Source organism: Chloroflexota bacterium, assembly GCA_016219275.1.
Taxonomy (GTDB): Bacteria; Chloroflexota; Anaerolineae; order UBA4142; family UBA4142; genus JACRBM01.
Genome location: JACRBM010000044.1, coordinates 1 through 53,571, shown reverse-complemented (window position 1 = coordinate 53,571; position 53,571 = coordinate 1). Strand labels below are relative to the sequence as shown.

General features: G+C 53.8%; 33 protein-coding genes and 1 pseudogene. 20 read left to right on the top strand and 14 right to left on the bottom strand.

Going from position 1 to position 53,571, the window contains the following annotated elements; translation table 11 throughout:
* The first annotated feature begins 255 nt into the window (after positions 1-255).
* The 13 genes from HY868_11705 (at position 256) to HY868_11645 (ending at position 20,311) form a co-directional block, all read left to right on the top strand.
* Positions 256-3,195, top strand: coding sequence for a tetratricopeptide repeat protein (locus HY868_11705; GenBank protein ID MBI5302795.1), 2,940 nt, complete (start codon positions 256-258; stop codon positions 3,193-3,195).
* The gene (locus tag HY868_11700) at positions 3,192-5,864 is read left to right on the top strand and encodes a tetratricopeptide repeat protein (GenBank protein ID MBI5302794.1); all 2,673 of its coding nucleotides are present in this window, start codon (positions 3,192-3,194) and stop codon (positions 5,862-5,864) included. Before HY868_11705 ends, HY868_11700 begins: the two co-directional genes overlap by 4 nt.
* A gap of 158 nt (positions 5,865-6,022) precedes the next feature.
* Positions 6,023-6,730, top strand: coding sequence for a hypothetical protein (locus HY868_11695; GenBank protein MBI5302793.1), 708 nt, complete (start codon positions 6,023-6,025; stop codon positions 6,728-6,730).
* Between the two features lie 281 nt (positions 6,731-7,011).
* Entirely contained in the window at positions 7,012-7,494 is a 483-nt protein-coding gene (locus HY868_11690) for a hypothetical protein (GenBank protein ID MBI5302792.1), read from the top strand.
* Positions 7,495-7,677: 183 nt separating this feature from the next.
* Positions 7,678-8,052 carry a hypothetical protein gene (locus HY868_11685; GenBank protein MBI5302791.1) on the top strand — a complete coding sequence of 125 codons (375 nt, stop codon included), beginning with the start codon at positions 7,678-7,680 and terminating at the stop codon, positions 8,050-8,052.
* 223 nt (positions 8,053-8,275) lie between these two features.
* Positions 8,276-9,007, top strand: a complete 732-nt coding sequence (locus HY868_11680; GenBank protein MBI5302790.1) for a hypothetical protein — start codon at positions 8,276-8,278, stop codon at positions 9,005-9,007.
* 25 nt (positions 9,008-9,032) lie between these two features.
* Positions 9,033-9,284, top strand: coding sequence for a DUF4242 domain-containing protein (locus HY868_11675; protein MBI5302789.1), 252 nt, complete (start codon positions 9,033-9,035; stop codon positions 9,282-9,284).
* A gap of 151 nt (positions 9,285-9,435) precedes the next feature.
* On the top strand, positions 9,436-11,919 hold the full coding sequence (locus tag HY868_11670; GenBank protein MBI5302788.1) for a tetratricopeptide repeat protein: 2,484 nt from the start codon (positions 9,436-9,438) through the stop codon (positions 11,917-11,919).
* A gap of 60 nt (positions 11,920-11,979) precedes the next feature.
* Positions 11,980-13,365 (top strand): extracellular solute-binding protein, encoded by a 1,386-nt coding sequence (locus HY868_11665; protein MBI5302787.1) that lies wholly within the window; start codon positions 11,980-11,982, stop codon positions 13,363-13,365.
* Between the two features lie 19 nt (positions 13,366-13,384).
* Positions 13,385-16,252, top strand: a complete 2,868-nt coding sequence (locus HY868_11660; GenBank protein ID MBI5302786.1) for a tetratricopeptide repeat protein — start codon at positions 13,385-13,387, stop codon at positions 16,250-16,252.
* Positions 16,239-18,788 (top strand): tetratricopeptide repeat protein, encoded by a 2,550-nt coding sequence (locus tag HY868_11655; protein MBI5302785.1) that lies wholly within the window; start codon positions 16,239-16,241, stop codon positions 18,786-18,788. Before HY868_11660 ends, HY868_11655 begins: the two co-directional genes overlap by 14 nt.
* 173 nt (positions 18,789-18,961) lie before the next feature.
* Entirely contained in the window at positions 18,962-19,648 is a 687-nt protein-coding gene (locus tag HY868_11650) for a hypothetical protein (protein MBI5302784.1), read from the top strand.
* Positions 19,649-19,774: 126 nt separating this feature from the next.
* On the top strand, positions 19,775-20,311 hold the full coding sequence (locus HY868_11645) for a hypothetical protein (protein ID MBI5302783.1): 537 nt from the start codon (positions 19,775-19,777) through the stop codon (positions 20,309-20,311).
* Positions 20,312-20,768: 457 nt separating this feature from the next.
* Here HY868_11645 and HY868_11640 read toward each other — a convergent pair whose 3' ends face one another.
* Together HY868_11640 and HY868_11635 are read right to left on the bottom strand one after the other, a co-directional pair.
* Positions 20,769-21,398 (bottom strand): chemotaxis protein CheW, encoded by a 630-nt coding sequence (locus HY868_11640; protein ID MBI5302782.1) that lies wholly within the window; start codon positions 21,396-21,398, stop codon positions 20,769-20,771.
* Positions 21,399-21,430: 32 nt separating this feature from the next.
* A complete protein-coding gene (locus HY868_11635) occupies positions 21,431-23,956 on the bottom strand; it encodes a diguanylate cyclase (protein ID MBI5302781.1) in 2,526 nt (841 codons plus the stop codon).
* Here HY868_11635 and HY868_11630 point away from each other — a divergent pair.
* Positions 23,943-24,281: a hypothetical protein gene (locus tag HY868_11630; protein ID MBI5302780.1), complete on the top strand. Its 339-nt coding sequence runs from the start codon at positions 23,943-23,945 to the stop codon at positions 24,279-24,281. The genes HY868_11635 and HY868_11630 overlap by 14 nt on opposite strands.
* 180 nt (positions 24,282-24,461) lie before the next feature.
* Here the strand turns inward: HY868_11630 and HY868_11625 are convergent, their stop codons facing one another.
* From HY868_11625 to HY868_11595, 7 genes are all read right to left on the bottom strand, one after another.
* Positions 24,462-26,522 carry a S8 family peptidase gene (locus HY868_11625; GenBank protein MBI5302779.1) on the bottom strand — a complete coding sequence of 687 codons (2,061 nt, stop codon included), beginning with the start codon at positions 26,520-26,522 and terminating at the stop codon, positions 24,462-24,464.
* Between the two features lie 64 nt (positions 26,523-26,586).
* The gene (locus tag HY868_11620; protein ID MBI5302778.1) at positions 26,587-27,450 is read right to left on the bottom strand and encodes a GGDEF domain-containing protein; all 864 of its coding nucleotides are present in this window, start codon (positions 27,448-27,450) and stop codon (positions 26,587-26,589) included.
* Between the two features lie 32 nt (positions 27,451-27,482).
* Entirely contained in the window at positions 27,483-29,060 is a 1,578-nt protein-coding gene (locus HY868_11615) for a S8 family peptidase (GenBank protein ID MBI5302777.1), read from the bottom strand.
* Between the two features lie 318 nt (positions 29,061-29,378).
* Positions 29,379-32,159, bottom strand: a complete 2,781-nt coding sequence (locus HY868_11610) for a diguanylate cyclase (protein MBI5302776.1) — start codon at positions 32,157-32,159, stop codon at positions 29,379-29,381.
* 81 nt (positions 32,160-32,240) lie between these two features.
* A complete protein-coding gene (locus tag HY868_11605) occupies positions 32,241-33,791 on the bottom strand; it encodes a S8 family peptidase (protein MBI5302775.1) in 1,551 nt (516 codons plus the stop codon).
* 856 nt (positions 33,792-34,647) lie between these two features.
* The gene (locus HY868_11600; GenBank protein ID MBI5302774.1) at positions 34,648-35,289 is read right to left on the bottom strand and encodes a response regulator transcription factor; all 642 of its coding nucleotides are present in this window, start codon (positions 35,287-35,289) and stop codon (positions 34,648-34,650) included.
* On the bottom strand, positions 35,261-38,746 hold the full coding sequence (locus HY868_11595) for a PAS domain S-box protein (protein ID MBI5302773.1): 3,486 nt from the start codon (positions 38,744-38,746) through the stop codon (positions 35,261-35,263). The genes HY868_11600 and HY868_11595 overlap by 29 nt, the downstream gene beginning before the upstream one ends.
* Before the next feature lie 531 nt (positions 38,747-39,277).
* On the opposite strand from HY868_11595, the gene HY868_11590 reads away from it, so the two are divergent.
* The 6 genes and pseudogenes from HY868_11590 (at position 39,278) to HY868_11565 (ending at position 47,650) form a co-directional block, all read left to right on the top strand.
* The gene (locus HY868_11590; protein ID MBI5302772.1) at positions 39,278-42,163 is read left to right on the top strand and encodes a tetratricopeptide repeat protein; all 2,886 of its coding nucleotides are present in this window, start codon (positions 39,278-39,280) and stop codon (positions 42,161-42,163) included.
* A gap of 204 nt (positions 42,164-42,367) precedes the next feature.
* On the top strand, positions 42,368-42,850 hold the full coding sequence (locus HY868_11585; GenBank protein MBI5302771.1) for a hypothetical protein: 483 nt from the start codon (positions 42,368-42,370) through the stop codon (positions 42,848-42,850).
* Between the two features lie 348 nt (positions 42,851-43,198).
* Positions 43,199-43,579 (top strand): cupin domain-containing protein, encoded by a 381-nt coding sequence (locus HY868_11580; protein ID MBI5302770.1) that lies wholly within the window; start codon positions 43,199-43,201, stop codon positions 43,577-43,579.
* Positions 43,580-43,980: 401 nt separating this feature from the next.
* Positions 43,981-46,443 carry a tetratricopeptide repeat protein gene (locus HY868_11575; GenBank protein ID MBI5302769.1) on the top strand — a complete coding sequence of 821 codons (2,463 nt, stop codon included), beginning with the start codon at positions 43,981-43,983 and terminating at the stop codon, positions 46,441-46,443.
* A gap of 78 nt (positions 46,444-46,521) precedes the next feature.
* Positions 46,522-46,799: pseudogene (locus HY868_11570) on the top strand (DUF4242 domain-containing protein).
* Positions 46,800-46,939: 140 nt separating this feature from the next.
* Entirely contained in the window at positions 46,940-47,650 is a 711-nt protein-coding gene (locus HY868_11565) for a hypothetical protein (GenBank protein MBI5302768.1), read from the top strand.
* 257 nt (positions 47,651-47,907) lie between these two features.
* Here HY868_11565 and HY868_11560 read toward each other — a convergent pair whose 3' ends face one another.
* The 5 genes from HY868_11560 to HY868_11540 form a co-directional block, all read right to left on the bottom strand.
* Positions 47,908-49,341: a HAMP domain-containing protein gene (locus HY868_11560; protein ID MBI5302767.1), complete on the bottom strand. Its 1,434-nt coding sequence runs from the start codon at positions 49,339-49,341 to the stop codon at positions 47,908-47,910.
* Between the two features lie 2 nt (positions 49,342-49,343).
* Positions 49,344-50,027, bottom strand: coding sequence for a response regulator transcription factor (locus tag HY868_11555; protein MBI5302766.1), 684 nt, complete (start codon positions 50,025-50,027; stop codon positions 49,344-49,346).
* Positions 50,028-50,076: 49 nt separating this feature from the next.
* Positions 50,077-51,438, bottom strand: coding sequence for a DUF1566 domain-containing protein (locus tag HY868_11550; GenBank protein MBI5302765.1), 1,362 nt, complete (start codon positions 51,436-51,438; stop codon positions 50,077-50,079).
* A 38-nt stretch (positions 51,439-51,476) separates the two neighbouring features.
* Complete coding sequence (locus HY868_11545; protein ID MBI5302764.1) at positions 51,477-53,183, bottom strand: DUF1566 domain-containing protein; 1,707 nt, start codon at positions 53,181-53,183, stop codon at positions 51,477-51,479.
* A gap of 219 nt (positions 53,184-53,402) precedes the next feature.
* Positions 53,403-53,571: molybdopterin-dependent oxidoreductase (locus tag HY868_11540; GenBank protein ID MBI5302763.1), on the bottom strand; the 169-nt coding region annotated here is incomplete at its 5' end.

The following is a 53,571-nucleotide window of genomic DNA, read 5'->3' as shown; positions in this document are numbered from 1 at the left end:
GCTGGTATGCCGCACGGATTTGTTCGTCAGTAGGTAATGGGGACGGTGTCATTGTCTACAGTATGCCTGATGCATGTATGCTTTGCAATACAAGAGTCGTCCAAGTTTGGTTATGCCTGAGCAGTTACGTTTTCTTTATGTATGTTCTTTAGCGAACTTGCCAGGTCTTGCCCCATTGACACGCTTTGAGATTGAGCTTATGATTGCGCCAGCGAAGGAGGGACAGGTGATGACACGCCTCCCCAGGCGCAGGATGTGAAACCACTCCACGTTTTTCTTCTTGGCTCCTTTCGTCTCGAACGCGATACGCAAACGATCCATCTCCCCACGCGCAAAGTTGAATCACTCTTGGCGTACCTCGCATTGCATCCCGAACCCCATGCGCGCGAAAAACTTGCCGCACTTTGCTGGGGTGATTCCACCGACGAACTCGCGCGCCGTTCGCTGCGCACTGCGCTCTCCACACTCCGCAAAGAACTCAGCGACGACATTGTGCTTGCCGATCGCGAGACGGTGCAACTCAATCCGGATTTTCCGATCTGGGTCGATGCGCGCGAGATTGCAGATTGCAGATTGCAGATTGCAGATTTGAATGCCCAATCTGAAATCATAAATCTGAAATCTGAAATTGATTTGCTCCCCGATTTCTACGACGATTGGATTCTGCCCGAACGCGAACGATTGCGCGCTATCTACATCGACGCGTTGTTGCAACTCGCCCAACATCATCGCGCCGAGAGTGAGTACACACGCGCTATCGAATTCGCGCAAAAGATTCTGGTGGCGGATCCCGCGAACGAGAAAGCGTACCAACACATTATCTTTTGCCTCGCCGCGACCGGCGACCGCATTGGCGCGTTAAAACAGTACGACGAATGCAAAAAGATTTTGCGCGACGAACTTGGCGTCGAACCGTCGTCAGAGACAATCGCCCTGCGTGATCGAATCGAACAAGCGTTGAGCGGCGGCAAAGCGCGCGAAGCGTTGTTCACCAACCTGCCTCATCCCTTGACGAGTTTCATCGGACGCGAGAAGGAAATCGTCGAGGTCAAACAATTGCTCGCGCAGCACCGCTTGGTGACGCTGACGGGATCGGGCGGCTGCGGCAAGACGCGCCTTGCGATTGAAGTGGCGAGCCAGTTAGTCGAGTCATTTCGGAATGGCGTGTGGTGGGTCGAACTTGCGCCGCTGTCCGATGCCTCCCTCATTCCACAAACTGTTGCACAAGCTTTAGGGTTACGTGAAACGCCCAATCAATCGCTCGACGAAACGCTCAACCACTTTTTGCGCGGCAAGCGTCTGCTCCTGGTGCTCGATAACTGTGAGCATCTGATTGTGGCGTGCGCAGAACTTGCCAACAAATTGTTGAGCGCGTGTGTGGAATTGAAAATTTTGGCGACCAGTCGTGAATCGCTCGGCATCACCGGCGAAGTGGCGTGGCGCGTTCCGTCGTTTGCGGTTCCCGATGTTGAGCAGCTCCCTTCATTAGAGAAATTGGTGCAATACGATGTGATTCAGCTTTTCGTTCAACGCGCGATGACGGTTGCGCCCCAGTGGCGGTTGAACGGCAACGCGCCCTCCGTCGCGCGTGTGTGCGCGCGTTTGGATGGCATACCGCTGGCAATCGAACTCGCGGCGGCGCGGGTGAAAGTTTTATCTGTGGAACAAATCGCGGCACGTCTCGACGATCGTTTCAATTTATTGACGACGGGAAGCCGGGCAGCACTGGCGCGTCAACAAACTCTGCGCGCGACGATCGATTGGAGTTACGATTTGCTTTCGGATGCGGAGCGAATAATGTTGCAAAGATTGTCGGTCTTTGCCGGCGGATGGACGTTGGAAGCGGCAGAAGAGGTGTGCAATGGACAGTCCACTACGCTTGATACGCTCGCGTCGCTGGTGGACAAGTCGCTCGTCGTCGTCGAGCAAAATGAAGCAGAGCCGCGCTATCATATGCTGGAAACGGTTCGGCAGTACGCGCACGAAAAATTCGCGCAAGCGGAATCCAGTGAGTTGGAAAGTGTTCGCACTCGTCATCTCGATTATTTTCTCAAGCTGGCAGAAGAAGCAGAGCCCAAACTCCAGAGCGCCGAACAAAAAGTGTGGCTAGTTCGTTTGGAAAACGATTATGATAATCTACGCGCAGCTTGGGAGCGGGCAATCGAGACGGATGCTGAAATAGCGTTGCGATTGGTGTGGGCATTATTCGAATTCTGGGGGGCTGGTGTGCATTTGCCCGAAGCGCGCGATTGGTTAGCAAGTTTGCTTCCACGCACGGAACGATGGGGCGTCAGCGCAAAACATGCGCGTGTGTTGATCATTGCAGGAGCTGTGGCTCTCTATCAGGGGAACAGTGCTGCTGCTCGTGAATTGATCGAGCAAGGTCTGACGATTGCCAAAAAGACCGAGTCCAAATTTGAGATCGCTTGTGCGTGTCTATGGCTGGGTTTCTCAACCTGGATCCGGGGTGACTTTCAGACGGCGCACGATGTGTTAGACACTAGTCTCGTTTTGTGGCGAGAATTGGATGATGCGTTGTATATCGCACGGACGCAGTTTTTTTTGGCGAACGTGATGAGAGACCAGGGAGAATTCGACCAAGCTCATCAATTGTATGAAGCAAGCATTGCAAGATTTCAAGCGTTAGGCGACAATCGCCATCTTGCCCACGTGTTAAACGCGCTCGGCGTGTTAGCTCAGCTTCAAGGAGATTATCCACGTGCCGCCAAATGGTATGAAGAGTGTATCAAATTTGAACGCGAGAACGGTCGGGAATCTTTTCTTGTTCTAGCCATTGGAAACTTGGGAACGGTTTCATTGCACGCCAGTGACTATCCAAGAGCGCGGGCGTGTTTTGAAGAGAGTCTTATTTTAGAACAACAGTTGGGACACACAGAAGAAATATTTTTGAATCTCATGGGCTTGGCAGGTGTGATGACTGCGACCGGCAAGCCTGAGCAAGCAGCGCTTTTATTAGGATTTGTCGAAGCGACTGTTAATGATGCCAATATTATCCTTCAGCCCGCGGATCGCATTGAATATGATTACATTTGGGCTAGCGTGCGCGCAAAATTGGATGAGGCGACGTTTGAGAAGGCGCGGTTAGAGGGTCGCACGATGACGCTGGAACAAGCGGTTGAATATGCGCTCAATGAGATTCGAGTGACACAAGACCTGGACAAACAATCACAATGACCGAAAATAACAATCTCCCGCTCGCGCTCACGCACTTCATCGGACGCGAAAAAGAAATCGCGGAGATCAAGCGATTGATCGCGTCCCCACCCCAACCCTCCCCCGTGCGCGGGGGAGGGGGCAATACCACGCGCTTGCTCACGCTCACCGGCGCGGGCGGCGCGGGCAAAACGCGATTGGCAATTCAGGTCGCGCGCGATTTGCTCGACGCGTTTCCCGATGGCGTTTGGCTCGTCGAGTTGGCATCGCTTGCGGACCCCACGCTCGTACCGCAAACCGTCGCCTCCATTTTCGATTTGCGCCCTCCCGGCAATCTCGCGCCGATTGATCTGCTCAAAAATTTTCTCCGCGCGAAAAATCTACTTCTCGTGTTAGACAACTGCGAGCATTTGATTCACGCGTGCGCGCAGTTAGCCGAATCGCTTTTGACGAGTTGCCCCGATTTGAAAATTTTGGCGACGAGCCGCGAAGCATTGAACATCGCGGGCGAGATCACCTTTCGCGTGCCGTCGCTCGCGTTGCCGAATTTGCAAGCGTTACCACCGCTCGACGCGTTCGCGCAAGTTGAAGCGATTCGGCTGTTCACCGATCGCGCGCGCGCCGCGCAATCCGATTTTGAATTGACGCACGCGAACGCGCCGGCAATCGCGCAAATCTGCGCGCGGCTCGATGGGATGCCGCTCGCGCTTGAACTCGCCGCCGCGCGCGTCAAAACATTATCGGTCGAACAAATCGCCGCGCGGCTCGACGATCGCTTTCGTTTGCTCACGACTGGAAGTCGCACCGCGCCGACGCGTCAACAAACGTTGCGCGGCGCGATGGATTGGAGTTACGATTTATTATCGGCGCAAGAGCAGATCGCATTGAATCGCCTGTCTGTGTTCGCGGGCGGGTGGACGCTGGACGCGGCGGAGTTCGTTTGTGCAGAGGAGCAAGGGGGCAGAGGGGCAGGGGAGAAAGATTCACCTCTGCTCCCGCGCGCCCCTGCTCCTCTGCTTGATGTGTTGTCGCGCTTGGTGGACAAGTCGCTCGTGATGGTCGAAATACGCGACGGCGCAACGCGCTATCGTATGTTGGAGACAATTCGGCAGTACGCACGTGAAAAACTAATCGAGTCAGGCGAACGCGAGAATGTGCAGAATCGGCATTTGGAATATTTTGTGAAATTGGCTGATGAAGCCGAACCCAATCTGCACGGCGCGGGGCAAATGACCTGGTTCAATCGCTTGGATAACGAATACGACAATTTGCGGAATGCGTTGGAATGGTCAGCAAGCGAAGATCGCGTTGAGAAAGGATTGCGACTGGGCGGGGCGTTGTATCGCTTTTGGTTGACGCGAGGATATTGGAATGAAGGATATCAACGCTTGGATAGCTTGTTGAAAATTAAGGGCGCAGAGCAACGAACGCTCGCGCGCGGCAAGGCATTGCAAGTGGCGGGGAACTTGGCGCGCGACACGAAGGGGACTGGGATTTCCCGGCGTCTCTACGAAGAGAGTATCTCCATTCTCAGAGAACTCGGAGCAGTGGGCAGACCCGCGCTGGAAAGCGCGCTTGGCGATTATGGCTTTTCGCTTATTTTTCACGATCTTGCCATCGCACGTAGCTGTGGCGAAGAAACAGCCCGGTTAAGTCGTGAATCGGGCAATATCCTAGGACTGGCGCAAGCACTGATCGTTTTGGGGAACGTGGCAAGGCAGAAATGTGACTTTGCTTCCGCCTTACAGTGTTTTGAAGAGAGCAAGATATTATATCAAGAAATCAAAGATAAACGCGGCGTGACCGCCACCTTCACCAACTTGGGATGGACCTATTTCAATCAGGGCAACATGGAAAAGGCAAAAGAGATGGAGGAACAAGCCATAACGATGGCGCGGGAGATGGGAAATAAATACCATCTTGCCGGAGCATTACTGCGGCTCGGAATAAATTACCAGGTTCGTGATCAGAACGATCAAGCGGAAACATTGCTCCATCAAGCCCTTTCTGCGGAAAGGGAATTGGGAAACAAACCGTACGTCGCGCTTGCGTTGATGCACTTGGGTCGTCTGCACTTGAAGCAAGGACATTCTGCCCAAGCATATCAGGAATTGCGCGAATCGCTTGGCTTGTTCAAAGAGGAAAGCGCATTTTATTTTATTCCACACGCGTTGGACAGTTTTGCTTTTCTGCCTGCGGAGTCAAACCATGCGCCACGCGCGGCGCAACTCTTTGGCGCAACGCAAGCATTGCGCGAAAAATTCGGTACGCCGCTCTCACCTGGCTATCGCAAGGATTATGAAGCGTACCTTGCCGCCGTCTGCGCCAAACTCGATGACGCCACCTTCGACGCAGCGTGGAACGAAGGTCGCGCAATGTTGCTTGAGCAAGCCATCGAGTTCGCGCTCGCGGAAATAAAAATTCCCGATGCGATAGAAACCCCGACACTTTCACCACGCCAAGCCGCGAAAGAAAAGTTTGGCGGGTTGACCGCGCGCGAACGCGAGGTTGCCGCGCTGATCGCGCGAGGCAAATCGAATCGCGAAATCGCGGACGCGCTCGTGCTGAGCGAACGCACGATTGAAGGACACGTCGGCAACATTCTCAACAAACTCGGTTTCAACGCGCGTACGCAGATCGCGACGTGGGCAGTGGAGAAGGGCTTGCATGAACGCGATGAGAAACCATAGTGGCGCAGGGCAATAAAGACCCGCAGAATTCTGCGGGTCTTTTTATTTCTCCGTACTGCTTGTCCAAAATCCCCGTACTCATTCTTCCGCAACCACGTATTTTCCACCTTATTTCACGTCGGCGGTTGTGGTTTTATGATTCAAGAAACGGAGGCGATATGATCAGCAATCACAAAATAAAATTGGGCGCGAGCGTTGTTCTCATCATTGGCGTTATCGCGCTGATATATTTCAGCGTCCTGAGTTTCGCAAACGAGTCAACACAACATCGCGAACCCAATCTACTTGCCGGGATCACGTTTGCCGATTCGATTAGCGACGCCGACGCCGCGTACTTGCAGACCAGTATGCAGTGGTTACACGATTATGCGCCGGAATGGTACGCATACGTCGCCCAAGCCAAGCCCTTCACATTGTCGTTAGATGTGGAACTGGGCAAGTCCGGCTTGGCGGCAAGAGCCAAGTGCTGTGATGAACGCAAATCTGGCGAAGTGATCTTCGGCGACCATTTTGGAGATTGGACAACGACCAATGATCCAGAAGATCAAACTATGTGGTCCAGACAGATTACGTTTCTCAGCACACTCATTCATGAGGTCACCCACGTGTACGATCAGCGCGCCGGGCGCGTACCCAAGAGAATTGAATTGAGCGACTGTCTCTCATTCGAGCGCGCGGCATACTCCAAAGAATTAGAATTCAAACGCGCCTTGCTCTCGATAATGATTGGTGACAAGTCCCAGTCGGGCGCGATGGATCGGCGCATCCTGGAGAGACAAATTCGCCATGATGAGATCGGAGTTAGCCGGGAGTCGTGGACGCTCTTTTGCGCTATGGCGACTCCGACCGATTATGTACCGTGGTAACCAGTCTATTTTACCTGGGGCGCGTCTGGACATTGCTGCACATTTCACGCGACCATTTTTCATTCTCAGACAAACTCATCGGCGATCGAGTGATGCGACTCCGCGGATTTGACGATTATTTAACGATGGCTTGGTATTGGAGTTTAGACTAACTGCAAAAAACAGGCGATTTCCCGCTATTTTTCGGCTCTTGTACGCTCAAAATATAGCCAGAATCGAAGATTAGTCTAAACTCCAATTGGTAATATCCATGCAAGAAATCCTGAAGGAGGAAAATCACGATGAAAACCAAATACTTGTTCACAAAAAGTCTTGCGATTGCATCCGTGCTGTTGCTTGCGACGGTTGCCATCGCCAGCGCCGAATGTCTCGCGAACATATACCAAGCAACGGCGCGTTTTAACGGACTTGAGACGACGCTTGCGGAAGGATACGCGACCACCGCCGAATGTATCAGCAACCCGCGCGAAGGCGCGATAGGCATTCAGTATTCCAACAGCAACCTGCTGAGCGACGGCGTGGTGGATGCGCGTCACCCAGAATCGCTATTTTATGAACCGCAGGACAACGGGACACTGCGACTCGTCGGCGTGGAATACCGGGTGTATGCAGGCGCGGAGAATGGAAATCGACTCACGCCTCCAGTCTTGTTCGGACGCGAATTCCAAAGCCGTGGTGATTATTATACCCTGCGTGTTTGGGCGTGGCGAGATAATCCCAACGGACTGTTCGCAGATTGGAACTCGCAAGTCTCCTGCTATTAGGTGCGTAAGCGGATCATGAGGGAATGACGATCTGCGTGGTTGTGATCGCTGACAATGGCGGCAAAAAAATACCGTACTCGTTCCAGCAAAACCAAGTGTTTTCCACGTTATTGTAAGTCAGAGTTTCTGGTTTACTGACGGCAGTGATCTAAACAAATCCGATTTACCCAACAGGAGGATAAAATGCAAAACTCGAATACGCTTCGCCGTTTTTCACTCACCGCGTTCGCGCTCGCGCTTTTGGTCGCGCTCGTCGCAGGAGTGTTGTTCGTGGTCGTCGCGCAAACCCCGGTTCAAGCGCCAGCGCAGACGCGCATGACCAACGCCGCCGCCGAACAAGATACGCGGATGGTGATGCAAGAGTTGGAACGCGAACGGCTCGATCAGTTGAACGCGCATTCAATTGCGGAACAACTACGCGCCAGAAACGCCGCCGAGCAAGATATGCGGATGGTGATGCAAGAGTTGGAGCGCGAGCAGTTTGATCAACGGTACGCCAAGTCGTTTGACGCGGCAGCCATGTCGTGTCTCGATCCACGCGTGAGTTGCGACCGATAAGTGAACGCACAAATAATTTGGCATGGCTCCCTGAACGAGACCTGCTAGGTCGCTTGTGCGAAATCCTGACCGGTCTCGTTCTCGAAATAAACCTCAACTGCGTCGTTCAAAGCGTGCCATACCGTCTCATTCGCAATTTAACGCTAACCCCATGAAAATTTGGCGATGATTTGATGGGCGCGTTGTATCCTGCGAATAACCAATTCAAGGAGGGAAATCCAAAATGGTCAAGATAAAATTCCAAGCGGCGCGTTTGAGCGCATCGCCAAGCAAACGGTTGTTGGCGATCATCGGACTCGTCATCTTCATCGCGATCTTTGCCGCGAATGCTGAGGCGTTCGATCGCGTAAGGTTTACGCCTTTGGCGCAACCGGATGTGTTTGAGAACGTGACTCTCGCCGGATCGTTCACCGAAGCGGATGCGCGTTACATGCAAACTAGTTTATGGTGGTTGCGCGAACATCTGCCCGAATGGTACGCGTACGTTGCCGAAGGCAAGCCATTCATTTTCGCGATGGATGATGAACTGCAAACGCGCAGGATCATCTCGTATGCGAAATGTTGTTACTCGCGCGGTGCAGGCGCGATCACATTCGGCGAACATTTGGGACACTGGAACATCAGCGAGGTCGCGAGTGTTCCAGGGATGCAAGCGCAACAAGTTCAATTTCTCAGCGTGCTGATTCACGAAGTTACGCACATCCGCGAACGGCGCGATGGACGCGCCGAAGCCGTAAATTGGCAAACGTGCATCGCGGCGGAACAGTCCGCGAATATGAAAGAGCTGGAGTTTGCGCGCGCGCTGACGACCGTGCGAATTCCCGGCGATGCGAACACGCGCGCGAATTATCACCGCATCGTTGACCAGCATTTGGAAATCACGCAAGAGGATCTTGACGGTGTATCGTGGAAAATCTTTTGTATTCTCACGTTTACGGATGACAACGGACAGTGAGTAAGAGGAAAATAGGAGGATTCCAATGCCACTCTATCTGGACATTCACCAACACGTCGAAGGTCTGACCGCGGATGCCGTCAAAGGCGCGCACGCGCGCGACCTGGAAGTGCAAACCAAGCACGGCGTCCAGTATCTCAAGTACTGGTTCGACGAAACGACCGGCAAAGTATTTTGTCTCGTTCAAGCGCCGAACAAGGAAGCCGCCGCCGCCGTCCATCGCGAAGCGCACGGACTCGTCGCGGATGAAATCGTACAAGTGGAAGAAGGCAGTTAAACTCATCGCACGTGTTTCGTAAGCCGGAGAGAACATCTCTCCGGCTTTTTGGATTTGGTGAACTTATCAATACCCGATTGACAACACCCAGCGTCACGTGTAAGATTCGCCCCACGATCTACTGGGGATGGATTCCTCCTAGAAACGTGGCATGGCGAACAACCACTTGCCGATTCCGCTCACTCGTTTCATCGGGCGCGAAAAAGAGATCAGCGCCGTGATCCGCGCGAGCGCACAAACGCGTCTACTTACGCTCACCGGTTCGGGCGGGTGCGGCAAAACGCGGCTCGCGTTGCAAGTCGCCGCGCGGCTTGCCGATGCGTTCGCGCAAAATATCGCGTGGGTCGAGTTTGCGCCGCTGAGTGATGCCGCGCTCGTCCCCAGTGCAGTCGCGCAAATCCTCGATGTGCGCGAATCCGCCGACCAATCCCTCACCCAATCGCTCACCCACTTTTTGCGCGCCCAGCAAATTCTGCTTGTCTTTGATAATTGCGAACATCTCATCGCCGCGTGCGCGCATCTCGCCGAAGAATTGTTGCGCGCATGTCCGCAAATTGCGATTCTCGCCACGAGCCGCGAATCGCTCAACGTTCCGGGCGAAATCGCGTGGCGCGTGCCGCCGTTGCAAATCCCCGATCCCCAAATTACGACAGCCGAAGTGTTGCTCGCTTCCGAGTCCGCGCGCTTGTTCATCGATCGCGCGAGTTTGGTTGACCAGACCTTTGCTGCGAACCCGCACAACGCGAACGCCATCGCACAGATTTGCTCTCGGCTCGATGGGATGCCGCTGGCGATTGAACTTGCCGCGGCGCGCGTGAAATTATTGCCGGTCGAACAAATCGCCGCGCGGCTCGATGATCGGTTTCGCTTGCTGAACCTGGGGAGTCGCACCGCGCCGCCGCGCCATCAAACGTTGCGCGCGGTGATTGATTGGAGTTACGGGTTATTGTCGCCGACCGAAAAAATTCTGTTTCGTCGTCTCGCGGTATTCGCCGGCGGATGGACGCTCGACGCGGCAGAATCAGTGTGCAGTATTCAGTTTTCAGAAATCAGTGAAGAATATTCGCCGACTGATGTACTCGACTTGCTCGCGCGCCTCGTGGACAAGTCGCTCGTCATCGCGCAAAACGATGTGGCGCTCTATCACATGTTGGAAACGATCCGCGAATACGCGCGCGAAAAATTGATTGAGGCAAATGAGTTGCAATTGCTTCAAGCGCGGCACTGCGATTTCTTTGTTCGACTTGCGGAAGCAGGCGAACCGAAACTCAAGGGAGCTGAAGCCAGACAATGGATGGATCGTTTGGAGAGCGAGTACGACAACATTCGCGCGGTCTTTGAATACGCGATGGCAAACGATGTCGCGCCCGCCGTGCGCCTGGCTTGGGCGCTGGTCATGTTGTGGGTACGGCGCGGCTATCTCATTGAAGGGCGCAATATACTGATGCAACTCTTGGCGCGACCTGAGACGCAAGGCGCATCTCACTTGCGATTACAAGCATTGAAAGCAATCGGTTATTTGCAAATCTACATCCAGGATTCGGTGGCGGTGCGAACATATTTCGAGGAGGGTTTAGCAATCGCCAAAATGTTAGAAGACGAAGGTGAGATTGCGTTTACGCTGCATGGCATCGGACGCGCGTTTATCTTTTTGAACGATTATGCGGCGGCGCGTCCATGGATCGAAGAAAGTTTGGTGCTCTATCGAAAAATGGGTGCGCGATGGGGCGAAGCGCAATCGCTTTACTCATTAGGCGCGGTGATGAATCAACTGGGCGATCACCAACGCAGTCAGTTGTTGCTTGAAGAATCCTTGGAGAAATTTCGGGCGCTTGGGGACATTTGTGACAGCGTGTGGCCCCTGTCTGTTCTTGCCTCCATGGCGCGGGAACAGGGAGACCTTAAACGCGCCATTGAGATTTACGACCAGTGCATCGAAATTGATAAACATGTGGGTGACCGAGTCCACCTTGATCGCAAATTGATCAGTTTGGGGTTGATCTTTGAACAACAAGGTGATTATCATCGCGCGGCACAGCTTTTGACCGAGGGTCTTGAAATCATGAAACGCCGCGGCAGACCGATTATGTTCGTGTATTCGTTGATTGGGACAGCCAATATCCTTCGAGAATTCGGCAAGCCCACCGTGGCGGCGCGGCTCTTGGGCGCGGCGGATGCATTGAGTGAATCTTTTCTGGCGCGTGGAATTTCGAATCCCGGGTACCGCAAACTGCATGATCGCGTTGCGAACGAGGTGCGCGCCGAGTTGGGCGCAGAAACTTTCGTGTCGCTTGCGCAAGTGGGGCGCGCGATGGAATTGGAGCAAGCCATCGCGTTTGCGTTGAATGAGATGAAGACCTCCGATTTACCGGACCCGCGCGCGTCATCGCTCTCACCGCGCCAAGCCGCGAAAGAAAAATTCGGTGGGCTGACCACGCGCGAACGCGAGGTCGCCGCGCTCATCGCGCAGGGCAAATCGAATCGCGAGATCGCGGACGCGCTCGTGTTGAGCGAGCGCACGATTGAAGGACACGTCGGCAACATTCTCGACAAACTGGGTTTCAGCGCGCGCACGCAGATCGCGACGTGGGCGGTGCAAAAGGGCTTGCTTGAAAAAGTAAGCCCGCGTGAATAAGCGACGGATCAATTCTGACCAAGTGATGACAGTCCTTGGCGCTGTTCTGATGGAGGACACATGAAACCCGCAACATTTTTTTGCGCGTTGATCATCGCTATCACATTTCTAGTCGCGTGTGGACCACCAACCTCCGAAACCAAATCGCCCGGTGAAACGCGCGTGCCCGCGATAACCATCGCGCCAAAGCAATCAGCGCCATCTGCGCGCAACGCGAAAGGCGGAATCCGCAAAAGCGCGAGCGGATACAAAGGCGTACTGAATTTCTGGCTCCTGGGTGCGACACCGAGCAATGCGCGGGAGAGTTCCTTCGGCAACGCGGTTGCGCAATTTATGGCGGATAATCCGGAGATCCAAGTCGAACTGAATAGCTATCCACCAACCGACGAAGGCATCACCAAATTGACGATCGCACTTCAAAATGGTCAAGGGATCGAAGTTCTTCGCTTGGCATCCGACCGATTGCCTTTGTACGTGCGCGACGATCTCATCGAACCGATTGATCCGTACCTCACCATTTCAGACAAAGCGGACATTTTGCCGAATGTGCTCGACGTGACTCGTCTCAAAGATGGCAAAGCATGGGCGTGGCCCCTCTGGGTTGTGCCAATGGGCATCTATGTGAACAAGGATGTCTTTGCCGAAGCCCAGGTTCCGCTCCCACCCAAAGATTGGACCTGGGATCAATTTGTGGACGCGGCAAAAAAGACGACGTTCAAGCGCGCGAATGGCGAACCAGTTTATGGCTTTTCCGGATTCATCGATCCCGGAGTCAACACGACCTGGGGCTTGTGGATGAACGAAGATCCGAGCGTGCGCGCGATTGGCAAAGATGGCAAGTTCGGATTCAACAATCCCAAAGCGTTTGCCGGTTTGCAACGGTTTGCCGATCTCGCGCTCGTCCACAAAGTAACGCCGCCCGACTTTGGCGCGCAACGCGATACTGACATCAAGCGCGGTTTCCAAAGCAAGCAGTACGCGATGATTGTGGACGCGACCGGCTTTGCTCCAACCTTGGTTGCAAGCAAAGTGAATTTTGAAATCTATCCGCATCCGACGGTCAATGGCAACAAACTCACGGTGGGCGCAGTCGGATTGATCGCGGTTGCCAAAATCAAGGACGATGCCAAACGCCAAGCGGCGATGGACCTCGCGCGTTATCTCACGAGCAGTCAAGTGCAAGAGGATGTCCCACCCAGTTCAAACTTACCCACCGGCTTTTATTTCGCGCCAGGCGCACGCAAGTCGGTCAAGGTCGTTGACCCGCTCGATAAGTTCATTCCGATGTTGCCCGACTTGTGGATCACGCCGTTGATGGCGGATTGGGGTAAACTCACGCGCTTGTTCCATGCGGAATACCAGAACATTATTTTCGGCAAAGCCAAACCCGCAGAGGCAATTCAACGTATCGCGCCGGAAGCTGATCTTTTGATCTCAAGCAGGTAGAGCGAAGGAGGGCAAGCCGATGGCAAATAGCTCACCAGCGCAAATCGCGAAATTGGTCCGCGTAACTCTGCTGGGCGCGTTTCAGGTCGAACGCGACGCACAAACGATCCATCTCCCCACGCGCAAAGTTGAATCGCTCTTGGCGTACCTGGCTTTGCATCCCGAACCGCACGCGCGCGAAAAACTTGCCGCACTTTGCTGGGGCGATTCCACCGACGAACTCGCGCGCCGTTCGCTGCGCACCGCGCTCTTTTCACTTCGTCAGGAGCTTGGCAATGATCTTTTATTGGCGGATCGCGAGACGGTCCAACTCAATCCGGATTTTCCGATTTGGGTGGACGCGCGCGAGATTGCAGATTGCAGATTGCAGATTGCAGATTCAGAAATCGAAAATCTGAAATTGAAAATCGAAAATTACCACGACCTGCTCCCGGATTTCTACGACGATTGGATTCTCCCCGAACGCGAACAACTCCGCGCGATCTACATCGACGCGCTGTTACACCTCGCGCAACATCATCGCGCGAAGAGTGAATACGCGCGCGCAATCGAACTCGCGCAAAAAGTTTTGACGCACGATCCCGCGAACGAAAAAGCGGACCAACACATCATCTTTTGTCACGCCGCGACCGGCGACCGCATCGGCGCGCTCAAGCAGTTCGACGAGTGCGCGAAAATGTTGCGCGAGGAACTCGGCGTCGAACCGTCGCCGGAAACAATTGCATTGCGCGATCAGATCGAGCAGGCGTTGAGCGGCGCAAGATCACGCGAGGCGATGTTTACGAATCTGCCGCATCCGTTGACGAGTTTTGTGGGACGCGCTAACGAACTTGCGGAGATAAAGCGACTGCTCGACCTAGACCTTCCAGGTTTTGGAAACCTGGAAGGTCTGCGCGGGACGCGCTTGCTCACCCTGACCGGGTCGGGGGGTTGCGGCAAGACGCGTTTAGTGATTCAGTTCGCGACCGAACTCGCGAACGCGAATCGTTTCAAAAACGGTGTGTGGTGGGTTGACCTATCCGCGCTAACGGATGGCGCGCGTGTGCCGCAATCGCTTGCGGCTGTATTCGGCTTGCGTGAATCGAGCGATATTCCGATCATTCCATTGCTCATCAACTATTTGCGCGCAAAAGAGTTGTTGCTGGTGGTGGACAATTGCGAGCATCTGATCGAGGCGTGCGCGCACTTGATCGAAACACTGTTGAGCGCGTGTCCCACACTGAAAATTTTAGCGACGAGTCGCGAGGCGTTGAATCTCGCGGGCGAAGTCGTGTGGCGCGTGCCGTCGCTCGCCGTGCCGGACGCGGCGAATTTGCCGCCGCTCGATCAACTGGCGCAATACGACGCGCTTCAACTTTTCGTTCAGCGCGCGCAAGCCGTCGCGCCGAATTGGAAATTGAATGGTAATGCGCGTGCGGTCGCGCAGATTTGTGCGCGGCTCGATGGAATGCCGCTCGCGCTTGAACTCGCGGCGGCGCGCGTGAAAGGGTTATCCGTCGAAGAAATCGCGCAACGGCTTGACCATCGTTTTCAATTGCTCGCGAGTGGACAGCGTACAGCGTTGCCGCGCCAGCAAACTTTGCGCGCGACAATAGATTGGAGTTTTGATTTGTTGTCCGAAAACGAGCGTGCGCTGTTTCGTCGGCTGGCGGTTTTCGCCGGCGGGTGGACGCTCAATGCGGTGGAAGAAATTTGCACGGATGAATCGCTGGCTACGTCACACGTTCTTGATTTATTGTTGCGCTTGATTGACAAGTCGCTCGTCGTCGTCGCCGAGCAGAGCGGCGCAACGCGTTATCATTTCCTTGAAACGATTCGTGAGTACGCGCGCGAAAAATTGGCGCAAGCCGGTGAAGCGGAAAAACTTTATCGTCGTCATCTGGATTGGTTTGTCCAATTCGCGATTGAGGCGGACGCGAAATTACGCACGCCGGAAATGAAGCGCTGGTTTAAACAATTGGATGCCGAGATTGACAATTGCCGCACCGCGCTCGCGTGGGCATTTGAAAACGGACAAGGCGCGGCGGGCGCGCAACTCAACGCCGCGCTCGTGTATTACTTTTTCGTGCGGAATCATTATCGCGAAGCGAAAAGTTGGAGCGAAACAGCGGAAGCGTTGACGCGCGACGCGCCCGCGGTAATCCGCGCCGAGGCGCTCTTTGCGTTGGGCATGGCGGTCGCGGATGTGGGTGAGAACGCGCGGGCGGAAGAAATATGGCGACAAGCACTGTCGCTCTATCGCGATTTAGAAAACCGAATGCGGATTGGTCGGGTTCTCAACTTGCTTGGCGTAGTTTCCAACCGTCTCGGCAAATTGGATCAAGCGGAACTGTATTTTCAAGAAGCATTGACACTCTGCCGCGCGATGGGTGACAAATGGGGCATTACCCATGCGCTCCAAAACTTTGACGCGTTTGCCGAACGCGCCGGAGATTTTGCGCGCGCCAAAGCCATTAACGAGGAAGGTCTCAGGTTATCTGAAGAACTCGGCGACGAACGGATGATCACGCGGCGGTTCGTTGACTTGGGTCGGATTGCTTGTGCTCAGGGCGATTTGAAGCAAGCCGACGCGCTACTCAAACGCGCCATATCTACGCTATGGCGAATGAAGGAAATGTTCTCACTGCATCAAGCGCTCGAGACGTTTGCGCTGGTGTTGGTGGCACAAGGGCAACCGCGCCGCGCCGCGCAAATTCTCGGTGCAATTGAGTCGGGGCGCGCAGAGTTGGGAGTGATTTTATCCGAGGAGCGACGTGCCGAGTTGGAGCAGATCATTCAACCGATTCGCGCGCAACTGGGTGATGATGGTTTTGCGCGCGCGTTCGAAGAAGGACGCGCGATGAAACTAGAAAACATCGTTGAGGATGTGCTCAATGACGGAGCATAACAACCTGCCGATCGCACTCACGCGTTTTATCGGGCGCGAAAAAGAAATCGCGGAGGTCAAGCGATTACTGACCTCACCCTCTTCCCCAACCCCCTCCCTCTCTCCTGTCGCACAGTTCAGCGACAGGAGAGAGGGAGGGGGCAAGGGGGTGGGAGTGAGGTTGCTCACGTTGACCGGTTCGGGCGGCTGCGGCAAAACGCGCTTGGCAATTCAAGTTGCCGATAGTCTTCGCGATAAATTTCCCGATGGCGTCTGGCTGATCGAGTTGGGATCGCTCGCAGATTCCGCACTCGTTTCACAAACCGTTGCATCCGTTTTCGATTTGCGCCAAGCCGGCAAACTCGCGCCGATTGATCTACTCAAAAATTTTCTGCGCGCGAAAAATGTTCTGCTTGTTCTCGACAACTGCGAGCATTTGATTCACGCGTGCGCGCAGTTAGCCGAATCGCTTTTGACGAGTTGCCCCGATTTGAAAATTTTGGCGACGAGCCGCGAAGCGTTGAACATCGCCGGAGAATCCTTGTATCGTGTGCCCTCGCTCACTCTACCCCCAACCCAGGATTTACCCGCGCTGGACATTCTCGCGCAATACGAATCCATCCATTTGTTCGTCGAACGCGCGGACGCGATTGCGCCGCGTTTTGAATTGACGCGCGACAATGCGCCTTTCATCGCGCAAATCTGCCAACGCGTGGATGGAATTCCACTCGCCATCGAACTTGCCGCCGCGCGCGTCAAAATGCTGACCGTCGCGCAGATTGCCGCACGGCTGGACAATGTTTTTCGATTATTGACGCGCGGCAGTATCAACGCGATGCCGCGCCAACAAACTTTGCGCGCGACGATGGATTGGAGTTTCGATCTATTGAGCGAGCCGGAGCGAATTTTGTTTCGGCGTCTCGCGGTGTTTGCCGGTGGCTTCACGCTCGATCAAGCCGAAGTGATCTGCGCGGGCGATGGACTCCATGCCGACGACATGCTCGATGTGCTTGCGGACTTGGTGGACAAATCGCTCGTCAGTGTGTTCAAGTATGAGGAAGGCGCCGCCGCGCGCTATCGAATGTTGGAAACGATTCGCCAATACGCGAGCGAAAAAATGACTGAAGCAGGTGAAGCATATTCCTTGCGCGCGCGGCATCTCGATTTTTTTCTCCAGGTCGCCGAGGAGACCGAGCCGAAACACGAAGGTTCTGGCGCGAATCAGCGGATGAATCATTTACACGTAGAGTACGACAATTTGCGTGTCGCGCTGAAAACGGCGCACGCATTGGGGCTGGTCGAGCCAGGATTACGTTTGGCAAGTGCGCTGGGCGAGTTCTGGGAAACAGTGGGTTATCTGAGCGAAGCACGCGCAACCTGTCGCGCTTTGCTTTCCCTCTCTGTCGAATCGCGTTCGCAGCTAGGCGTTGCCCGCGTGCGCGTGCTGAACCTGGCTGGTTATTGGGCAATCCTCCAAGGCGATTACGCCGAAGCGCACCAGTTGTTGGAAGAGAGCACCGCGCTGGCGGAAGAAATCGAAGACGATGTAAGTGTGGCGCGCTCGCTCAAATATCGTAGTTTCGCGGCATTGACCCAAGGCGACAACACGGCGGCGCGCGCGCTCGTAGAAAAATCGTTGGCGATTTTACGCCAATTGGACGATCAGCCAAGCATCGCAATTTCTCTAACCACGCTGGGATTAGTTGTGCGCGATCAGGGCGATTACGCGCGCGCGCGGACACTGTTCGAGGAAGCATTAGCGATTCGGCGTGCGTTGAATGATCGGAATGCGATTGCCAGTTCACTGCGCGACCTCGGATCAACCGCGCAAGCGCAAGGCGACCCCATTGCCGAAGCATGGCTGGAATCAAGTTTGAAAATGTCGCAGGAGTTGAACGACCAGTTCGAGATTCCTCGTTGTCTGCACGATCTCGGACTGGTTGCGGCGAGTCGAGGTGACACGGAGCATGCCCAAAAACTTTTTTCGCAGAGTCTTGCGATTTTCCAAGCACAGGGCGACAAACGAAACACGCTCAAATGTATCGAGGGACTCGCCGGGACGGCAAGCGCGAACGGTCGTCACGAACGCGCTACACGACTTTTGGGCGCGGCAGAGGTTCTGCGCGAAACGCTCGGCGTCCCGATGCTGGGGATGTATCGCGCACGCCACACGGTAATGATTAGAAATCTGCACGACCGGTTGGAATCAAACCGGTTGGCAATCGTTTGGGCGGAAGGACGCGCCATGTCATTGGAGCAAGCAATTCAGTATGCGTTCGGTGAGGCGATTGAGTACGATCAAGTCGAATTGGCAGAAACACGGCAAGCCGCGAAAACAAAATTGGATGGATTGACTGCGCGTGAATGTGAGGTTGCCGCGCTCATCGCGGTGGGCAAATCGAATCGCGCAATTGCAGAAGTCCTTGTACTGAGTGAGCGAACGGTTGAAGGGTATGTCGGCAATATTCTCAACAAGCTCGGTTTCAACGCGCGCACGCAAATTGCGGCGTGGGCGGTGCAGCGCGGACTGGTCCAGCCCGACAAGACATTGCCCTGATGCAAGACAAGCCAAGAAACAAGCCCGCAGAATTCTGCGGGCTTGTTCTTTTTGAAAATTACCGTACTCGTTTTCCAAACCTTCCGTACTGTCCACGTAATCCGATTCGCGCATTTCGAGTTAAATGGTGGCACTAGTTCAACCAAATCGCGTTCGCTCGACAGGAGGATAAAATGTCAAAATTTCCAACCGCGCTTTTCGTCGTGCTCATCGCCGTTGTGCTTTTGTGTTTTGGCATTCTGGGTTTCCCGGTTGCCGCCGCGCCCATAGAGACAACTGATCTGCTCACTGGCATCACATTCGATGATTCGATTAGCGATGCCGACCTGGTTTTCTTGCAAGCCAATTTGCGTTGGTTGCGCGACCATTTGCCCGAATGGTACGCGTACGTGAAGGATGCCAAACCCTTTAGCGTTTCCGTTGGTCAGACCGACAACGACGGGTGGCTTGCCGCCAAATCGGATTGTTGTGATGAGCAAGGGAATGGCACGATCACATTCGACGATCACTTTGCTTCCTTCACGGTGTCAAACACAGCGCGGGAGCAAACACGCGCGGCGCGCCAAGTGATGCTGCTCAGTTTGCTTATCCACGAAGTGACCCATCTGCGCGACTATCACGCCGGGCGTATCTCATCGAAAATGAACGCGGCGACATGCCTCGCGACTGAAAGGTCGGCGTATGCTAAGGAATTCCAGTTTAAGCGTGAACTGATGCTGGCGAGATTCGCTGACGCCGGTTCAAGCGAACCGTATCGTCGCGCCGCAGAAAAACAACTCGCCGACGACGCGGAGCCATTCAACACCAACTTTTGGAAACTGTACTGCATTCTCGCTCACCCGAACATTATGGACGATTAGAATGGCGGCAATACCCGTACCGGTTTTGCAAAAACCCCGTACTTTCCACGTTATTCCAGACGTGCGTTTCTGGTTTAATGGCGGCAGTAGTTCGAACAAATCTCATTTACCCACAAGGAGGGAAAAATGAAAAACAAATACGGGATGCGTTTGGCTTTTGTTCTCGGCGTTGCCGCGCTGATCGGAGCGATTGTGCTCGCGGTTACGCCGAATGTTTTGGCGGATGATCCGCTGGGCGCGCAAATCGCTCAAGTGCGCGCCGCGACCGTTCATTTTCACAATGTCGCTACCGCGCAAGCGGCGGGCTATGCCCAGTTCCTGGATTGTGTCAGCGAACCGGGTCAGGGCGCAATGGGCATCCACTTTGTCAACGGCAACTTGGCTGGCGACACGGTGCTCGATCCACTTCGCCCCGAAGCGGTGATCTACGAACCGAACGAAAACGGACAATTGCATTTCGTCGCGATGGAATACATTGTGTTCGCGGCGGCGTGGGACGCGGAACATTCGCAACCGCCGGTGCTGTTTGGGCAAACGTTCCACCTTGTCGGCAGTCCGAATCGCTATGGTGTCCCGCCGTTCTACGAACTGCATCTGTGGGGGTGGAAACACAATCCGCGTGGCTTGTTCTACGACTGGAATCCCAAGGTTACTTGCCCGTAGTAGTTTGGCAATGTCAGATTAACCACAGAGTCAGCGCACACACATGCGCTGGCAGGAACGCAAGTGCCAGGGGAGATCACTGAGAATTTCGCGCACAGTAAGACATGGAAGAGCTATACTGGGCACGATCATTAATTGCGCTTTTTGGTTGTCACCCTGAGCGAAGCGAAGGGTATCGCAATTCGCTAGTCGCGAGATGCTTCGCTTCGCTCAGCATGACAAATTGGGTGGATATAAAACCGCAGTTTGTGCCCGTTGGCAGTAAAGTCGCCGAGTGGACAGTTTGTGTTTGTTGTAAGCGGATGGTGAAACTCACGAAAAAAAGAACCGGACTGAGTCCGGTTCTTTTTTTACTTTCAGCGGATTAGAATTTCGCCGGTCTTTCCATCGTTTTCAAGACTGGCTCAACCTGTGGTGCGCCTGGAAATTTGTTGGACCATCGCGCATTCAGTTTGGGTCATCGGCTTTTCTTTCCCGTCACTCCATCAGCGGAAGAACCTGGCATTGCGTCTCGCCCAGAATTTCCATCCGTTAGTTTGGTTGTGAATGTGCGCTGGACACCGGGGATGGGTGTAACATCCCGTACACCTTGCATCATCTCTTGCAACCGGTCGTCTGAAAAAAGATGTTCAAAATCGAGGATGAGCGCGGGTCCGGATGGAGTGGAAACGATGGTGCCGGGTGGATAGTGATTGCATTTGGATTTCTCAGGTTGATACGCGACTGAATAGATGCGATCCACAAGCAAGCCGATGATACTATTCCTTGCGCTCATCAAGAGGATTTGGGCGAGGGGGTCTATTCCACTTTCAGGAAATCCCAAGTAATGACGCATGCTGACCACAGGGATGGACTCGCCGAAAACCCGAATCGCGCCGACAAGCGATTCCGTACTTCCGAGCGTCGGCACGAGAGTTCGCGCTGGGACCACCTTGATTAAGCGATTCATCGAGAACGCAAAGGATTGAGCGCCGAGAGAAAAAATGAAAAGGTCCGCCGGACTTTTCTCCTTCGATGCTCCAACTCTATCGCCAACCGAAGCATCCATATCGCGGATGGAGCAAGATGAGGCGGATTGATTATCCATATTCGCATCCATTCATTTCAATGTGGCGAAGTCTAAGCCAAACCGGGATCTGTAAACGGCAAGCCAGTGCTCGGACTTGGTTTTTCGTTGGCGCGCCGGTTTTGCGTTGTGGAATTTACGACCAGGATACTTCCATCGCGCTTCAGGATTTGGATAAACAGGTCCGCAATGGATGGATCGAATTGGGTCCCGGCATGGCGACTTATTTCGTCAATGATTTCGTCGAGTTTTAGCGCGCGATGATAGGTGCGGTCTGACGCCATGGATTCGATGGCATCGGCTACGGCAATGATGCGCGCCTCGATCGGGGTCTGTCCCCCCAACAGTTGATCGGGGTAGCCCTTGCCGTTCCACCATTCATGATGATGGCGCACAAACGGCGCCAAGTGCCGCAAGCTTTGGCTGGCGGCAAGTAATTCGCTGCCCAAGGTCGTATGGGTCTTGACCGATTCGTACTCCAAACCAGTGAGTCGCGCGGGTTTTTTTAGAATTTGCTCCGAAATACCAATCTTGCCGATATCATGCAGCAACGCCGCTTGCCGGAGTCTTTCAATCCGCGCGGGCGGCAATTTCATTTCCCGCGCGATGACCGTGGCGTATTCGGCGACCTTGATCGCATGATTCAACACGAGCGGATCGCGCGCATCAATGATTTTCGCGAGCGTGACAAACAACTCGTCGTTCAGTTGTTCGATATGCAGACTGGCGTGGAGCAGTTTATGGTTGGCAAGCGTAAGTTCTTTGTTCATGCGCTCTAATTCACGCGCACCTGCCTGAGTGCGTTCGATGTATTGTCGTTGCGCATAATGGATCAGCACCATCGGCAGCGCAAATACAAAGATGCCCAGGATTCCTTTGAGGTCGTTGTACAAGATAGCCATAAACAGCCCAATCAGGCACATGGCAACATAGAACAAGGAGGTCCAACCGAACTGCCCGCGCCATGTGATGAAAATATTGCTCTTTTCGGACAAGCCGATGGCGAAGCTGACAAGACCCGATTCGACGATGTAATACCCCAGCGCGGTGATGAGGGTCAGAAAAGTCAATCCGATAAAATTGTCCCAGACAATTGGAATTTGAAATAAAGAGATTCCATAGAGTGGAATCAGTCCGGCGAGAACATGGGTTGCCCAATTGAACACGGGCTTGTAGATTTCGATATCGCGATTCCTGATGTAATGGGCGATCACAATGGCGGCGCTCACACACACCAATCCGACAAATCCGCTTAGGAAGATCGCCGCAAAGACAATCGTGACCGAAACTGAAAATGTGCTGTCGCCGTACATGCCCACTTCTAACCACTCGGCAAGCGCGCCGGCTCCAACGAGAATCGCCACGAGCGTCAGGTCAAAGGTCTGATGCTGGACTAGTCCGAATACGGTGATCAGTATTCCGCTCAGGATGATCGTCCCGACGAAAGGGGCGATCCATTCAAAGCGGTGTGGAATCGGTCTGCGCTTACGCATCAAGAATTCAGAATATTTTTTGATGGCTGGTTTCTCCGGTTCGACGATTGACGGATTGACAGTCGGAGATGACGGCGGGGCATCCGTTGCGGCTAACCGGTTTTCGGAAGACATGTTTTCCAATCTGATCGAGCGCGGCACATCGGTGATGGACACGACACAATTGCGTCCTTTGAGTTTAGCTTGGTACACGGCAATGTCGGCTTGGTGAATCAGCTCCTTTGTGTTGGTGGCATCGGCAGGATAGGAAGCAATCCCAAAACTCATTGTGACGTAGATCGGAGTAGGACTCGTGCTCACCGGAATCGCGGTCTTGGCAATATTCTCGCGTAGGCGTTCTGCAATCGCGATTGCCTCCGCGTGTTCCGTTTCGGGTAACGCCACTATAAATTCTTCGCCGCCGAATCTGCCGGCAATATCATATTCACGCACAATTTGGCGGATCACCTGGCTAATGCTTGCCAAAACGGTATCCCCGGCGAGATGACCATACGTGTTGTTGACGTTACGCAGCAGATCGAGGTCTGACATAATGACGGAAAGCGGGCGCGCAAATCGGATTGCCCGCTCCATCTCCAATGTAAACAAGCGGGAAAAATGCGCGGCATTCCACAACCCAGTTTTGGCGTCTACCCGCGCCTCTTTTTGCAATTGGGGCACGCTAAGCGCGCGCTGAATTAACAGTAGCGGCGAGAGGGCAAAAAGACTGTACCAAGGATTTTGTTCCCATAACAAAGCAAGCGGATAACCCAGGCAGAGCAACATGAAATCCGGCATCAATGTGTTCCACTGCAACATGCCGGTATTCTTCCAAGTCGAACCGCGCGCCAAGACGACGGCAAGACCAACCAAGAGCTGGTTAAGGGTCACATAGACGATCAGCGCCACTAAAGCCGCAATGGGTCTCGCTGGCGCTATGTCGGTTGAAAAAAGCGCGGGGCTGAATTGATAGATTTGTTGAGCGACTAGCCCGCAACAAATATGATTCGCGATATTGAAAGGTTGGATGTACCACGCGCGCAGACTCGTGCTATTCTGTACACGCGCCTTGATCCATTCGATGATGTGGGGGATGAACACCAGCAATACAAAATCCGCGGTGGGAAGCAGGAAAGCGCCCGCCGATAGAAAAATCAACACGGGGCTGAAGCTAATGTTGCCTTCTGTTTCGGACTTGGGTGTGCTCTTAAAAATGGATTTGTATAACTGGGACAAGGTGGCGCACAGCGCTAAAAAGGCAAACGCATCCCACGATTTAGGAGAAGCGGCGCGATTCAAAAGAGCGCTGCCTCCAAAGACGCCACCGACAAGTATTACACTGCACACAAAAATCCATGCGCGCCGTGACATTTCACTCCTTGCTCGTTACCTTCGCCAAATTGTTTTCGCCCGTTTTTTTATCCGCGCATAACGCGAATCTCCGCCAATTTTTAAATTCATTCGCGTTACACTTGCCCTGGCGGGAACGCAAGTGCCAGGGTTCGCGTTATTCGCGGATGAATTTATGATTTTGGCGACGGTGTTGAAAATAGGGAATGCTGCTCCAGTACTAGTTCAACCGGAGCAGCATCATATCACGGGTGTTTTGAACTCATGGTCCCCAATGATCACTATCCCAATTCGCCGTGCCCCACGCGGCGCTATCCCAATTCGCGCTGTCCCAGTTCGCCGAGTCCCAGTTCGCGCTATCCCAATTCGCACTACCCCAGGTCGAATTCGTACCGGTGAACAAGAAACGACTGATACTGACGCTGGTGTTCGCGGCTTGAGTTGTCGTGCCCTTGACCGCCGCATACACATCCAGATAACCTGCCCCGGCTTTTGTGGCGATGTAACCTGCCCACGTCTTGTTCGCCGTTGCTTTCAGACGGTACTTGACTTGATCGGGCGTCAAACCTGGGTTTGCTTCGAGCATCAACGCGACGGCGCCGCTGACCAATGGGGTTGAGGTCGAAGTACCGGACATGCGAAAGTAATAGTTATCTACCCGGTTTTCCGGATGTAGCGCCGCTATCGCCAATGAACCGTTGTCGGGCAAATAAGCGATCAGGTTCTTGCCAGGCGCAACCAAGTCGGGCTTGACATTGCCGGCTTCATCCGTGCCGTAGGCGGAGAAAGTGGCAATCGCATCGTCGGTGAGTACAACCGTCGCCTTGTCGTCAACCGAACCAACCGTAATCACGAATGGGTCATTCGCCGGCGGATACAGCGTTGACGTGCCATTATTTCCCGCCGATACAACGACGACAATTTTGTTGAACCAGAGGATTTCACATGCGGCATCCAGCGCGCTCGTATTGTACGACTGCCAGACACTCGAATTCATGGACAGGTTTACTACTTTGATGTTGTAAGTTGCCTTGTTATTATACACCCATTGGAGGGCATTGACTACATCGGATTCGAGCGCCATACCATTGTCATCGCTGACGCGCAAACCCATGATGTTCACTTTGGGCGCAATGCCCATGTACTTGCCGCCGGACACCACGCCATCATCGGCGACCAAGCCCGTGACGAACGTGCCGTGACCGTATTGATCATTGGCGGTGTGCTCGGTGGCGTTGAAATTTATTTCGCCAATCAGACGCGAGCCGATCGCGTTCGTTTTGAAATTTCCACTGTCAATCACCGCAACGGTTACGTTTGCGCCTTTGTAGTACGGCGCTTCATTCCAGACATTTGTTGCGCGCACCGCTTGGTTATAGACATTCGACAAGACACCCGTATCCACCGTTCCGCCATCCGCGCTCGCGGTCATCGTCAGCGGCGAGGTCGTATCGGTCGTGCCAGCATTGGTTGTGAGGCGTAGTCCGACGGCATCGTAATAGATGGTGTGGCTTTTGGCAACCGAACTCTGATCAATCAGGATTTCGGTATTCTTTGCCGCCGCGAAATCCGACCACTTCCATGCTCGTGTGCTCGTAATGTCAACGTACTTGGTGCCGACCGCGTTTACTCCGATATGTTGACTGAACAAGGTGGCAGGTACAGTGACTGTACTCCCAGCGACACCTGCCACATACGGAGTGATCTTGGGGGTCTCTGCGGAAGCCAACGCGGCGGACACATAGACGCGGAAAACAACCTCGACCTTGGTGATGACAACGCCGGGTGTGTATTCTGGCATGAACCCGCCGAACGAACCCTTGACGTTTGCGCCCGAACCGTAGGTCTTGTTAATGCCAACCGGCGACAAGATATTTGCGGAATTCGTAAAGCCGTTGCGGACCGCCGCGCCGATTTTGGTCGCCCAGGTTGTGAACTTGGTTTTGGTCGGTCCGCCGGACGCGCGCATCGGCGCATCGAACGAAATCCAGCGAATGCCATCGGCTTTTGCCAGTTCGAGCACATCCTTGGCTTTCAGTTGCGCCGAAAAACCTTTGATGAGCGACAGGTCTTGGCTCACCGTCCCGCCGAGCCGGGTTACGATGGGTTCAACCTTGGCATCCTGGGTTGACTTTTGAACGATGATGCCGATTTGCATGTCCGGACTCTCCGCCGCATATCGCGCGAGAATCGGCTGGAGGCGCGATAGCGCGGCAGTGTGCGGAGTACTGACCGTGAACGATGCGACTGCCATCAGCATGAACAAAACAAGGATGCGTGTGCTCTTACCCCAGTTAATCGTGAATCTGCGAGTGGTTCTCATTTTGCTTCCTCCACTTGCAACGAAACACTTGTTTCCGTTGCGTTCCATTCACACCGTACAAAGATCAAGCGGTTGATTCATAGGATACGGTAACGAGCGCGTCTGCATGGTAAAGAGAGACGCGATTACGACCTGCTTGTTTGGCGCAATAAAGAGCTTGATCGGCATTCACTAATAACTCTGTACTATCGAAAACTTGGTGGCTAAGACTGGCTACTCCAATGCTAACGGAAATGCGAATCTCTTGTCGTTGGCTGGGTTCGCTAGTCAACACAAGCGCGTGAGTCTCCACATGCTGGCGGAGGCGCTCGGCTAACGCAATGGCGGTGGAAGCGGTTGTGTTCGCAGCGATGAGCAGAAACTCTTCGCCGCCGTAACGCGCCAGAATGTCCGACTCGCGAATCGCATGCAAGAGCAATTTGCCCAAGTAGTTCAAGACCAGGTCGCCCACCGGATGTCCATAGGTATCGTTGACATGCTTGAACCGATCGATATCTAGCAGTAGCACTGATAGCGGACTCGCATAGCGCCTGGCTCGCGCAAATTCCTCGTTGAGCCGACGATCCAAATAGCGGCGGTTGTAAATTCCGGTTAACGGATCAGTAATATTCTCATGTTCGAGTAAAGCGACGCGACGGACATCCATCGCCGTTTGGAGCGAAAGAGTTGACACGAGCCAGACAAAACCCGCGCCCAGGAAGAATACCCCCGGCACAATGAGGTCGAGCCAGGTTGTGGCAAGTTCCCAGAACACTGCGATGTAACCAACGTAACCGGCGATGAAGACTAGAATCAACGCCGTCAAGGTGTACCATCTGCGTCGTACTTGTCCCGAGGGAAGCTGCGCGACCAATTGACGAACTGGGATCATCGCGCCGAGCAAGATGCACGCGCCTGCGATCACCAATCCTTCGGCGAGTACATTCAACATAGTTTCCTACTTAGAGTGTGTTAGTCCCTCTATGGTCCCCAATAGTCGCTATCCCAGTTTGCGGAATCCCAGCTGGCGCTATCCCAATTCGCGCTGTCCCAATTTGCCGAATCCCAGTTGGCGCTGTCCCAGTTCGCACTGCCCCAGGTCTTGTTCGTGCCGGTGAACAAAAAGCGACTGATGGTGATGCCGCTGTTTGCGGATTGGGTTGACGTGCCATTGACCGCCGCGTCAATATCCAGATAGCCCGCGCCAGCTTTGGTCGCGTTATAGCCCGCCCACTTGTTGTTCGCCGTTGCCTTCAAGCGATACTTGACTTGATCAGGCGTCAGATTTGGCTCGTCTTGGAGCAACAGCGCGATTGCGCCACTGACGATTGGCGCAGACATCGAGGTGCCTGACATACGGAAATACACCCCATTGGCGACTTTGTTCGCGGGGTGTGCTTTTGCCAAGCCCATGTTGCTGTTGACCAGACGCGCAACGATATTTGCGCCGGGAGCAACCAGGTCAGGTTTGACAACTCCATCGCCGGTTGTCCCATAAGCCGAAAACGATGTTACAACATCATCCGAGATACTGTTGGTGCCTTTATCGTCCGTTGCCCCAACCGTGATGACAAACGGATCGTTCGCCGGGGGATAAATCGCGCCCTTGCCCTGGTTCCCGGCGGATGCCACCACGACAATCTTGTTGAACCACAGAATCTCGACTGCCGCTGCAAGCGGGCTGGTGTGGTACGACTCAGCAACAGAACTATTCAGCGACAAGTTGACGACGCGAATATTGTATTTTGCTTTATTCGCGAGCACCCACTGCAGACCTTGGACAACGTTCTTCGTCATTGCGCTGCCGTTGTCGTTGCTGACCTTGACGTTGATGATGTTGACCATCGGTGCTACGCCAATGTACTTGCCGCCCGACTCGCTTCCATCGCCACCCACGATACTGGAGACATGCGTCCCATGACCATAGCCATCCGATGTGTTCTGGTTATAGTCAGTGTTGAAACGCACGTTCGCTATCTGCCGATTTTTACCCAGGACTGTGTAGAGATCGCCATTGGGGTTGATGCCGCTATCCACCACCGCGACACCGATGCCTTGTCCTTGCAGGTAGGGGGATTTGTTCCAAACTTTATCAGCCCCAATGGCGCGAATGTACGCATTTGCCAGAGTGGCTGTGTCAATGCACTGGGTGCAAGTCGTGGAGGTCATCACTGCATCCAGACTTATTTGACGAACACCCTCCACATGCGCGAGTCGTGCCACATCCTTGGCTTGCAACTCTGCCGCAAACCCGTTGATGATGGATAGGTCCGTCGTCACGCGTCCGCCCAAGCGCGTGACTAGCTCCTCGGCACGCGTGTCTGCACCAGTTTTCTGTACGATCACACTTACAAGCGAATCAGGATTCTCGGATGCATATTTCGTCAAAATGGGTTGAACATTGACTGGGACTGCCGTCGCGTTTGTTGGCGCCGAGATCAGAGGAATGCCGGTCGCTCCCGTCGTAGCAAGGCAAAGCAACGCGACGAGAAGCAATGCTGATCGCACCAATCCGCGTCGTTTACCCCAGTTGATCGTGAATCGTAGAGTGGGTTTCATGTTGCATTTTCCTCAATGTAATTGGCGATCTCATTCAACACCTTCGCCAAAATCATAAATTGATCCGCGAATCACGCGAATCACGCGAATAAAAAACAAAATTAGCGAAGATTCGCGAGATTCGCGGATGAAAGAATAAATTGGCGAAGATATTGTCATTCAAACCAGAAAGCATTCCTATCTTGAGAATTACATTACTGCCAAAAACGCCCTTTGCCAAGCGTAATTGTCCTAAAATCGGCGTACGTACAAGTACTTACCAACGGCAAGACGAAGAGTGAACGAGAGGAGAGTCAGCGGCGATATATCCGTTCACGCCTACGGAGCGACTTGCCAATAGTTTTCAAGAATGGCTGGCACCGCTAGCACATCCGCCCTTGCCGAGACGGTACGCGCTGAATTCACAACCAGTTTTCCGCCTTCATGTCTAGCAACCCGAATAAATGCATCTACGACTTGAGGGTCAAATTGGGTACCCGCACAACGCTCGATCTCAGCGATAATCGTTTCAAGTGGCAAGGCACGATGATACGGGCGATCCGAAGCCATCGCTTCCACGGCATCACACACCGCCAGAATCCGACCATCCAGAGGAATCTGTTCCCCGACGAGGTGATCGGGATAACCATTGCCATCCCACCATTCATGATGAGCCTTGATCACGGGAACTAAATAGCGTAACCCTTTGCACGTCTCCAAGAATTGCGCGCCGATGACAACATGTTTCTTAATATACTCATACTCTGGTCCATCCAGCCGAGCTGGTTTGTGAAGGATCTTTTCTGAGATACCAATTTTTCCAATATCGTGAAAAATCGCGGCTTGCCGGACGCGCGCGATGTGTTCCTCGTCAAATCCCAATTCATTAGCGAGTGCTGTTGCATATTCTGCCACCTGGGCTGAATGACCAGAAACATAGGGATCACGCGCATCGATCATTTTTGCAAAAGCGACCAACAACTCTTCATTCATCTCACGGATGGCGACATTGGCTTGCAGGACTCTGGAATTGGCGCCCGAAAGTTCCTGATTCATGCGCCTTAGTTCCAGAGCACCCTTTTCTGTTCGATCAATATATTCCTTCTGCGAATAGTACATCATCAGCACCGGAATCGTAAAAACGAGAATACCAACATTCCCTTGAAAATCGTACGCGACCCCGAGAAAGAAACCGATCAAGCATAAAACGACATATTGTGGCGCCAACCAAGCGCATTCTTCTTTCCAGATGGGCAGAGCTGGCGTTGATTTCTCAACACTGATTGCGGCGACAAGTAGACCGGTCTCTACACCAAAGTAGATAATCGCAGCGAGAACCATCATCCCAAGCGAAATGATCAAACCGCTGATCTCAAAGCGACTAGGCAACAGCGTACTAGCCACTGCGGGAGCCAGCGCGGCAAGAACATGAATTGCCCAGTTATATGCTGTTTTGTAGATGACCGGCCATAACCCCTTTTTCACATTCCACCGAAAGACTCGATGAGCAACGGCAATCGTTGCACTCGTGAAGATGACCCCGGGGATTCCAAGTATGACCGCCGCCGCAAAGTTAATTCCTACCGAAACGGATATAGATGAATCACCAGTCAAATTTTTTAACTGGGGTAGTTGCGTAATTCCAGCCATGATCATCAAAAGGAAAACGATCATTGGGTCTGGTCGTGGCTGGATATACATGCCGCCGATACTCACGAGCACCGCAACCCCAACTACGCCTCCCACGAGGTATCCAAGCCACGATACCGATCGTCCTTTTGCCGGAACCGTTTTGGTCCCGTTTCCCACTGGCTTGGAAGCAGTGATCCGCCGCGCAACCTGGATTGGAGTTGGTTTTGGAATGTAGATAGAGTTGTTACCTGTTTCAAGACGATTCTCTACCCCCGGCATTTCCAACTTGACGGAGTGTGGAACATTGGCGGAACGTACAACGCAATTGCGTCCCTGAAGTTTGGCTTGATAGACCGCTACGTCTGCCTGATGAATCAACTCATTCGCTGTGTTGGCATCTTGAGGGAAACACGCAATGCCGAAACTCATCGTGACGTTGATCGGAGGAGCGTTTTCATTGAGTCTGAATGCAGTGGATTCGATTGTTTTTCGAATTCGTTCGGCAATCGCGGTGGCTTCTTCCAGAGATGTCTCGGGCAAGGCAATGCAAAACTCTTCGCCACCGAATCGCCCCGTGAGATCATATTTGCGACTCTGCTCGCGGATGATTTTGGCAACGCCTGCCAAGACCGCATCGCCCGCCAGATGACCGTAAGAATTGTTGATGTTACGCAAGAGATCAAGATCAGCCATAATGACGGAAAGCGGATGCTCCAAATTCTCCGCGCGATCAATCTCGGCGATGAATAACTTGTTAAAATAAAGAGCATTCAACAAACCGGTTTTGCCGTCGGTTTGGGCTTCTTTCTTCAAACCTGGGATAGACAGGGCACGATAAACTAGAATCAGTGGCGCAAGGGTGGGCGCCATTAGCCCCGCGTCGATTTTCCAGATGACGAAGAGCATATAGCCCATGCACAACCCGACATAATCCATCAAGAGATTTTCAATTTCCAAAATCCCGGACTCGCGCCAGCTTACACCGCGCGCCAACACGAGAGCGGATCCAATCGCTAAATGGTTGATCAGGGTATAGATCAGCGCGCCCACCAATGCGGCGATCACACTCGTACTTGATAAGATGGGTGCATCGATGGAAATTAGCGCGAGGACTAGGCGCGAGGATACCAAGCCACAAATAATATGAGTGGACATGTTGAAGGGCTGGAGGTACCATTTGCGCAGGTGCGGACTGCCAGTGAGTCGTTCTTTTAACCATTGGATTGAGAGGGAGAGAACGACAATACTTACAAATCCAATAGGGGACAGTAACAGGGCGCTGGCAAACAAAAAAATTGTATTGAGATAGTACAACTGATGATTGGGGGCAGGCACTTTGAGGAACTGGGCTAGCGTGGCAAGCAACAGAAACGCAAAAAATGTGGGTACTGGCAGAGCGGATTGGGCAGATGCTTGGAATGCCCACACACTCAGAATCCCGCCTGCAAGTATCCATCCAATTACGTATACCCAAGCGCGCTTGGTCATTGTTCGCCTCTGAGTGAAATACGTGGCAAGGCAGACCCAGGGTGTCTACCTTGCCACTTTACAATGTAACGGCGCAAGTTCCTAGTTGCCCCAGTAAATACTATCCCAGTTCAACGAGTCCCAGTTGAGACTATCCCAATTGAGTGAGTCCCAGTTCAGCGAATCCCAGTTCAGCGAATCCCAGTTAAGACTGGTCCATTGCGCCGAATTTGCGCCGGGCGTTAGCATTTTGCTGATCGCCATGCCGGTGTTTGCACTCTGGGTTTTCTTGCTGGTGACCGCGGCGTAGATATCAAGCTCGCCACTTCCGGCAAGCATGGTGGAGCGGAGAGCAAACGCTGTCGCTGTCAAGCGGTACTTAACCTGATCAGGTGTCAGATTCGGGTTGGACTGGAGCAGTAGAGCGGCGCCTCCCGCCACGATCGGCGCAGACATTGACGTACCTGACATCCGGAAATAGCGCTCCGAACCAGTAAACCCACTGACCAAATGATCGGGATGTGCTGTTGCCAATACGGCATTTGATCGAGGGAGGAGACTGATGACCTGATTTCCCGGCGCGACTAAATCGGGCTTTGCAAAACCGTCGTTAGTTTTACCAAAAGTGGAATACAAAGCCCAAGTATCATCGTCCCGGCTTACTGTGCCCCAGTCATTCGTTGCTCCCACGGTAATTACAAAGGGATCGTTTGCCGGTGGGTAGAGCGCGTTCCAACCCGCATTGCCCGAGGCGACCACAACCACGATCTTATTAAACCACAAAACCTCGCAGGCGGCGTCAATCGGGTTAGTGTGATAGGACTCGTTGACCGAGCTATTGATGGAAAGATTGACCACGCGGATATTGTATTTATCGTGATTCTGGTAGACCCACTGCAAGCCCGCCACTAAATCGGATTCGCTTGCATTTCCTTGATCGTCGCTGATCTTGACGTTGACTAGATTGACTTGCGGCGCAACACCGATGTACGCTCCACCAGATACTTTGCCGTTGCCGCCGATAATGCCGGCAACGTGAGTGCCGTGCCCAAAATAGTCGTCCGTATTCGCAGTCTTGCTATTGACTTTTACCGACGCGACGACGCGACTTGTGCCCTGCACATTCAAAAGGTCCGGATGGGATACATTGATACCGCTGTCCACAACCGCTACGGCGATGCCCTGCCCTTGCAGGTATTGCCCCTTCAGATTCCAAACCTTCGTTGCATTTACCGCTTGAGGGTAATTACTTTTCAGTTTCGACGTGTCAATACAGGGTGGTGTGCAAACCGTTTGAACAGTTGGCGCGTCAAGCGAGATCCACTTGACCCCTGCCGCCTTGGCGAGTTCTGGTACCGAGCTTGCCGGTACCTCTGCCGCAAACGCGTTGATGATCCAAAGGTCTTTCATGACCGTCCCGCCCAATTTTGCGACGAATTCTTCGATGCTGTTATCCTTGGCGGACTTTTGCACGATGACGCCAATCATCGCATCGGGTCGCTCTGTCGCGAATCGCGCTAGAACGGGCGACATTCTGGCAGGTGCAGCGAACGATGGAACCGCTGGCATGAGAACTATAACGAGTGCCAACAAAACGAACAGGCACAATTCTTTGCCCCAGTTCAATGATGACCGTTTGATTATCCTTTGCATGGCTTAACCCTCCTATGGTATTTTGCTCTGAACCACTGCGAGTTATGTCTTTGCTGGTGAAGCGAAGCAATCCCCACTCAGCTTGGGGATTGCTTCGTCGCAAACCGCGCTCTTCGCAATAACGCCTACGCGAGATTTTCGAGCGAAACACTAGGGTTTTGGTGATGGATTACCGCAATCGGCTTCAACTGCCCCAATCCACGCTTAGTTTTATTGGGGCGATTCGGTCCTCCAGAGGGTACACCGATGGTCCCTCTGCCACTTTTTTGCTGTTACAATTCGGATTGTCAAGCGGGCACGTTGGGGCTTCGATACTTTCCCAATCGGTTGCCTCATTGTCACAGTTCACATTAGAACGTTGGCACGCCGGGGATTTCTTACTTCCCCATTCAACTGCCGTTTCGCCGCAATTCACTTGACCAGGTGGACACGCCGGGGATTTTATACTTCCCCAATTCACACCAACCTGACTTGGCATAATGCCATGCGACATCGCCCAAAGCGAGATCAGCGTCACTGCAAGCAGTGCCATCAAAATAAGGACGGCGAACCCTTTGCCCCGATTGATCGAGCATAGACCTGATTTCAGCATCGCATCCTCCTTAGTCGGATACTGTTTCATAACGGTTGAGAATTTACGCGAAACTACAGTTCCGGGTTTTAGTATCACAGTACTATTAAACAGGTCTTTTGCCAAGCGTATTTGTCCCAATGTCGGGTACGTACAAATACTTACCCACAGTGCAAACTCAAGATTGAACTGTGGGTAAGTCGGGTCAATAGTTTGGCAAGGTCAGATTTCCCTTCTTGCCATAGAGGACACAGGGAACCCAATTGGATTCGGGGATTTGAACCGTTATTCGATCAAACCGTGTTCCATTGCAAAGCGAACAATTTGGATCGGACTCGATAGCCCAAGTTTGTCGGTCAAGTTTGCCCGATGTGCTTCTACCGTCCGGACGCTGAGATACAACTGTTTGGCTATCTGACGATTGGTGAATCCTTGCGCGATCAGTTTCAAGACCTCGATTTCACGCGGGGTGAGTTGGTCCAGTGATTTTTGTTCTGATTTGGCAACCGATGGGACACTCCCCAGCAAGACGCGCGTCATCGTTGGATGCACGTAGATATTGCCAGCCATCACGGCATGGATCGCACTGACCAGTTCGGATTCGACCGCCCGCTTGACGATATAACCGGATGCGCCGCTGTCGAAAGCTTGGCGCAAAAGAATCTCATCCTCGTGTAAGGTGAGGATCAAGACATGCGTCTGGGGTCGTTTTGTTTTGATGGCTTGGGTTGCTTGGATCCCATTCAACTGCGGCATACTGATATCGAGAATCAGCACGTCGGGTTGTAGGTCTTGCGCTAATTGCAGCGCGGCATTCCCGTCTTCCGCCTCCCCGACAACGATAAACTCTGGCTCTGCGCTAAGCAGAGCGCGTAAACCGGCACGCACAACAGCATGATCATCCGCGATCAAAATCCGAATGGACATAGGGAACCTCCATGTGAACGGTCGTGCCTTCGCCAGGATTGCTCTCGATCCACATTTTCCCCCCTAGCATTTCTGCGCGCTCCCGCATCCCGGTCAATCCAAGTCGTCCACTGCGAAATGCAATGCGCGGGTCAAACCCAGCCCCATTATCCCACACAATCGTAACGATGTCATCCCCCCGACGCGCGAGAAAGACCTCTGCGCGATTGGCGTGGGCATGCTGTGCTACATTGTTCAGGGCTTCTTGGACAATGCGGTACAAAGCGATTTCAATCTCGTCCGGCAGGTTTTCCCATCCGGCGCCAGTCACATGGAATTGCATTTCGACCTCGGCGTGTTGCCGTTGAAAAACCTGGGTCAGTTGGCGCAAGGCGGCGACGAGACCCAGATGATCCAGCGCCACCGGGCGTAGGTTGACCGTCAGGCGATGCAAATCCTCCAAGACTCGATTGGTCGTTTCTTTCAAGTCAGCCACACGCGCGGCAACAATTTGCGAATCCTGCGCGTTGCGTTCGAGGAAATGCAAGTCTACGATTTGCGCGGTGAGAGATTGCCCGATCTCGTCATGCAGTTCGCGTGCAATCCGCGCGCGTTCCGTCTCTTGCGCCTCGACCAAGTGATGCGACAGTGCGCGCATCCGCTCCGCAGTCACACGCTCCCGTTCGTACAAGCGCGCATTCTCCAGCGCCATCGCGGCTTGGTTCGCCAATGCTTGCAGACGCTCGACCTTCGTCGGCGTAAAAAAATCAAGGGTCGCGCTATCCACATTCAAAAAACCCAGTGTTTCATCGCGCACGCGGATCGGCGCGCTCGCCGTGGCGCGCGCCCACGGCATTTCGGATAGACCAGTCCAATTCGGCAAGGTATGGGTATCAGCCACGATCGCGGGATGCCCGGTTTGCAGCATCTCTTTGAAGAACGAACCTTGATCTAAATCGAATTCCAACTGCGACGGTTTGATCGCGCCAAATTGTTCATAGCCGCGCATACGCACAATGCGCGCCGCGCCATCTTCGATCAGCATGATGTTCGTTGCGTCATGGGGAACCACCCGAGCAATTTGATCCAAGATTCCATCGAGCACGGTTTCAGAATTGAGTGTGGCGGACAAGACTGCGCCGATCTCACTCAGGGCTTGCGCCATTTCGCGCTGTTCGCGCTCGGATTGGTAAAGCCGCGCGTTCTCGATCGCGATAGAGACCTGCGCCGCAAGCAGTTCAGCCAGCCGCATGTCGCGCCGGTCGAAAGAGTCAACCCGCGCGTCTCGATTGACCGTCAGAACACCCAGCGTCCGCGTCGAACTCGTTAGCGGAACCGCCAAGGCGGACTTGATCCGCGCATCGTTCTCGGCAATTGGCGCGCGATGATCCCAGAGCGTAAAACCATCTGCCACTTTAGGAAAGCCCAGGACGAATACCTGCCCGGCGAGTCCTTCCCCAACTTCCAGGGTCCTGCCCACGGACTTGGTGGCGGAGCCGGTGCCCATCGCACAACGCAAGTAGTTGTGATCTGCATCGTAGAGGAAGATCGCGCCGCCCGACGCATTCAACAGTGTGACGGCTTGCTCGGTGATCACCTTGAGCAATTCCTCCGGTTCCAAATGCGCGTTCAATTTCAGCGCAGTGTTATACAGCGTCGTTTGTTCATCCGCAAAGCGTTGCAACGCTTGCTCGGCTTCCTTGCGATGTGTGATATCTCGGGTGATGCCGACCAGCCCAGCCGGTTTACCCTGCGCGTTTCGAAATAACGCGACGCTCAATTCTGCGTCGAAGGTACTGCCGTCTCGTCGAACCAATTCCAGTTCCGTGATCTTGCCTTGACCTGTTTGGAAGATTTCCGCGAACTCGCGGACGACCTGATTGCGATACGCGGCGGCAATGGCTTCGGTCGCCGGGCGTCCAAGCAGGTCTTGCTTTTTTTCAAAGCCGTGCAAACGAACAACCGAGTTGTTTACGGCGATAAATTTTCCGTTCATGTCCGTAACCGAAACGCCGTCGGTGGCGGCATCGAAAATCGTTTGGAGTAATCCAGCCGTTTCCTGTAATTGCGCCGTTCGTTCAATGACGCGTCTTTCCAGATCCGCGTTCAAATGTTTGATCTCTTCATCCGCGCGCTTGCTTTCGGTGATATCACGCGAGACGCCGACCACGCCGATCATTTCGCCCAGGTCGTTGCGCATCACGGCGGCGGACAAGAGACTAGGGAACACGTCGCCGTTTTTGCGTTTATTCCGAATTTCTCGGGTCAAGCGTCCTTCCGCAAAGGCAGTCTGATGAACCGTCTGTCCTTCCTGGGAATCCGCATAGAGCATACTGATGTGTTGACCCAGGACTTGCTCGCGCGCATATCCGAAAGTTTCCTGGGCGGCGCGGTTAAACTCGACAATCCGGCGCTCTTTATCAACGGTGACAATCATATCTACCGACGAGTCAATGATCGCGCGCGCGTATTGCATGGAAAAGCGGAGTTGGTCTTCCACGCGTTTGCGTTCAGTCACATCGTGGAACGCGGCTACGAGCACGTCGCCAATCTGGCGCACCATGATTTCGGCATCGCGCTGGCTGCCGTCTTTACAGGTAACTCTAAACTCGCGTGGCGGCGTCGTGGCGCCATCGCGCACGAGATTGGCGATCTCCGTCCATTGAGTTAGCACCTGGGCGCGGTAATCCGGATCAGGATATGCGCGTGTCATCCAATCGGCGATGGTGGGAATGTCTTCAATAGCGTAGCCATACTGCTCGGTAAATCGTTGGTTATAGTGAAGGATAATACCGTGTTGATCCGCGATCCCAATGGGAATCGGCAAGAATTCGATTGCCTCGCGAAAACGTTCTTCGCTTTTACGCAATGCTTCCACGGCGTGCTCGCGTTTCGTCAGTTCCCCATCGGCGTGTTGGAGAGCGTGGCGCGTCGCGCCAAGCGCCATCCAAGTCAAGCCGCCTGAAAAAGCGAACAGCGCCGTGTACGTGAACCACTGTGTGATCGTTACCGTATAATCGGGTTGGGGCAAGACTCCGGCATTTTGCGCCACGATCAAGCCGAGGACTGCCAACGAACTAAGGATCGCGGTAATGAAAATGCCGCGGACATCGAACAGCAAACCACCCCCAACGACGATGAGCAGGAAAAAAGCCGTCGTGGGTGTCCGAATGGTGCCCAGCATGGCGATGAAAACGGTTGTGCCAATCAGGTCCATTCCGATCAGCACCGCGCTTGCCCAACGGACTTGACCCCGATGCATCCAACTCCGCAGGATCAGGCACGCGAGTAGGGTAGCCACATCCGCTCCGATGATGGCGATCGGTGTTCTGCCGCCAAGCACATTGCCGACCAGAATGATCAACGCGAGTGTGGCAGTGGTTAGCAAAGCATAGTTGAGCAAACTTGCGCCAAGTGTCTTGTTTTCATTGTCAGGAAATACCGGCGGCATTAGCCAGTGTTTGATTAAAGGCATCATTGAATTGACTCCTCGGCAATCGTTCACGAATTAGTCCAATTGACTCAATTATATCATCTTGATGTGTAGCATTCAAGAATGGACAGACCCCGTGAGAATCTCACGGGGTCTGTGGAAATATGCGGAATGTGTTACGGTGGATGCAGGGATGATCGAATCAAGTGCCCATACAGGTGGTATTGTGTCCAATTGATGGTTCAAACTTTTGGAGTGTCGCGATGAAGTAACCCAGGAAGCGCGCAAGAATCTTGTCGTTTTCATCCAGGGAGATCCAAGCGCCGGGGCATTCGCAGTGCGTCGCCCACTCACGAAACGCCTGTCAGCCAGTTCTTGAAGTTTCCACGAAAATCGCTTGCTCTGCCACGGATCTCCTCGAATACGCGTATGGAATGGTTGTATTCCGATGGAATTCGTCAGGACACCGGGGATATTTCTTATGCTAATAGTGTTGGACATCCAAAGAAAAATGACGTAAACTAGGGACATCTCTGCGTGGTCGCCTCTATGTTTTGGTGAACTAGGTGGAGCGCTATGACTCCTATATCTGCCGCGACCCAATCGGACCGGATTCCATTGCGCTTGTATCTTTTCGGCTCGTTTCGCGTCGAACGCGATACGCAAACGATCCACCTTCCCACGCGCAAAGTCGAGTCCCTGCTCGCATACCTCGTCCTGCATCCCGAACCACACGCGCGCGAAAAACTCGCCGCGCTCCTCTGGGGCGATTCCACCGACGAACTCGCGCGGCGTTCGTTGCGCACCGCGCTCTCTTCAGTTCGTCAATCACTCGGCGATGATGTTGTGCTTGCCGATCGCGAGACTGTGCAACTCAATCCGGATTTTTCGATTTGGGTAGACGCGCGAGAGATTTCAGATTTTAGATTTCAGATTGCAGATTTGGGATCGTCACAATCTACAATCGAAAATCTGCAATCTGAAATTGATTTGTATCGCGGCGACCTGCTCGCCGAGTTCTACGATGATTGGATTCTGCCCGAACGAGAAAGACTCCGCGCGATCTACATTGACGCACTGTTACAACTCACACAACATCGTCGTGCCAAGAGTGAATACACGCGGGCAATTGAATTCGCGCAAAAAATTTTAGCGACGGATTCCGCCAACGAGAAAGCGTACCAGCATATTATCTTTTGTCTCGTCGCCACCGGCGACCGCATCGGCGCGCTCAAGCAGTACGACGAGTGTGCGAAAAAGTTGCGCGATGAACTCGGCGTCGAACCGTCGCAAGAGACGATTGCGCTGCGTAATCGGATCGAACAAGATTTATTCGGGAGCAAGTCGCGCGAAGCACTGCTCACTAATCTGCCGCATCCTCTGACGAGTTTCATCGGACGCGAAAAAGAAATCTCCGAGGTGAAGCATTTGCTCACGCAACATCGCCTGGTGACACTCACGGGTTCGGGCGGGTGTGGCAAAACGCGCCTCGCGATTGAGGTCGCGGGCGAATTAGTCGAGTCATTTCGACAAGGGGTGTGGTGGGTAGACCTCGCGCCGTTATCTGATGCATCGCATGTCCCGCAGGCGATAGCACAATCGCTTGGCGTGCGTGAAGCGGCGAATCAATCGCTCCAGGAAACACTTGTTAATGTAATACGCGACAAGCATTTGCTTTTGGTGCTCGACAATTGCGAGCATCTCATTACCGCGTGCGCCGGACTTGCCGACAAATTACTGAGCGCGTGTATCGAGTTGAAAATTTTCGCGACCAGCCGGGAATCACTCGGCATCACCGGCGAAGTGGCGTGGCGCGTCCCCTCGTTTGCTGTTCCCGATGTTGAGCAGTTCCCTTCGTTAGAGCAATTGATGCAATATGATGTGATTCAGCTTTTCGTTCAACGCGCGATGGCGGTTGTGCCCCAGTGGAGGTTGAATGGCAACGCGCCCTCCGTCGCGCGGATGTGTGCGCGGCTGGACGGCATTCCGCTCGCCATCGAACTCGCGGCGGTGCGCGTGAAAGTTTTATCCGTGGAACAAATTGCCGCGCGGCTGGATGATCGTTTCAATTTATTGACGATGGGAAGCCGGGCGGCGCTGGCGCGTCAACAAACTCTGCGCGCGACGATCGATTGGAGTTACGATTTGCTCTCGGACGCGGAGCGAATATTGTTGCAAAGATTGTCGGTGTTTGCGGGCGGATGGACATTGGAAGCGGCGGAATCAGTATGCAGTGATCAGTATGCAGTGATCAGTGAAAGACATTCGCCTGCTGAAAACTGGATACCCAATACTAGCATACTGGACTTGTTGTCGCATTTGGTAAATAAATCGCTCGTGCTCGCCGGGGAGGTTAACGGCGAAACACGTTATCGGATGTTGGAAACGATTCGACAGTACACGCGTGAAAAGCTGGATGCGTCTAATCAATCTGTGCTCGTGCGAAATCGGCATCTGGAATTTTTTGCCAAGTATGTCGAAGAAGCGGAACCCAAACTTCGGGGACGCGAGCAAATGCTTTGGTATCGCCGCTTGGATGCCGAACTTGATAACATCCGCGCCGCGCTCCAATGGGCGATGGATAATAGCGATGTTGACACCGGGCTGACACTCGCTGGGAGTTGGCATTGGTATTGCGCATTTCGCGGCTATGCGGCAGAGGGGAGGCGGTGGTGCGAACGTCTCCTCGCGCGCGGCACAAGTGCATCGAAACCAGCACAGGCAGTCGCATGGAAAGGATACGGCTTACTCGCTTGGATGCAAGGAGACCATTCGCGCGCAGAATTGGCGTCAGAGAAAAGTCTGGCGCTGTATCGCGAATTGGGAGACAAGTCCAATATTGGCAAGCTACTGTTTTACTGTGCGCTACCGCCAGCGTTCAACGAACGGTGGGACAAGGCGAAATCGTTGTTAGAAGAAAGTCTAGCACTGCGTCGTGAGATTGGAGACAAGTGGGGCATGGCGCACGTGTACCACCAGCTTGCCTTTCATGCTCTAGCTGAAGAGGATTATGCAGATGCCAATGAAATGTATGCAAAGGCACTGGCGTTGTTTCGAGAAGTTGGCGATGGGCATTGGGTCGCGCGGACTTTATCGTATCTGGGTATGATTGCACGCAAGCAAGGTGATGTAGAGGCAGCCATTGCTTTTCTCACCGAATCAACCACATTCTTGTTCGAGATGCGCGATAAATGGTCGCTCTGTGGGTCTCTGGAAGCAGGTTGGGCGCCGCTCGCCACTTTGCAAGGCAACCCAATCCGCGCGGCGCGGTTATTCGGAGCAGTGGAAGCATTGCGGGAATCTATTGCCACGCCTCATTTATCCAAACACCGTCTCGGGTATGACGCGCAAGTGGCGAGTGTGCGTGGACAACTCGATGAAGCAACCTTCGTCGCCGCGTGGAACGAAGGGCGCGCGATGAGTTTTGAGCAAACCATCGAATACGCGCTGCAAATAGAATAAACCTGGGTAGGGGCGAAGCATTTTTTTCGCACGCTTCGCATGAGTAAAGTGGAATCTAGATGCGAAAAAATTCCTCGCCCCTACTGAGACCTGCGTCGTGCAGGTCTTTTTTATTTCGCCGAAAAAGTCATGCGCGGATTTGGCGATTATTTAACGATGGCTTGGTAATATCCATGCAAGAAATCCTGAAGGAGGAAAATCACGATGAAAACTAAATATCTGCTCACGAAAAGTCTTGTGATTGCGTCCGTCCTGTTGATTGCGACGGCTGCCATCGCCAGCGCCGAATGTCTCGCGGACATATACCAGGCAACGGCGAGCTTGAACGGGCTTGAGACCGCACTCGCGGAAGGATACGCGACCACCGCCGAATGTATCAGCAACCCGCGCGAAGGCGCGATAGGCATTCAGTATTCGAACATCAACCTGGTGAGCGATGGAGTAGTGGATGCGCGTCACCCAGAGTCGCTCTTTTATGAACCGCAGGACAATGGGACACTGCGACTCGTTGGCGTGGAATACCGGGTGTATGCTGGCGCGGGGAATGGAAACCGACTCACGCCGCCGGTCTTGTTCGGACGCGAATTCCAAAGCCGTGGTGATTACTATGCTCTGCGTGTTTGGGCGTGGCGAGATAATCCCAACGGACTGTTCGCAGATTGGAACTCACAGATTTCCTGCTATTAGGCGCGTAGGCGGATCATGAGGGAACGATCATCGTCATGACCGAAAGGGGGAACCTGCCAATCACATATCATCCAAACCGTGTGAATAAATACAAACGAACGATGCGAGTTGTCGCGTCAAATACCCAGGACGACTGATGATTGGTCGTCACATTCTCCGAAGGAGGGAGACATGCTTACGAAACGTTTCTCAATCGTGTGTGCCTTGCTCATTATGGCGAGCGCACTACTCGCAGCGTGCGCGCCCGCGCCAACGCCAACGCCGGTCCCACCCCCGCCGACTAGTCCACCGCCGGCGGCAGTTCTGCCACCGAGCGCGCCAGCGGCATCGAACTTGCCTGCGCACCTCATGGTCATGCCGAATGATTTAAAGTGGGCGGATGTACCGTCGTTGCCCAAGGGCGCACAAATTGCCGTCATCGAAGGACCCTTGACCGAAGCGGTGCCGTTTACCGTTCGCATCAAACTCCCGGCGGACTATAAGCTTCCCGCGCATTGGCATCCAGCCGTCGAACGCGTGACTGTGCTGTCCGGCACTTTTAACATTGGCATGGGGGATATGCTCGACGCTCAAAAGACGAATGCCTTGGGTGCTGGAAGCATCATCATCATGCAGCCCAAGACGAATCACTTTGTGTGGACCAAAGAGGAAACCATCGTACAACTCAACGGGACGGGACCGTGGGGCATCACCTACGTCAACTCGGCGGATGATCCACGGAAGCAATAACCGCCTTTGCTCTGAGCATCCAGTTCGCAACGAATGATGAAACACAAAAACGGACGAGGTCACCATCCCTCGTCCGTCTTTCATTACGTGATTGGATTTTATCGTGACGGTTCTTGTGTGCATGGATTGGGAAAAAGCCATCTCAAATCATCCGCGTTTTCCTATGAAAATCACTCCTCCAAAAATGGATTACCCTGCTTTCGCGTATGGAGTGGTTTTGATCCACTTAAATTCATCACATTTCTCGGATTGTATCTTTCTCCATTTGTATCACCCTGAGAGTATCGTCGTTTCGATGAACTAGAACAAGTCTGTTAAAACACTGGTTGACAAGTCGAGCGGTGGCATGTAAGATTCGCTGCAACCTGGACTGTGATTCGTAAACTCAGGGAGGGCGATGCATGTCCCTTGATAACTTACCCATCCCTTTAACTCGGTTTATCGGGCGCGAAAAAGAAATCGCCGAAGTAATTCGGTTGAGCGAACAAACGCGCCTGCTCACGCTCACCGGTTCGGGCGGATGCGGCAAGACACGGCTCGCCCTAGAAGTGGCAACGCGTCTTGCCGATTCATTTGAACACGGCGTAGCATTGGTTGAATTTGCTCCGCTGAATGATCCTGCGCTCGTGCCGCAAGCCGTGGCGCATGTCCTTGATGTGCGCGAATCGGCAAACCAATCCCTCAGCCAATCTCTCGCGAACTTTCTGCGTCCTCAGCAATTCCTGCTCGTCCTTGATAATTGCGAGCATCTGATCATGGAGTCCGCGCACCTCGTCGAAGAACTTTTGCAAGCATGTCCGCGCCTGTCCATTCTCGCGACCAGTCGCGAAGCGTTGAATGTCGCTGGCGAAACGACTTGGCGTATTCCACCACTGCAAATCCCTGACCCCATGACAACGACAACGCCGGAAACATTACTAACCTCCGATTCTGCCTGTCTGTTTGTGGATCGCGCAAGTTCAATCGAGCAAACCTTTGCCGCCACTTCCGACAATGCGAATGCCATCGCGCAAATTTGTTTTCGGCTCGATGGAATGCCATTGGCAATTGAACTCGCCGCCACACGTGTCAAGACGCTTTCCGTCGAACAGATTGCTGCGCGGCTCGATGACCGTTTTCGTTTGCTGACGACCGGCAATCGCACCGCGCCGACGCGTCAACAGACGTTGCGCGCAACGATGGATTGGAGTTATGCGTTGTTGTCGGACGAAGAACGAATCACATTGAATCGCCTGTCTGTGTTTGCCGGTGGGTGGACGCCCGAAGCGGCGGAAGCAATTTGCGCGGACGTGTCCGATGTTCTGGACTTGTTATCGCGCTTGGTGGACAAGTCGCTCGTCATCGCCGAAACACGCGACGGGGCAACACGTTATCGGATGTTGGAGACGATTCGGCAGTATGCGTGGGAGAAATTGAATGAAACCGGCAAAGTCGAAGGAACCTATAATCGCCACCTTGATTTTTTTCTCCATTTGGCAGAAGAGGCAGAGCCCAATCTGGTTGGTCCTGATCCGTTGAAATGGCTCCGACGATTGGACAGTGAGTACGGCAATCTGCGATTGGCTCTGCGTGCGGCGGTGGAGTTCAAGGCAACCGACAAAGGATTGTGTTTGGTTTGTGCGTTGGGACAGTTCTGGGAAGCCCGCGGTTATTTTAGCGAGGGACGCGCACTCGCCACCCTTTTTCTCGCTTCATCCGCCGAAATGGATCCGAGCACAAAATTGATTTGCGCGCAAGTACTTTTCCATGTCGGCTGGTTAGCTGTGCTCCAAAACGATTACGTCACCGGCGATTCACTCTTGCAAGAAAGCATCGCGCTATGTCAGGAGTTAGGCGATGATACCGGCGCCGCACGGGCGTTAGTTCCCCTGAGCTTTGCGGCGCTCAATCATGGGAACTCCGCTTTGGCGAATTCACTGATAGATAAGGCATTGGCACTGTTGACGCCGCAAGGAGAAAAACACACTCTAGCGCAAGCCCTTAACATCCGGGGAATAGTATTGCGCGAGCAAGGTGACTATGCGTCGGCACGGGCATCAATGGATGAGTCCTTAGCATTGCGTCGCGCACTGGAAGACAAAAGAGCCATTGCAACTTCACTCAACGATATTGGCGCGACAGCGTTCGCACAAGGAGACCCAGGTGCAGAAGCGATGTTGGAGACCAGTCTCAAGATGCGCCAGGAACTAGATGAACAATTCGGGATTCCGCGTTGTCTGCACGACCTCGGCGCAGTTGCATTGAATCAAGGGGACTTGGTACGCGCGCACACACACTATTCAGAAGGACTAGCAATTTTTCGCGATCAGGGAGACAAGCGGAATGCGATCAAATGTCTGGAGGGTCTCGCCGGCGTCGCTGCAGCAAGTAGCCAATTTGTGAACGCGGCAATCCTTTTAGGGGCGGCCGAAGTGGCGCGAGAACGAATCGGTGTTCCCTTGCCGAAGACCTGGCGCGCGAACTATGAGCGCGCCCTTTCGATTATTCAACAGCAACTCGATAACACCATACTCGCCTCAACCTGGTCAGAAGGACGCGCCCTGTCGTTAGGTCAAGCCATCGAGTATGCGCTCACCGAAATAAAAATCCCCGATGCGCCTGATGCGCCTGCCTCCGCGCTTTCACCACGCCAAGCCGCGAAGGAAAAATTCGGCGGACTGACTGTGCGCGAACGCGAGGTCGCCGCGCTGATCGCGCAAGGCAAATCGAATCGCGAAATGGCGGAGACGTTCGTATTGAGTGAGCGAACCATCGAGGGATACGTTGGCAACATTCTCAACAAACTCGGATTCAGTGCGCGCACGCAAATTGCGGCGTGGGCAGCGCAAAAGGGGCTGCTTCGCCGTGATGAGAAACCGGATTGAATGTTTCGGACAATCGAATAAGAATGCGCCCGGCTAACTGAGCCGGGCTTTTTGTTTGCGTTTGATACTTGCTCGAAAATCCCCGTACACGTTGAAGGTCTAACCGCCGATGCGGTCAATGGCACCCCCGCGATCTTGAAACGCGAGACAAATATTGCGTCCAGTACCTCAAGTATTGGTTCGATGAAAGGACGGGCAAAGTATTCTGCATCGTGCAAGCGCCGAGCAAAGAAACTGCCATTGCCGTAGATCGCGAAGCGCGCGGGCTTGTCGCAGATGAAATCATTGAGGTGAAAGAAGGTAGTTTAGTTCATCGCGCGTATTCTTGCTCAAGCCGGAGAGACACAAGCCCGTAGGATTCTGCGGGCTTGTATTGCAAGATCCCCGTACTCGTTTCATTGCGATTGCGTGCTTTCCACGTGTTTCTGCATCCCCAGATGTGGTTTAATGGCAGCAATGATTCGCTAAAAATTCATTTCGCCAAAAGGAGAATCTGATGAAAGCAATCCCAGCTCGTCGCTCAATCACATTGTGCGTGAGCATCCTCATATTGTTCGTTACTGTTGCGTCGCTCAATGTTGACGCAACGGCATTTGCCGCTCTGGCATTTCCGCCCGCGCGACCGGATTTACTCAGCGGAATCACTTTTGCCAATTCGGCTTCGAATGCCGATACACGCTACCTGCGCGACAGTCTGCAATTCCTGCACGATCATTTACCCGAATGGTACGTGTACGTGGATGACGCAAAACCATTTATCATCTCCATCGGTCAGACCGACGAAAAAGGTTGGGAAGTCGCCAATTCCAAATGCTGTGACGAACACGGTCAGGGCATTATTACGTTTGACGATCACTTTGAGCAGTCAGCCACATCCAGTGACCCGATAGTTCAAACGACTCAAGCAAGACAGGTGGCGTTTCTCAGCACACTGGTCCACGAAGTAACGCATTTGCGAGATTATCGAGCCGGGCGCATTCCGACAAAAATAGACATGGCAATGTGTCTCTCATCCGAAGCGGTTGCATATGCAAAAGAGTTTGAGTTAAAAAGTGCAGTAGCGCTGACGATATTTCAAAACGACGCAGTGGGTGAAAAATATCGTCTAGCCGCAAACCAACAACTCGCCGCAGATACGAACGAGTCGTACACACGATTTTGGAAACTTTACTGCATCCTTGCCCATCAGAACATTATGGATGATTAGGATTGCAGTCCAAGATAACGTGACAAGCGCTATTTCAAAGAGTAAAAATGCGGTCGAGATTGAAAACTCGACCGCATTTAGCTATCATATATTTGGTATCCAACAGTTCTTCCTTGCAGGGTTTGCGAAAAACGATCAAAAATCGTCCGGGTTCTTCTATGAAAAACGCTCTTCTTTCGTGGGGTCCCCGCGCCTCCGCGTATGGAGTGGTTGTGATCCGATGGAATTCGTCGCGACGCTCGGAATGTTTCTCCGCTTTAGGTGATGCCGCCGCGGATTTGGTTTGCTGCGGGTTCTGCCGGCAAACTGAATGAAACTGTACTGCCTCTGCCAATCCCTTCGCTGGTCGCTGTGAGTGCGCCGCCGTGCGCTTCCACAAATGATTTCGCAATCGCCAAGCCCAGCCCGGATTCCGCATTGCCTTGGCGTGATGGATCCGCGCGATAGAATCGTTCAAAGATATGCGGCAGCACAGCAGCATCTATTCCGGCGCCATTGTCATCAACCGACAAGATCACTTGCGCGGCTTTACGTTTCGCCGACAAAGTGATGCGCCCACCTTCCGGCGTGTACCGCAACGCATTGCTCACCAAGTTTCCCAGCACTTGCGCCATCCGAGTCTCGTCCACCGCGATTTCCGGCAACCCAGGTTCCGTTTCCACGTGCAGCGTGATTTGCTTTTGTGCCGCTTGATGTTTGAATGCGGATGCCGCTCGCTCCAACAAGGTCTGCGGGGCAATACGCTGACGATCCAATTTCAATTCGCCCGCGTCGGCAAGCGACAAGGTCCGCAAATCTTCAACCAGGTGCTGAAGCTGCTGGACTTCTTGGTGCATCACAGCAAAGCGCGCGGAGTTGGGTTCGAGCACGCCATCGCTCAACGATTCGATGTATCCGCCGATGACGTTGAGCGGCGTTCGCAAATCGTGTGCGATGTCGGCGGTCATTTGGCGGCGCAATTGATTGGCGCGCGCGAGGTCTGCGCTCATCTGATTGAACGCAGTCGTCAATTCGCCAATCTCGTCACGCGAGTGTACGGCGACTGCTATTCCCAGTTTGCCCTGTGCCATCGCTCGAATCGCGCCGGTCAATTCGCGCATCGGCTGGGTCAGCGTGCGCGCGAGAACGATGCTCAAGAGCAATGCTAGCGTCGCCGCGCCGAGTGCTGACACGAGCAATGCCTGATTTGTCCGGTCGAGATACTGCTGTTCTTGTTCGCTCATCGGTGGCGCGCTGCCGGTTGCCAGCATCGTCCCGACAACCTGGCTGCCAATTTTGACCGGCGTGCCTTGAGCCAATTGCTCGGCTGGAACGTAATCGCCCAGACGATAGGGCGGCAACGCATGAACCACATAACCGCTCCGATCGATCAGAATAAATGGAACGGGCGGCAGTCGCGGCGCGCCGGCTTGAATTTGCGGCGGCGGTCGCACATTGCCGGGGTCGCCCGGTCTAGGGAGTGGTTGGGACGATTGGAATTTTTGTCGAAAATATTCGCTCACGCCGCTCCACGATCCATGCGTTTGATAGTAGGTCGTGACCTCGTCCAGAAAGTTGTTGTGCGCTCGCTCCAGCACCAAGCGATCAAATTCCTGCACCGTGGTCCAGCGCGCCAAGACCGACGCCAACGCTACGCCGATCAAACTGACGGCGAGAAACGCAAGCAACAATTTCGTCGCGAGTGAGCGCATTATTATTCCTCTGCCCGAAAACGATAGCCGACGCCGAACACTGTTTCGATATAACGCGGCTCGCTTGGCTGGGGTTCGATCTTCGTGCGCAAGTTGCGAATGTGCACATCCACCGTGCGCTCGATACTTTCGAAGGCGATGCCTTGCAAGCGTTCGAGCAATGCCGCGCGCGAAAAGACCTGCCCCGGCGCGGACATTAATGTCGCCAGCAATTCAAACTCAGATGGCGTAAGACGCACGGAGCGTTCGTGCACCTTCACCGTATGTTCGTTCGGGTCCAGTACGATTCCGGCAACACGCAGAACTTGAGTCGGCGGCTCTTGGCTCAGGCGACGCAACACCGCGCGAATGCGCGCGGTAAGTTCGCGCATGCTAAACGGCTTGGTCACATAATCGTCCGCGCCGAGTTCCAGACCCAGCACCTTATCCGACTCTTCGACTTTCGCGGTCAGCAGGATGACCGGCGTGTTGCGCTCTTTGCGGTACGCCTGAAGAAATTCATATCCGCTCATCTCTGGCATCATGATGTCGAGCAGAATGAGATCGGGCTTTTCCGCGCGCGCGACAAAAAGCGCATCGCGCCCGTTGTTGGCGGTCACCACGCGAAAATTTTCCGCAGTGAGATAGTCACGCACCAGCGTGCGCGCGCTTGCCTTATCGTCCACGACGAGAATCGTTTTTGCCATAGCGCCTTTCGTGATTGATGGGCATGATTATATCACAACATATTGCCATTCACCGACTGACCAGCGGCAGATAAAGCCGGTGGGTCGCCGTCGCGGTTACGGTCGCGGTTGGCGTGACAGTCGGAGTTGGCGTCAGATTTCCATCTCGAACTAAGCGGACATAGTTATTGATGCGAACCGCATCCCCTTGAGGACCCAAGCCATACGGATAATCGCCGGGGTTGCCATCCTTGAATTCGGCGCGCTGGGCGCCGGCACCGTGAATGTCAGTCCACGATCCGTTGATGTAGCCCAGCGTTCGACCGAACGAGATATAAACGCCTCTCTCGGCTGTGCCTCTCGCGTTCAGAAGAGTGGTCCCTGCCCAGTAGTAGGGATAGTCGGTCTGGCCGGCTTCGTTGGTGATCGCCGTGACGGTGAAAAGCGGATCAATCGTGGCAGAACCGGTCGTGTTGGGCGAGCGCGTATAGTCCACGATACTGTGCAGTTCCTTGGGATTGGGCAGCCGCCAATCGTTGTGACCGAGATAATTCGCGGCGTTTTGCGTTTGCACCCACGCGAGCGCGTTGGACCAGTTCAGACCGGTGCCGCTGTCGGCTTGCGCCCACATCAGGCCGGTGGCTTGATCTGTGATGGTGCCGTCGCCGTTGTTGACGAAATTATTGGCGCCGTAACTGGTGTTGCCGCGCACACAGAGCACAAAGAACTTTTTGCCGATGGCATCGGTATCCGGATACCCCTTGATGCGACCATCGGCAAAATTCACTCCGAACATCTGGTTCGGGTTGGCGACATACAGTGTGGTAGTTGCCCATTGGGCATCAAGGACGCGCTCGCCGGAGCCCGTAAAGCCGTAGGCGAATCCAAAGTAATTGGTATTGATGAACGGGATGGCGCCGACACTGCTGCTTTCCGATGCCTCGGCGCCGCTGAACAAGATCAGCGAATAAAGTTCTTTGAGCGTGGGCAAACGCCAGTCGTTGTAGCCGCCGTAGTTGGCGGCGTTCATCGTGGCTGGCCGCGTCAGGGCTTGGGAATACAGCAGTTTGTCCGCGTAGGTGAGCGACCCATTGCCATCGGTATCCGGGCTGCGCTGCCAAGTCAGCCCCGTGCGGTTATCGAGCGTCGTCAACCCGTCGCCGCTGAGCGTATAGCTCGGTTGTGTCCCGGCGAACTGCGCATCCTGTCCGTAAAACGCCGCGCTTGCTGAAGGGCAGGTGATTTCACTTGAGGCGTTGTAACACTTGTCTTGCCCGGTATCTACGATGGGATAACTCGTCGCCGCAGCGTGTGTGTGATGCTCTGCCGAAATGATTGGGGGGCGCGTCGGCGAGAATATGCTTGCCCAAAAGATCAATCCCAGGAACAGAGGCGTCACTTGGTTAAAACAGTATCGCAGATGATGTTTCATGTTTTCCTCCAATGTCGAATCACAGGGTAACACCACAATCACCGATTGGTTGATGGTTGCCCTTGTCCGGGCGGCATGGGTGGACGATCACTAATCACCACTTGTATGGCGACCCAGGTTCCATCGGCTTGCTTTTGTCCAACGACCTCGATAAATTTTCCGGCGGTCACGTCTGCCAATTTGCTCGTCTGTCCGTTCGCGGTGAATTGCGTGCTGGCATTCGTAACGATCGTCGCTTTGCCTTCGAGATTTTCAACCGAGATGATGTTCCCGTTCACCGCCGTCACTTTGCCGCCGGTGCGATTACGCGCCGATGCGTTTTGATTGGCGGGCGGTTGACCTTGCCTGGGTTGCTGTCCCTGGTTGGGCATCGGTGGTTGAATTTGTCCGGGTTGTTGTCCTTGACCGGGCATCGGCGGTTGACCTTGCCCAGGTTGTTGTCCGGTGGGTGCCGATGGCGTCGCAGTCACGCCAGCCGTGTTCGTCGTAAACGCAACGTTGCCGCCGCGCACCAAGCGCACATAGTTGTTGATATGGATCGCGTCACCCTGGGGACCGCGCCCTGTGGCATAGTTCGCCGGATTACCATTCTTGGGATCACTACGTTGCGCGCCTGCACCGTGAATGTCCACCCACGCATTGTTCATATAACCCATCGCTCTGCCAAACGCGAGGTAAACCGCCGCCGCACCCGAACCATTCGAAGAGGCGTGGGTTGTGCTTGTCCAGTAAAAGGGATAATCGGTGTTGCCAAGTTCGTTCGTAATCGCGGTCGCGCTGAAAACCGGATCAATGGCGGCAGAGTTGGTGGTATCGGGTGAGCGCGTGTAATCGACGATGCTTTGCAATTCCTTCGCATTCGGCAGGCGCCAATCGCTATGACCCAGATATTCTTCGGCGTTCTTTTGCTGAACCCACGCGAGTGCCGCTTCCCAGTTCATCCCCTTGCCGCTATCCGCTTGCGACCACATCAACCCGGTCGCTTGGTCGGTGATCGTGCCGTTGCCATTGGCGACGAAACTGTTCACACCGTAACTCGGATTGCCGCGCACATAGCGCACGAACTGGTTCATAAACGATCCCGCATATCCTTTGATACGACCATCCGCAAAATTGACGCCGAAGGTTTTGCCATCGCGTGACGGCGCCGCATACTGGGTGCTCGACCAGTACTGCGCGTCGATAATCCGTTCGCCCGCGCTGGTGTTGCCGTACTGGAAATCGAAATACCGGGTGTTGATGAACGGCGTCAGACCTTGGGTGTCGCTGCTACTCACGTTAGGATCCGTGCCGTTGAAATCAATGAGGGAGTAAAGTTCCTTGATAGTCGGCACGCGCCAATCTGTATAACCACCCAGGTTGAGCGATTTCGCGCCAGCAATGGCATTCGCAAACGAGACCTTGTTCCCCGGACTTTTTTGCCACATCAACCCGGTAGTGAGATCGGTGATCGTGCCATCGCCATTGTCCTGGTAACGCGGCGCGTTGCCGCTGTACTGCGCGTCCTGTCCGAAGAACGCCGCGCCAGTTTGCGGGCAAACGATTTGCCCGGTGTTGTTGTAGCAGTGCGTCTGCCCCGTGTCCGCAATGGGATAACTCGGCGTGGTGGTTGCCGGCGCGACGGATGGATTCGCGCCGGATGAAGTAGTTTGCGCGCTCGTCGTCGTGGACGAGCAGGCAATTAGCGTCAGCGTCAGGAGCAGGATTACCACTTGCCGACTGATGAACCGTGAATTGTTTTTCATTGGAAACCTCCTTGAGTAGTTTTCTCATCGTTGCCTGGGCAACGCCGTGGCTTGCGCTACGATTGATTGTTTGCAGGATAGCAGGAGGATGTTCAGATTCTGTTAAGAAGTGTTTGGGATTCTGTTTAGGTTGGCGCAAACAACAATGCGGACGAAGGATTGCTTCGTCCGCATTCATCAGTGGTCCAAATCGGATCGCCCAAGACGGATATTATCGGGTTACGAGAATCTTTCCTCCGTCCACGGGTCACCGCGCATGTGATAACCGTACCCTTCCCAAAACCCAGGTCGGTCGTTAGCCATGAACTCGATGCCGCGCAGCCATTTCGCCGATTTCCAAAAATATAAATGCGGCACGAACAAGCGCAATGGATAGCCATGATCCGGT

Bases quoted from the DNA above. Each gene is read 5' to 3' on its own strand.
- HY868_11650 (MBI5302784.1), top strand. From the start codon at position 18,962: ATGTCAAAATTTCCAACCGCGCTTTTCGTCGTGCTCATCGCCGTTGTG.
- HY868_11600 (MBI5302774.1), bottom strand. From the start codon at position 35,289: ATGTCCATTCGGATTTTGATCGCGGATGATCATGCTGTTGTGCGTGCC.
- HY868_11680 (MBI5302790.1), top strand. From the start codon at position 8,276: ATGGTCAAGATAAAATTCCAAGCGGCGCGTTTGAGCGCATCGCCAAGC.
- HY868_11605 (MBI5302775.1), bottom strand. From the start codon at position 33,791: ATGCAAAGGATAATCAAACGGTCATCATTGAACTGGGGCAAAGAATTG.
- HY868_11590 (MBI5302772.1), top strand. From the start codon at position 39,278: ATGACTCCTATATCTGCCGCGACCCAATCGGACCGGATTCCATTGCGC.
- HY868_11660 (MBI5302786.1), top strand. From the start codon at position 13,385: ATGGCAAATAGCTCACCAGCGCAAATCGCGAAATTGGTCCGCGTAACT.
- HY868_11700 (MBI5302794.1), top strand. From the start codon at position 3,192: ATGACCGAAAATAACAATCTCCCGCTCGCGCTCACGCACTTCATCGGA.
- HY868_11665 (MBI5302787.1), top strand. From the start codon at position 11,980: ATGAAACCCGCAACATTTTTTTGCGCGTTGATCATCGCTATCACATTT.
- HY868_11580 (MBI5302770.1), top strand. From the start codon at position 43,199: ATGGTCATGCCGAATGATTTAAAGTGGGCGGATGTACCGTCGTTGCCC.
- HY868_11695 (MBI5302793.1), top strand. From the start codon at position 6,023: ATGATCAGCAATCACAAAATAAAATTGGGCGCGAGCGTTGTTCTCATC.
- HY868_11645 (MBI5302783.1), top strand. From the start codon at position 19,775: ATGAAAAACAAATACGGGATGCGTTTGGCTTTTGTTCTCGGCGTTGCC.
- HY868_11630 (MBI5302780.1), top strand. From the start codon at position 23,943: ATGAACACCAGCAATACAAAATCCGCGGTGGGAAGCAGGAAAGCGCCC.
- HY868_11610 (MBI5302776.1), bottom strand. From the start codon at position 32,159: ATGACCAAGCGCGCTTGGGTATACGTAATTGGATGGATACTTGCAGGC.
- HY868_11615 (MBI5302777.1), bottom strand. From the start codon at position 29,060: ATGAAACCCACTCTACGATTCACGATCAACTGGGGTAAACGACGCGGA.
- HY868_11670 (MBI5302788.1), top strand. From the start codon at position 9,436: ATGGCGAACAACCACTTGCCGATTCCGCTCACTCGTTTCATCGGGCGC.
- HY868_11675 (MBI5302789.1), top strand. From the start codon at position 9,033: ATGCCACTCTATCTGGACATTCACCAACACGTCGAAGGTCTGACCGCG.
- HY868_11565 (MBI5302768.1), top strand. From the start codon at position 46,940: ATGAAAGCAATCCCAGCTCGTCGCTCAATCACATTGTGCGTGAGCATC.
- HY868_11685 (MBI5302791.1), top strand. From the start codon at position 7,678: ATGCAAAACTCGAATACGCTTCGCCGTTTTTCACTCACCGCGTTCGCG.
- HY868_11545 (MBI5302764.1), bottom strand. From the start codon at position 53,183: ATGAAAAACAATTCACGGTTCATCAGTCGGCAAGTGGTAATCCTGCTC.
- HY868_11550 (MBI5302765.1), bottom strand. From the start codon at position 51,438: ATGAAACATCATCTGCGATACTGTTTTAACCAAGTGACGCCTCTGTTC.
- HY868_11655 (MBI5302785.1), top strand. From the start codon at position 16,239: ATGACGGAGCATAACAACCTGCCGATCGCACTCACGCGTTTTATCGGG.
- HY868_11585 (MBI5302771.1), top strand. From the start codon at position 42,368: ATGAAAACTAAATATCTGCTCACGAAAAGTCTTGTGATTGCGTCCGTC.
- HY868_11625 (MBI5302779.1), bottom strand. From the start codon at position 26,522: ATGAGAACCACTCGCAGATTCACGATTAACTGGGGTAAGAGCACACGC.
- HY868_11595 (MBI5302773.1), bottom strand. From the start codon at position 38,746: ATGATGCCTTTAATCAAACACTGGCTAATGCCGCCGGTATTTCCTGAC.
- HY868_11690 (MBI5302792.1), top strand. From the start codon at position 7,012: ATGAAAACCAAATACTTGTTCACAAAAAGTCTTGCGATTGCATCCGTG.
- HY868_11560 (MBI5302767.1), bottom strand. From the start codon at position 49,341: ATGCGCTCACTCGCGACGAAATTGTTGCTTGCGTTTCTCGCCGTCAGT.
- HY868_11555 (MBI5302766.1), bottom strand. From the start codon at position 50,027: ATGGCAAAAACGATTCTCGTCGTGGACGATAAGGCAAGCGCGCGCACG.
- HY868_11640 (MBI5302782.1), bottom strand. From the start codon at position 21,398: ATGGATAATCAATCCGCCTCATCTTGCTCCATCCGCGATATGGATGCT.
- HY868_11575 (MBI5302769.1), top strand. From the start codon at position 43,981: ATGTCCCTTGATAACTTACCCATCCCTTTAACTCGGTTTATCGGGCGC.